General features: G+C 68.2%; 50 protein-coding genes (1 of these 50 running past the window's edge). 26 read left to right on the top strand and 24 right to left on the bottom strand.

Going from position 1 to position 56963, the window contains the following annotated elements; all coding sequences use genetic code 11:
- The 5 genes from PY257_RS12700 to PY257_RS12680 form a co-directional block, all read right to left on the bottom strand.
- A protein-coding gene (locus tag PY257_RS12700) for a SpoVR family protein (RefSeq protein WP_275742358.1) crosses the window boundary here: on the bottom strand, positions 1-551 show its 5' end (the start). 955 nt of this gene lie to the left of the window's left edge; the window shows 551 of its 1506 coding nt (coding positions 1-551); it begins with the start codon at positions 549-551; its stop codon lies off the left edge, out of view.
- A complete protein-coding gene (locus PY257_RS12695; RefSeq protein ID WP_419095708.1) occupies positions 548-1834 on the bottom strand; it encodes a YeaH/YhbH family protein in 1287 nt (428 codons plus the stop codon). Before PY257_RS12695 ends, PY257_RS12700 begins: the two co-directional genes overlap by 4 nt.
- A 69-nt stretch (positions 1835-1903) precedes the next feature.
- Positions 1904-3826: a PrkA family serine protein kinase gene (locus PY257_RS12690; protein WP_275742355.1), complete on the bottom strand. Its 1923-nt coding sequence runs from the start codon at positions 3824-3826 to the stop codon at positions 1904-1906.
- 320 nt (positions 3827-4146) lie between these two features.
- Entirely contained in the window at positions 4147-5046 is a 900-nt protein-coding gene (locus tag PY257_RS12685) for a universal stress protein (RefSeq protein ID WP_275742353.1), read from the bottom strand.
- A 15-nt stretch (positions 5047-5061) separates the two neighbouring features.
- Positions 5062-5430: a hypothetical protein gene (locus PY257_RS12680; protein ID WP_275742351.1), complete on the bottom strand. Its 369-nt coding sequence runs from the start codon at positions 5428-5430 to the stop codon at positions 5062-5064.
- A gap of 246 nt (positions 5431-5676) precedes the next feature.
- Between PY257_RS12680 and PY257_RS12675 the strand changes: the two genes are divergently transcribed.
- Complete coding sequence (locus tag PY257_RS12675; RefSeq protein WP_275742349.1) at positions 5677-6450, top strand: ferredoxin--NADP reductase; 774 nt, start codon at positions 5677-5679, stop codon at positions 6448-6450.
- Positions 6451-6635: 185 nt separating this feature from the next.
- Here the strand turns inward: PY257_RS12675 and PY257_RS12670 are convergent, their stop codons facing one another.
- The 4 genes from PY257_RS12670 to PY257_RS12655 all read right to left on the bottom strand — a co-directional run bounded on the left by PY257_RS12670 (position 6636) and on the right by PY257_RS12655 (position 9340).
- The gene (locus PY257_RS12670) at positions 6636-7067 is read right to left on the bottom strand and encodes an ExbD/TolR family protein (protein WP_275742347.1); all 432 of its coding nucleotides are present in this window, start codon (positions 7065-7067) and stop codon (positions 6636-6638) included.
- 26 nt (positions 7068-7093) lie between these two features.
- Positions 7094-7753 (bottom strand): MotA/TolQ/ExbB proton channel family protein, encoded by a 660-nt coding sequence (locus PY257_RS12665; protein ID WP_275742345.1) that lies wholly within the window; start codon positions 7751-7753, stop codon positions 7094-7096.
- 163 nt (positions 7754-7916) lie between these two features.
- Entirely contained in the window at positions 7917-8759 is an 843-nt protein-coding gene (dapB, locus tag PY257_RS12660) for a 4-hydroxy-tetrahydrodipicolinate reductase (protein WP_275742343.1), read from the bottom strand.
- A gap of 32 nt (positions 8760-8791) precedes the next feature.
- Positions 8792-9340, bottom strand: a complete 549-nt coding sequence (locus PY257_RS12655) for an outer membrane protein assembly factor BamE (protein ID WP_275742541.1) — start codon at positions 9338-9340, stop codon at positions 8792-8794.
- Positions 9341-9462: 122 nt separating this feature from the next.
- Between PY257_RS12655 and fur the strand changes: the two genes are divergently transcribed.
- Complete coding sequence (gene fur, locus PY257_RS12650; protein WP_275742341.1) at positions 9463-9888, top strand: ferric iron uptake transcriptional regulator; 426 nt, start codon at positions 9463-9465, stop codon at positions 9886-9888.
- Between the two features lie 128 nt (positions 9889-10016).
- On the opposite strand, the gene PY257_RS12645 is transcribed toward fur, so the two are convergent.
- From PY257_RS12645 to hpf, 4 genes are all read right to left on the bottom strand, one after another.
- Positions 10017-10160, bottom strand: coding sequence for a hypothetical protein (locus PY257_RS12645; RefSeq protein WP_275742339.1), 144 nt, complete (start codon positions 10158-10160; stop codon positions 10017-10019).
- 63 nt (positions 10161-10223) lie between these two features.
- Entirely contained in the window at positions 10224-11186 is a 963-nt protein-coding gene (gene hprK, locus PY257_RS12640; protein ID WP_275742338.1) for an HPr(Ser) kinase/phosphatase, read from the bottom strand.
- 28 nt (positions 11187-11214) lie between these two features.
- The gene (locus PY257_RS12635) at positions 11215-11685 is read right to left on the bottom strand and encodes a PTS sugar transporter subunit IIA (protein WP_275742336.1); all 471 of its coding nucleotides are present in this window, start codon (positions 11683-11685) and stop codon (positions 11215-11217) included.
- Positions 11686-11846: 161 nt separating this feature from the next.
- Complete coding sequence (gene hpf / locus PY257_RS12630) at positions 11847-12176, bottom strand: ribosome hibernation-promoting factor, HPF/YfiA family (protein ID WP_275742334.1); 330 nt, start codon at positions 12174-12176, stop codon at positions 11847-11849.
- Positions 12177-12660: 484 nt separating this feature from the next.
- On the opposite strand from hpf, the gene corA reads away from it, so the two are divergent.
- Positions 12661-13647 (top strand): magnesium/cobalt transporter CorA, encoded by a 987-nt coding sequence (gene corA, locus PY257_RS12625; protein ID WP_275742332.1) that lies wholly within the window; start codon positions 12661-12663, stop codon positions 13645-13647.
- Between the two features lie 49 nt (positions 13648-13696).
- Here the strand turns inward: corA and PY257_RS12620 are convergent, their stop codons facing one another.
- From PY257_RS12620 to PY257_RS12600, 5 genes are read right to left on the bottom strand one after another with little or no spacing between them, the layout of a single operon-like run.
- A complete protein-coding gene (locus tag PY257_RS12620; RefSeq protein ID WP_275742330.1) occupies positions 13697-14479 on the bottom strand; it encodes a 5'-methylthioadenosine/adenosylhomocysteine nucleosidase in 783 nt (260 codons plus the stop codon).
- A gap of 43 nt (positions 14480-14522) precedes the next feature.
- A complete protein-coding gene (locus PY257_RS12615) occupies positions 14523-16199 on the bottom strand; it encodes a long-chain-fatty-acid--CoA ligase (RefSeq protein ID WP_275742327.1) in 1677 nt (558 codons plus the stop codon).
- A gap of 45 nt (positions 16200-16244) precedes the next feature.
- Positions 16245-17666, bottom strand: a complete 1422-nt coding sequence (locus tag PY257_RS12610) for an NAD(P)(+) transhydrogenase (Re/Si-specific) subunit beta (protein ID WP_275742325.1) — start codon at positions 17664-17666, stop codon at positions 16245-16247.
- Complete coding sequence (locus tag PY257_RS12605) at positions 17663-17986, bottom strand: NAD(P) transhydrogenase subunit alpha part 2 (RefSeq protein ID WP_275742323.1); 324 nt, start codon at positions 17984-17986, stop codon at positions 17663-17665. Before PY257_RS12605 ends, PY257_RS12610 begins: the two co-directional genes overlap by 4 nt.
- A gap of 2 nt (positions 17987-17988) precedes the next feature.
- Positions 17989-19137: an NAD(P) transhydrogenase subunit alpha gene (locus PY257_RS12600; RefSeq protein WP_275742321.1), complete on the bottom strand. Its 1149-nt coding sequence runs from the start codon at positions 19135-19137 to the stop codon at positions 17989-17991.
- A 265-nt stretch (positions 19138-19402) separates the two neighbouring features.
- Here PY257_RS12600 and PY257_RS12595 point away from each other — a divergent pair, with 265 nt between their 5' ends.
- The 12 genes from PY257_RS12595 (at position 19403) to PY257_RS12540 (ending at position 31768) form a co-directional block, all read left to right on the top strand.
- The gene (locus PY257_RS12595) at positions 19403-19912 is read left to right on the top strand and encodes an NUDIX hydrolase (RefSeq protein WP_275742319.1); all 510 of its coding nucleotides are present in this window, start codon (positions 19403-19405) and stop codon (positions 19910-19912) included.
- 407 nt (positions 19913-20319) lie between these two features.
- Positions 20320-21285: a P-type conjugative transfer ATPase TrbB gene (gene trbB / locus PY257_RS12590; RefSeq protein WP_275742317.1), complete on the top strand. Its 966-nt coding sequence runs from the start codon at positions 20320-20322 to the stop codon at positions 21283-21285.
- A 13-nt stretch (positions 21286-21298) separates the two neighbouring features.
- Positions 21299-21733: a conjugal transfer system pilin TrbC gene (gene trbC, locus PY257_RS12585; protein ID WP_275742315.1), complete on the top strand. Its 435-nt coding sequence runs from the start codon at positions 21299-21301 to the stop codon at positions 21731-21733.
- Positions 21734-21736: 3 nt separating this feature from the next.
- The gene (locus tag PY257_RS12580; protein WP_275742313.1) at positions 21737-22048 is read left to right on the top strand and encodes a conjugal transfer protein TrbD; all 312 of its coding nucleotides are present in this window, start codon (positions 21737-21739) and stop codon (positions 22046-22048) included.
- Positions 22045-24603, top strand: a complete 2559-nt coding sequence (locus tag PY257_RS12575; RefSeq protein ID WP_275742311.1) for a VirB4 family type IV secretion/conjugal transfer ATPase — start codon at positions 22045-22047, stop codon at positions 24601-24603. Before PY257_RS12580 ends, PY257_RS12575 begins: the two co-directional genes overlap by 4 nt.
- A complete protein-coding gene (locus PY257_RS12570; RefSeq protein ID WP_275742309.1) occupies positions 24600-25379 on the top strand; it encodes a conjugal transfer protein TrbF in 780 nt (259 codons plus the stop codon). The genes PY257_RS12575 and PY257_RS12570 overlap by 4 nt, the downstream gene beginning before the upstream one ends.
- Positions 25380-25396: 17 nt before the next feature.
- Positions 25397-26347 (top strand): P-type conjugative transfer protein TrbG, encoded by a 951-nt coding sequence (gene trbG, locus PY257_RS12565; RefSeq protein WP_275742307.1) that lies wholly within the window; start codon positions 25397-25399, stop codon positions 26345-26347.
- Positions 26348-26352: 5 nt separating this feature from the next.
- On the top strand, positions 26353-26901 hold the full coding sequence (locus tag PY257_RS12560) for a conjugal transfer protein TrbH (RefSeq protein ID WP_275742305.1): 549 nt from the start codon (positions 26353-26355) through the stop codon (positions 26899-26901).
- Between the two features lie 4 nt (positions 26902-26905).
- Entirely contained in the window at positions 26906-28303 is a 1398-nt protein-coding gene (locus PY257_RS12555) for a TrbI/VirB10 family protein (RefSeq protein WP_275742303.1), read from the top strand.
- Between the two features lie 39 nt (positions 28304-28342).
- The gene (gene trbJ / locus PY257_RS12550) at positions 28343-29152 is read left to right on the top strand and encodes a P-type conjugative transfer protein TrbJ (protein WP_472924723.1); all 810 of its coding nucleotides are present in this window, start codon (positions 28343-28345) and stop codon (positions 29150-29152) included.
- A gap of 16 nt (positions 29153-29168) precedes the next feature.
- Positions 29169-31157 (top strand): P-type conjugative transfer protein TrbL, encoded by a 1989-nt coding sequence (gene trbL / locus PY257_RS12545; RefSeq protein ID WP_275742301.1) that lies wholly within the window; start codon positions 29169-29171, stop codon positions 31155-31157.
- Positions 31158-31177: 20 nt separating this feature from the next.
- The gene (locus tag PY257_RS12540; protein ID WP_275742299.1) at positions 31178-31768 is read left to right on the top strand and encodes a lysozyme family protein; all 591 of its coding nucleotides are present in this window, start codon (positions 31178-31180) and stop codon (positions 31766-31768) included.
- A 283-nt stretch (positions 31769-32051) separates the two neighbouring features.
- Here the strand turns inward: PY257_RS12540 and traF are convergent, their stop codons facing one another.
- Positions 32052-32591 carry a conjugative transfer signal peptidase TraF gene (gene traF / locus PY257_RS12535; protein ID WP_275742297.1) on the bottom strand — a complete coding sequence of 180 codons (540 nt, stop codon included), beginning with the start codon at positions 32589-32591 and terminating at the stop codon, positions 32052-32054.
- Positions 32592-32664: 73 nt separating this feature from the next.
- Here traF and mnmA point away from each other — a divergent pair, with 73 nt between their 5' ends.
- The 8 genes from mnmA (at position 32665) to PY257_RS12495 (ending at position 46081) form a co-directional block, all read left to right on the top strand.
- A complete protein-coding gene (gene mnmA / locus PY257_RS12530) occupies positions 32665-33816 on the top strand; it encodes a tRNA 2-thiouridine(34) synthase MnmA (protein WP_275742295.1) in 1152 nt (383 codons plus the stop codon).
- A gap of 111 nt (positions 33817-33927) precedes the next feature.
- Entirely contained in the window at positions 33928-34530 is a 603-nt protein-coding gene (gene bcsD, locus PY257_RS12525) for a cellulose biosynthesis protein BcsD (protein WP_275742293.1), read from the top strand.
- 43 nt (positions 34531-34573) lie between these two features.
- Positions 34574-35131, top strand: coding sequence for a cellulose biosynthesis protein BcsP (gene bcsP, locus PY257_RS12520; protein ID WP_275742292.1), 558 nt, complete (start codon positions 34574-34576; stop codon positions 35129-35131).
- Positions 35128-35907, top strand: a complete 780-nt coding sequence (gene bcsQ, locus PY257_RS12515; RefSeq protein ID WP_275742290.1) for a cellulose biosynthesis protein BcsQ — start codon at positions 35128-35130, stop codon at positions 35905-35907. The genes bcsP and bcsQ overlap by 4 nt, the downstream gene beginning before the upstream one ends.
- On the top strand, positions 35904-38132 hold the full coding sequence (gene bcsA, locus PY257_RS12510; protein WP_419095706.1) for a UDP-forming cellulose synthase catalytic subunit: 2229 nt from the start codon (positions 35904-35906) through the stop codon (positions 38130-38132). The genes bcsQ and bcsA overlap by 4 nt, the downstream gene beginning before the upstream one ends.
- 45 nt (positions 38133-38177) lie before the next feature.
- Complete coding sequence (gene bcsB, locus PY257_RS12505; protein ID WP_275742288.1) at positions 38178-40481, top strand: cellulose biosynthesis cyclic di-GMP-binding regulatory protein BcsB; 2304 nt, start codon at positions 38178-38180, stop codon at positions 40479-40481.
- A gap of 6 nt (positions 40482-40487) precedes the next feature.
- Positions 40488-41738 (top strand): cellulose synthase complex periplasmic endoglucanase BcsZ, encoded by a 1251-nt coding sequence (bcsZ, locus tag PY257_RS12500; protein ID WP_275742286.1) that lies wholly within the window; start codon positions 40488-40490, stop codon positions 41736-41738.
- Entirely contained in the window at positions 41711-46081 is a 4371-nt protein-coding gene (locus tag PY257_RS12495) for a cellulose synthase subunit BcsC-related outer membrane protein (protein WP_275742284.1), read from the top strand. The genes bcsZ and PY257_RS12495 overlap by 28 nt, the downstream gene beginning before the upstream one ends.
- Before the next feature lie 175 nt (positions 46082-46256).
- Here the strand turns inward: PY257_RS12495 and PY257_RS12490 are convergent, their stop codons facing one another.
- Both PY257_RS12490 and ssb read right to left on the bottom strand, forming a co-directional pair.
- Positions 46257-47942, bottom strand: a complete 1686-nt coding sequence (locus PY257_RS12490) for a hypothetical protein (protein ID WP_275742282.1) — start codon at positions 47940-47942, stop codon at positions 46257-46259.
- Positions 47943-48079: 137 nt separating this feature from the next.
- On the bottom strand, positions 48080-48616 hold the full coding sequence (gene ssb / locus PY257_RS12485; RefSeq protein ID WP_275742280.1) for a single-stranded DNA-binding protein: 537 nt from the start codon (positions 48614-48616) through the stop codon (positions 48080-48082).
- 331 nt (positions 48617-48947) lie between these two features.
- On the opposite strand from ssb, the gene uvrA reads away from it, so the two are divergent.
- A complete protein-coding gene (gene uvrA / locus PY257_RS12480) occupies positions 48948-51935 on the top strand; it encodes an excinuclease ABC subunit UvrA (protein WP_419095705.1) in 2988 nt (995 codons plus the stop codon).
- 318 nt (positions 51936-52253) lie between these two features.
- A complete protein-coding gene (locus PY257_RS12475) occupies positions 52254-53198 on the top strand; it encodes an EamA family transporter (protein WP_275742278.1) in 945 nt (314 codons plus the stop codon).
- 378 nt (positions 53199-53576) lie between these two features.
- Here PY257_RS12475 and PY257_RS12470 read toward each other — a convergent pair whose 3' ends face one another.
- Entirely contained in the window at positions 53577-54557 is a 981-nt protein-coding gene (locus PY257_RS12470) for a Bug family tripartite tricarboxylate transporter substrate binding protein (protein WP_275742276.1), read from the bottom strand.
- Between the two features lie 361 nt (positions 54558-54918).
- On the opposite strand from PY257_RS12470, the gene PY257_RS12465 reads away from it, so the two are divergent.
- On the top strand, positions 54919-55365 hold the full coding sequence (locus tag PY257_RS12465) for an acyl-CoA thioesterase (RefSeq protein WP_275742274.1): 447 nt from the start codon (positions 54919-54921) through the stop codon (positions 55363-55365).
- Here PY257_RS12465 and pyrF read toward each other — a convergent pair whose 3' ends face one another.
- Positions 55366-56190: an orotidine-5'-phosphate decarboxylase gene (gene pyrF, locus PY257_RS12460; RefSeq protein WP_275742272.1), complete on the bottom strand. Its 825-nt coding sequence runs from the start codon at positions 56188-56190 to the stop codon at positions 55366-55368.
- A gap of 209 nt (positions 56191-56399) precedes the next feature.
- Positions 56400-56963: uracil-DNA glycosylase family protein (locus tag PY257_RS12455; RefSeq protein WP_345799246.1), on the bottom strand; the 564-nt coding region annotated here is incomplete at its 5' end.

The following is a 56963-nucleotide window of genomic DNA, read 5'->3' as shown; positions in this document are numbered from 1 at the left end:
TTCTGCGGGCGACGGTAGCGGTCCACGCCGTAGTTCATCAGCGCGTGGCAGGAGTCGAGCAGATCCTCCACCGCATCGACGCCATGGCGTTCCTCGCACTCGGCGATGTAGTTCTTGGCGTAGACCAGGTAGTCGATGATCGACGACGCATCGGTCCACATGCGAAACAGGTAGTTGCCCTTGAAGAAGCTGTTGTGCCCATACGCCGCGTGGGCGATCACCAGGGCCTGCATGGCCATGGTGTTCTCTTCCATGAGGTAGGCGATGCAGGGGTCGGAGTTGATGACGATCTCGTAGGCCAGCCCCATGTGGCCGCGGCGGTAGTTCTTCTCGGTGGCGATGAACTGCTTGCCGTAGGACCAGTGGCGGTAGATGACGGGCATGCCTACGCTGGCGTAGGCGTCCATCATCTGCTCGGCGGTGATGATCTCGAGCTGGTTGGGGTAGGTGTCTAGGCCGAAGCTTGCGGCCGTGCGGGCGATTTCGCCGTGGTAGGCCTCGATCAGGTCGAAAGTCCAGTCCGCGGGGCTGGGCAGCGGCTCGCGCTTCATGCGGCCACCCCTCCCTTCTTGAACAGGTCGCGGAACACGGGGTAGATGTCGGTGGCCTCGGCCACCTTGCGCAGCGCGAAGTTGGCGTGCGACTCCTGCAACTGGGCGTATTCGTCCCACAGGTTCTGCTCGGCCTCGGCCACCTGCACGTAGGCGTAGTAGCGCACCAGCGGCAGGATCTGCTCGGCCAGCAGCTTGCGGCAGCGTCCGCTGTCCTGGTGCCAGTTGTCGCCGTCGCTGGCCTGGGCGCCGTAGATGTTCCACTCCGCCGAAGGGTAGCGGGCGCGGATGATCTCGTGCATCAGTACCAGCGCGCTCGACACCACGGTGCCGCCGGTTTCGGTGGCGTGGAAGAACTCGTCCTCGCTCACCTCCTCGGCCTGCGTGTGGTGGCGGATGAAAACCAGGTCGATGCGCTCGTAGTGCCTGGTGAGGAACAGGTAGAGCAGCATGAAGAAGCGCTTGGACATGTCCTTGCGCGCCTCGTCCATCGAGCCGGAGACATCCATCAGGCAGAACATCACGGCCTTGGCGCTGGGCACGGGCGTGCGCACGTGGCTGCGGTAGCGCAGGTCGATCGGGTCGATATAGGGCACATGGCGCGCTGTGCGGCGCAGTTCGTCGATGCGGGCCTCGGTCTCGCGAATTTCGCGGGCGATCATGCCCTCGCCGGCATCCGGGCGCGCGCGCAAATGCAGCAAGAGGGCTTCGAGCCGGCGCAGTTCGCGCCGGTTCTCGCCGCCCAGCGCGATGCGCCGCGCCAGCGCGCCGCGCATGGAACGCACCACGTGCAGGTTGTTGGGCGTGCCGTCGCTGGTCAGGCCGGCGCGGTGGCTCTTCCACTCGGGCACCTCGGCGAGCTGCGTGCGGATCAGGTGCGGCAGCGCCAGGTCTTCAAAGAAGACCTGCATGAACTCTTCCTTGCTCAGGTGGAAGACGAAGTCGTCGTTGCCCGCGCCGGTATCGCTGGCCTCGGAGCCGCCGCCCCCGCCCGCGCCGCCGCCCTGGGGCCGCTCGATGCGGTCGCCCTTGACGTATTCCTTGTTGCCGGGGTGCACGTATTCGCGGTTGCCGCCCTGGGCGTGGCCGAACACGGGCTCGGATACGTCGCGCCGCGGCAAGGGGATGTCCTCGCCCTGCTCCAGGTTGCGGATGCCACGGCCACTGACGGCCTCGCGCACGGCTTCCCGGATCTGGCTGCGATAGCGCCGCAAGAAACGCTCGCGGTTGCCGATGGATTTGTTTTTGCCGGACAACCGACGATCGATGATCTGCTGCAGCATGGCCAAGATGTCAAACCTCCGTCCAATGGACCGCGGGCGGCCCGGGTGCGCGTCCCGGGCCGCCGTGCATCACGAACTCTTGCGAACGCGCAAATACCACTCGCACAGCAACCGCACCTGCTTGGGCGTATAGCCCTTTTCCACCATGCGGTTGACGAACTCCTCGTGCTTTTTCTGCTCGTCGGCGCTGCTCTTGGCGTTGAAGCTGATGACGGGCAGAAGCTCCTCGGTGTTGGAGAACATCTTCTTCTCGATCACCGTGCGCAGCTTCTCGTAGCTGGTCCACAGCGGGTTCTTGCCCGCGTTGCCGGCGCGCGCGCGCAGCACGAAGTTCACGATCTCGTTGCGGAAGTCCTTGGGGTTGCTGATGCCCGCGGGCTTCTCGATCTTTTCCAGCTCGCCGTTGAGCGAGCCGCGGTCGAAGATTTCGCCGGTATCGACGTCGCGGTACTCCTGGTCCTGGATCCAGTAGTCGGCATAGGTGACGTAGCGGTCGAAGATGTTCTGGCCGTACTCGCTATAGCTTTCCAGGTAGGCGGTCTGGATTTCCTTGCCGATGAATTCGGCGTAGCGCGGCGCCAGCAGCTCCTTGATGTAGGAAAGATACTTCTGCTCGGTCTCGGCGGGGAACTGCTCGCGCTCGATCTGCTGCTCCAGCACGTACATCAGGTGCACCGGGTTGGCCGCCACCTCGGTGCTGTCGAAGTTGAAGACCTTGGAGATGATCTTGAACGCGAAGCGGGTGGAGATGCCACTCATGCCCTCGTCCACGCCGGCGTAGTCGCGGTATTCCTGGATCGACTTGGCCTTGGGGTCGGTGTCCTTGAGGCTGTCGCCGTCGTAGACCAGCATCTTGCTGTAGATGCTCGAATTCTCGGGCTCCTTCAGGCGCGTGAGCACCGAGAACTGCGCCATCATCTTGAGCGTGCCGGGCGCGCACGACGCCTGCGCCAGCGACGAGTTGCGCACCAGTTTGTCGTAGATCTTGACTTCCTCGGTCACGCGCAGGCAGTACGGCACCTTGACGATGTAGATGCGGTCCAGAAAGGCCTCGTTGTTCTTGTTGTTGCGAAAGGCCTTCCACTCGCTCTCGTTGCTGTGGGCGAGCACCACGCCGTCGAAGGGGATGGCGCCGAAGCCCTCGGTGCCCTTGAAGTTGCCTTCCTGCGTGGCGGTCAGCAGCGGGTGCAGCACCTTGATCGGCGCCTTGAACATCTCGACGAATTCGAGCAGGCCCTGGTTGGCCAGGCACAGGCCGCCGGAATAGCTGTAGGCGTCGGGATCGTCCTGGGCGAAGGTTTCGAGCTTGCGGATGTCGATCTTGCCGACCAGGCTGGAAATATCCTGGTTGTTCTCGTCGCCCGGCTCGGTCTTGGCCACGGCGATCTGCTTGAGCACCGAGGGATGGCGCTTGACCACCTTGAACTTGCGGATGTCGCCGCCGTACTCCTCGAGCCGCTTCACGGCCCAGGGCGAGAGGATGCGCTGCAGGTAGCGGCGCGGGATGCCGTATTCCTTCTCCAGGATGGGGCCGTCCTCGGCCAGATCGAACAGGCCCAGCGGCGACTCGTTGACCGGCGAGCCCTTGATCGAATAGAACGGCACGTGCTCCATGAGCTGCTTGAGCCGCTCGGCGATGGAGCTTTTGCCGCCGCCCACGGGGCCGAGCAGGTAGAGGATCTGTTTCTTTTCCTCCAGCCCCTGCGCGGCATGGCGGAAGTAGGACACCACCTGCTCGATGGCGTCCTCCATGCCGTAGAACTCCTTGAACGCCGGGTAGATCTTGATGACCTTGTTGGCGAAGATGCGCGAGAGGCGCGGGTCGTTGCGCGTATCCACCATCTCGGGCTCGCCGATCGCATTGAGCATGCGCTCGGCAGCGGTGGCGAAGGCCATCGGGTCCCTCTTGCAGATATCCAGGTACTCCTGGAGCGTGAGCTCCTCCTCGCGAGTGCGCTCGTACCGCGCTGCGAAGTTGCTGATGACATCCATCCGAACACCTCCATCAAATCCACGGGGCGCTGCCACGCGGGCTTCGGGGCTTGCAATGCTGCGCTGCCAGTATCGGCGTGCGCGGCGCCTTGCATGCTCCGAATAGAACCCACAAAGCAGGACTGTTCACAAGGGTCGGCATGCAAGGACTGTGCCCTGAATGCGCACTCCGGCGGTCTGTTACATGGCAGACCGCGAAGGCGCCGGGTTAGTTCCTCGCTCCAGCCGGTTCCACCTTACCCCAAATCGGGCGGCGCATGTCTGCGCGCGTGCTCTTTCAGCCACAGCACGCAAGTGCACTGCACACACAGCAAGAATGGTCATGCGGCGCGCGGCTGCCGCACCACCAGCACATCGCCCTGCGCAACTTCGAGGACGCGCTGGGCCACGCTGCCCAGCAGCAGCTCGCGCAGGCCCGTGCGGCCCTGCGTGCCGAGCACCACGAGATCGGCCTGCCGGTCGCGCGCATAGCCGTCGAGCAGGCGCGCCGGGTCGCCGTGCGCCACATCGACATGCATGCGGGCGCGCACCTCGTCGGGCAGGCCCGATGCGTCGATGAACGCCTGGCAGGCCTGCAGCGCGGCCCCGCGCGCCGCGTCCACGGCCAATGCGCGCTGCTGCCCGCCGTCCGCCAACGCGGGGGAGCCGGCATTGAAGGCGTGGAAGAGCGTGAACGACGCATGCGCAAAGCAATGGACGGCGACGTTCAGCGCCCGCCTGGACGTGGCGGAAAAATCGGTTGCCACCACTACGCGCTCATAGGCATGGCGAGGGCGCGCGCGCACCACGAGCACGGGCGCATCGGCACGCCGCACCAGCGCATCGACGGTGGAGCCCAGCACCACGCGGCCCAGCGCCTCGTTGCGCGCGATGCCGACGACGATGAACTCCGCCTTCTCCAGCGCGGCGATGGAAAGCACCGTGTCGGCCACCGCGCCCTGCCCCACGCGCACCGTGATCGGCACGTCGTTGGCAGCGGCATCGGCCCGCAACTGGGCTTGCGCCACCTGCACCGGGTCGGCCTGCGGCGCGCCGGCGGCCCGGGTCCGCACGGCGGCCATGTCCGCCGCGTCGAGCACGGTGAGCGCGACCAGCCGCGCCTGCCACTGCCGCGCGAGCTGCAATGCACGGTCGAGCGCGCGGTCGCTGCGGCAGCCCAGGTCGGTGGACAGCAAAATACTGCGCGGCGGCGCGCTGTTCCATGAGGAAGATTCGGTCATCGGTTTCTCCTGCGGTTAATGAGACAAGACTTGCACGAAACATGCTCCGTCGACCCGCAGCGCCTTGTGCCGACGCTGGCTCCGCACCCTTGTTTGCGCAAGTCGTATGAGGGTCATCCATGGCGCAGCCTCCGGTTCGGCAAGCAGCCCGAGGCGGCGCAGCACGGCCCTCTCGCACTCCAGCACGGCCATCCGCACGACGCCCACCGCCACCAGCGCCAGCGCCAGCGCTTCGGCCAACGCCACGGGCGGGAATCGAACACGGCCCGCATCCACGGAGCATAGGTGAATGCCATCTGCGCCGCCACCACGGCCAGCACCACCTGCGCTGGCTTCCTTCGCGGCCTCGGCTGTCGCCGCATGGTCGCCGGCGATCATCTTCACGGGGCGATGCCCGCGCCGCGGCATTCGGCCGCGGCGGCCATGGCCACGGGCTGCGGCGGGGCGATGCGCCCTGTGCTGATGCGGGCAAATACGAAGCCGCCGCGCGCCGTTGCGGCAAAATGGCGGATTCGCGCGGGCAGCCTGCCCGCCCGTGCACAGTGGACGAGCCAGGCCGGCCAGCCTGCCGCCCATCGGCCCGCGCCACTACCCCCGCCTGCTTTACCTGACCCTTTCCGCCGATCGACCATGAGCGCATTCAACGAAGAACGCGTGCTGTCCGTCCACCACTGGACCGACCGCCTGTTCAGCTTCACCACCACGCGCGATCCTTCCCTGCGCTTCTCCAACGGCCACTTCACCATGATCGGGCTGAAGGTGGATGGCAAGCCGCTGCTGCGCGCCTACAGCATCGCCAGCCCCAACTACGAGGAACATCTGGAGTTCCTGAGCATCAAGGTGCCCGACGGCCCGCTGACCTCGCGGCTGCAGAACATCCAGGTGGGCGACAGCATCCTCGTGGGCCGCAAACCCACGGGCACGCTGCTGATCGACTACCTGCTGCCGGGCAAGCGCCTGTACCTGCTGGGCACGGGCACGGGACTGGCGCCGTTCCTGAGCGTGGCGCGCGACCCCGAGAGCTACGAGAGGTTCGAGAAGGTGGTGGTGGTGCACGGCGTGCGCGAGGTCAAGGAACTGGCGTACCACGCGCTGTTCACGCGCGAGCTGCAGCAGCACGAGTTCCTCGGCGATATCGTGGCCGGCAAGCTGCTGTACTACCCCACCGTCACGCGCGAGGCGTTCCGCAACCAGGGCCGCATCACCGACCTGATGGAAAGCGGCAAGCTGTTCGCCGACCTGGGCCTGCCGCCGCTGAACCCGGCAGAGGACCGCGTGATGCTCTGCGGCAGCCCTGCGATGCTGCACGACCTGAAGCTGATGCTGGAGGCGCGCGGCTTCAAGGAGGGCAACACCACCACGCCGGGCGACTTCGTGATCGAGCGGGCGTTCGTGGAGAAGTAGGCCGCCCGGCAAGAAAGCCTTGCGCACAACCGGCAGCGCCCAAAACAGACTGACGCAAAAACAATGCAACCGAGCTCATCCGCGCTGAAAACAGCCCCGTTCTTCCATATACTCCCCCCCATCTCACCCGCTATCGCAGTATTTCAAAGCGGTACAACTGCATACTCCCCAGGAGTATAAGGAATTCAAGGCGTGGATGCCCGCCGCGGCGGCTCGGCCACGAAGCCGATGCGCGACAGCCCGGCCTGCTGCGCGAGCCCCATGATCTCCACCACGCGGCCATAGGGCACGGCGGCGTCGGCGCGCAACTGCAGCTCGGTGGCCGGGTCTTCGGCGGCGGCCTGCGCCAGCCGCGCGGCCAGCGCGCCGGGGGTGATGGCCGCACCGTCCAGCCAGGCCTGGCCCTGCGCGTCCACCGCCAGCACCAGCGCGCGCGGCGCGGCGCCGGGCGTGGCGCCCGCGGCGCGCGGCAGGTCCAGCCGGATGGCGCTGGCCAGCAGCGGCGCGGTGAGGATGAAGATGGCCACCAGCACCAGCATCACGTCCACCAGCGGCGTGACGTTGATGTCGGCCATGGGCCGGCTCTCGGGGCTGCGCTGCAGGCGTCCGAAGGCCATGGCGGTGCCTGTGCTGCGCCCGCGCGTCAGCCGCGTGGCGGGCCGCCGCCGGCCAGCAGTTCGCGCAGGTCGTGCGCGAAGCCTTCCAGGTCGGCCTCGATGCGGCCCGCGATGCGACCGAAGACGTTGTAGGCCAGCACGGCGGGGATGGCCACGGCCAGGCCCGCGGCGGTCATGACCAGGGCCTCGCCCACGGGGCCGGCGACGCGCTCGATGGTGATCTGCCCGCCCTGGGACAGGCCCACGAGCGCGTGGTAGATGCCCCAGACGGTGCCCAGCAGCCCGACGAAGGGCGCGATGGAGCCCACGGTGGCCAGCAGCACCTGGCCGAACTGCAGCCGGCGGGCCACGGTGTCGAGCGCCTCGCGCAGCACGCGCGTGAGGCGCTGCGCCGCGTCGCCCGCGCCGGCCAGCGTGCCCTGTGTGCCCGGGTCCTGCCGCGCGGCCCGCACCAGCGGCAGCGCCAGCCCTTCGCGGTCGAACGCGGCCATGCCGGGCAAAGCCGCATCGAGGGACGCGGCCTGCCAAAACGCCGCCTTGGCGCGCCGCACGCCCGCACCCGCGCGCAGCAGCAGGCGCAGCCGCCAGACGATGACGACCCAGCTCGCCACCGACATGGCCAGCAGCAGCAGCGCCACGCCGCGGGTGACGGCATCGCCCTCGCGCAGCCATTGCAAGCCGTCCATGCGCAGACTCCTCCCCGTCAGTTTTCCACGGAGTCCGCGTACCGCCCGCGGCCTACGGAGCCGGAGCGCCCCGAGGCGGGGCCACCGCGCAACGGGCTGCTGCGCCCGGCCGCAGGGGGCATCCCCCCGAGGGGGCGGCGCCGAAGGCGCTTCGGGGGTGGACTCATTTCAAGCCGAGCACGTCGAACATGTCGTACAGGCCCGCGCCACGCCCGGCCAGGAAGCGCACCGCGCGCAGGCTGCCCTGGGCGTAGGTGGTACGGCTCGACGATTTGTGCGTGATCTCGATGCGCTCGCCGATGCCGGCGAACAGCACCGTGTGGTCGCCCACGATGTCGCCTCCACGAATGGCGGAAAACCCGATGGTGGAGGAGTCGCGCTCGCCGGTGACGCCTTCGCGCGCATAGACGGCGCAGTCCTTCAGGTCGCGGCCCAGGGCGTGGGCGATGACCTCGCCCATCTTCAGCGCGGTGCCCGAGGGCGCATCGACCTTGTGGCGGTGGTGGGCCTCGATGATCTCGATGTCGTAGCCGGTGGAAAGCGCCTTGGCCGCCATCTCCAGCAGCTTGAGCGTGACGTTGACGCCCACGCTCATGTTGGGCGCGAGCACGACGCCCACGTCCTGGGCGGCGCCGGCAATCTCGGCCTTCTGCGCGTCGGTGAATCCGGTGGTGCCGACCACGGCGCGCACGCCGAGCGCGCGGCAGGTGCGCAGGTGGGCCAGCGTACCCTCGGGGCGGGTGAAGTCGATCAGCACCTCGGCACCGTCTAGGCCGCGCCGCGGGTCGCTGGTGATGGGCACGCCGCTGGCGAAGCCGAGGAAGGCGCAGGCGTCGGAGCCGACGGCAGGGCTGGCGGCGGTATCCAGGGCGCCGACCAGCACGCAGTCGTCGCTGGCGCGGATGGCCTCGATCAGCATGCGGCCCATGCGGCCCGAGGCGCCGGCCACGGCGACGCGGTGCCGGGGCGCGCAGGCAGAGGATGGAGCGGTGGTTGCGGAGGTCATGCGCTGCGGCCTCGGAGGGGTGGGGCGGTGCACTAGCGGGTGGTGGCGGGTTCGAGCGGCGGATAGTTCACGGCGGGGACAGGCGGCGGCGCGGCCTCGGCGGGCGCGGCGGGGGCCGGATATTTGGCAAGCTGGGCTTCCGTGGCTTCGAGCGGGGGGATCGCCGCGCCCTTTCTGGAATGGGTGTCGAGCGTGGCGACGAACTCGGCCTCGGTCGGCATTTCGTCGCCCTCGAAGCGCTCCAGCACATCGCCCTTGAAGTACACGCTCAGGCGGCGCGCCTGCGGCTGCACGCCCTGGCGCTTGATGGTGAACACGTAGTCCCAGCGGTCGGCGTGGAACAGGCTCATGACCAGCGGCGTGCCCAGCAGCTCCCGCACCTGCTGGCGGCCCATGCCGATCTGCAGCGCCTGGACCTGCTCGCGCGAGACGAAATTGCCCTGCACTACCTCGATCTTGTAGGGGGTGACGATGCCGGCCACGCGTTCGCTGGCGCTGTCGAGGCTCGAACATGCCGCCATGCCGCAGCAGAGGGCAAGGGCGCAGGCCGCGCGGGCGGCGCGAAGGTGGTAGACGGGCATGGGAGAGGGCATGGCGATATGATCGAGGGCCATTGTAGCGATTGGCCCCGCGCCCTCTTTCTTGCCGCGCAGGGGCCGCGCCGCCGCGACCCGGGCCTGCCCCTTGTGGACGAAAGACCCCCATGAGCAACATCGACGAGTTGAAGAGCACCGGCCTGAAGGCGACGCTGCCGCGCCTGAAGATCCTGGAGATCTTCCAGAAGGGCGCGCAGCGCCACATGACCGCCGAAGACGTGTTCCGCGTGCTGCTCAACGAGCATTCCGACATCGGCCTGGCCACGGTCTACCGGGTGCTGATGCAGTTCGAGCAGGCCGGCATCCTGAGCCGCAGCCATTTCGAGAGCGGCAAGGCGGTGTATGAACTCAACGAAGGTCAGCACCACGACCACTTCGTCTGCACCCACTGCGGCAAGGTGGAGGAGTTCTTCGACGCCGAGATCGAGAAGCGCCAGCAGATCGTGGCCAGGCACAAGGGCTGGGTGCTGCAGGACCACGCAATGTCGCTCTACGGGCTGTGCGGCGCCTGCGCGGCGAAGATGGCGCACTGAGCGCGCGCGGCAGGCGTCTGGCGCCAAGAATATGCATGGCGCAAGAATGTGCCTGTGGCGCCCGCCCTTCCTGAGATTTAACCTGGAAACGGCAGTTGGATGCGCCTGCCGGTGCCGTGATCGGGGCGTCAGGCAAGACCGGGCGACGCGGCGGGCTTGCTGCCCGCAAGGAGGAGCAACGCCGCATGGCGCGGCGAGCGCGGTGCCGGCAGGTGCATGGCGCTCTCACCCACGAGGTGAACGCCATCGAAGCCGGCAACGCTCGATTGCATGCGGCCTGGCGAGGGATACGAAGCGGTCAACTGCCGTTTCCAGGTTCAATAGCAAACCGGGGTTCAGCCGCTGCTGCTCTCGCCGCTCTCCATCGCGCGCCGGTGCCGCTCCACGAACTCCTGGTAGGTGTCGATGCCGCGCAACTGCAGGATGGTATTGCGCACGGCGGCCTCCACCAGCACGGCGATGTTGCGCCCCGCCACCACCTGGATGATGGCTTTGCGCACGGGCACGCCGAGCACGTCCTGCGTCAGGGGCTCGTAGGGCAGGCGCTCGTACTCACGCTCCAGCGTCTCCTTGCGCACCAGGTGCACGATGAGCCTCAGGCGCATCTTGCGGCGCACCGCCGTCTCGCCGAAGATGGCGCGGATGTCGAGCAGGCCGATGCCGCGCACCTCCAGCAGGTTCTGCAGCAGATCGGGGCACTTGCCCTCGATGGTGGTCTGGTTGATGCGAAACAGGTCCACCGCGTCGTCGGCCACCAGGCCGTTGCCGCGCGATATCAGCTCCAGCCCCAGCTCGCTCTTGCCCAGGCCCGATTCGCCGGTAATGAGCACGCCCAGGCCCAGGATGTCCATGAACACGCCGTGCATGGAGATGCGCTCGGCGAAGTGCTTGGACAGGTAGGCGCGCAGCACGTCGATGACGAAGGCCGACTGCTCGTGTGTGGAGAACATCGGGATCTGCGCGCGCTCGCACATCGACAGCAGCGCCTCGGGTGCGCTCTGGCCGTCGGCCAGCACCAGCACCGGAGGTTCGAGCGTGACGATGCGCGCGATGCGGCGGGCGCAGTCCTCTGCCGTGGCGTTGGTCAGGTAGGCGATCTCGCGCTCGCCCAGGACCTGCACGCGGTACGGGTGGATGTAGTTGAGGTAGCCCACCAGGTCGGCGCCCGAGCGGGCGGCGCGCACCACCACCTCGACGAAGCGGCGCTCGGAAGCGCCGAGGCCAGCCACCCATTCCCACCGGAGGTGGGTGCGGAATTCCTCGAACAGGGCGTCGGCGCTGACGACGGTGGGCTTCATCGAGCGGCGTCAGCGCATCGGCGGGAGATCAGGCCGGCTGCTGGCTCGACTGCCAGTTGGCGATCAGGCCATGCAACGCGAGCGCATCGGTGCTGGCCTTGATCTTCTCGCGCAGCGGCGCGTTGCTGAGCAGCTCGGCGATCTCGGAGAGGATCTCCAGGTGCTTCTGCGTCGCCGCCTCGGGTACCAGCAGGAAGATCAGCAGGCCCACGGGCTGCTCGTCGGGCGCATCGAAGCCGATCGGGTTCTGCAGATGGAACACCGCCGCCATCGGCGCCTTCAGGCCCTTGATGCGGCCATGCGGGATGGCCACGCCATGGCCCAGTCCCGTGGAGCCCAGGCGCTCGCGCGCGAACAGGCTGTCGGTGACCAGCGCGCGGCTCAGGCCATGCAGGCTTTCGAACAGCAGCCCGGCTTCTTCGAAAGCCCGTTTCTTGCTGGTGGCATCGACGCTCACGAGAACTTGAGCGGAAGGCAGGATGGACGCGAGACGGTTCATAGGAGAAGGTCGTGGAGGCGGATTATGCACCCGTCTACCGGCTGGCGCGCGCAGCCGGAGAGAGGCAAAAAAAACCGCCCGTCAAGGGGCGGTGCGGAGCATGTTGCAAGCAACCGTTACATAGTGCGCGAATTACGCAAACGCGGGGCCTGCGGCGGGCATCACATGAGCCGCTTGGGCGCGTCGCAGGCGTGGGTCTGGATGCGGCCCTTGTGGCGCACGACCTGGCGGTCGAGCTTGTCCATCAGTTCGTCCACCGCCGCGTACAGGTCGGCGTGGGCGCTTTCGGCGAACATGTCGTTGCCCCGCACATGGATGCTGCACTCCGCGCGCTGTCGTCGCTGCTTTTCCTTCTGTTTCTCGACCGTGAGCAGAACCTTGATGTCCACCACCTGGTCGAAGTGACGCGTGATCCGGTCGAGCTTGTCGGTCACGTAGTTGCGCAGCGCGGGTGTGACTTCGAGATGGTGACCGCTGATCGTCAAGTTCATGAGAGCCTCCTGTTGCACTCGGGGTTGAAAAAGCCGTCCGAAAAACGGACGGGCAGCGAACTTGAATGGCTGGGAATCTTGGAATGGGAGCGACTGGCAAAGGGCCGTTGCGGCTGTGAGGCCACTATGCGCCGCGCCCTGGCGAAAAGCAATCCCGATGCGCCCAGCCCGCGTAGGGACATGCGCGCGGCAGCTAGGCAAGCCGGCGAATTGCTTCCACAATAGTCTGGCTTTGCGCCGCACCCGGCATGCGCGCTGCCCCCTTTTCCAAGCTCTCCTTTTCCGCTGGCGCGCACCGCCGTCGCGCGGTCATGGCGCGGTGGGCGCGGTGCCATAATCCGCTGCCATTCGCAGCACTTCCTGGAAAACCCGCATGGAAACCTACCCTAGTCGGTAGCTTTCAACTCCTCTTGCCGCATCGGGGGGTTGGAAGCACCCTCCCTCCCCTCGCGCCGATGCCGCCAAGCCCTACTGGGAGTGCCCCATGCTCAACATCTTCACGCTCGCCAACGGGCGGCTGTTCCAGGAAGAAATCGAATCGCTCGAGGAGCTGGCCCGGTTCCGTCCGATCTGGGTGGACCTGGAAGATCCCACGCTCGAGGAAAAACGCTGGATCAAGCAGCATTACGGCCTGTCCATCCCCGAAGATGCGATGGACGAGGACATCGAGGAATCGGCCCGCTTCTACGAGGAAGACAACGGCGAGCTGCACATCCGCAGCGACTTCCTGATCGACGACCATGAGCACCCGCGCTCGGTGCGCGTGGCCTTCATCCTGAACCAGCACAACGAGGAGCTGAAAAGCCGCGGCGTGCTGTTCTCCATCCACGACGAGACGGTGCCGGTGTTTCGCCTGCTGCGCCTGCGCGCGCGCCGCGCACCGGGGCTGATCGAGGACGCCAAGGACGTGCTGCTCAAGCTCTTCGACGCCGACGCCGAATATTCCGCCGACACGCTCGAAGGCATCTACGACGAGCTGGAGGCGGTGAGCAAGCAGGTGCTCTCGGGCAACGTGACCGACGCCCTGGCCGGCGAGGTGCTGGGCGGCATCGCGCGGCAGGAGGACCTGAACGGGCGCATCCGCCGCAACGTGATGGACACGCGCCGCGCGGTGAGCTTCATGATGCGCAGCAAGATGCTGGGCGCCGAGCAATTCGAGGAGGCGCGCCAGATCCTGCGCGACATCGAGTCGCTGGACAACCACACGGCGTTCCTGTTCGACAAGATCAACTTCCTGATGGACGCCACGGTCGGCTTCATCAACATCAACCAGAACAAGATCATCAAGATCTTCTCGGTGGCCAGCGTGGCGCTGCTGCCGCCCACGCTGATCGCCAGCATCTACGGCATGAACTTCAAGACCATGCCCGAGCTGGACTGGGCCTGGGGCTACCCGTACGTGCTGGCGCTGATGGTGGCCAGTGCGCTGGGGCCGATGTGGTACTTCCGCCGCCGTGGATGGCTGAAGTAGTTTTGCAAGCCAAATCGGCCTGCAGCGCCCGTATTTCCTGCGGTAGCAGCTATTTTTTCGATAGTGATCGCAGCCATGCCGCGGCGATGCCCGCGCTGTAGCGGCTGGCGACTGCAGCGACGAAGCGCGTGAAGTCGGCGTGCGCCGCGTCGTCGGCGCGGTCGGAGATGGTGCGCACCGCCGCGAACGGCAGGCCGTAGTCATGGCAGACCTGGGCCACGGCGGCGCCTTCCATCTCCACGGCCAGCGCGTCGGGCAAGGCGTGGCGCAGCGCGGCGCTCTCGGCGGCGGTGGAGACGAAGCGGTCGCCGCTCACCACCAGCCCGCGGTGCACGCGCGGCGCGTGCAGGCCGAATGCCGCCACGGCCTGCGCGCCCAGCAGTGCCGCCGGCTCGCGCAGCAGCGCGTGCGCGGCGCCGGCCAGGGCGTCAGCGATGGCGCCGTCCGCATCGAAGCGCGCGCGCCCGAGCAGCGGCACTTCGTACTTCGGGAAGATCGGCGAGGCGTCCAGGTCGTGCTGCAGCAGCCCGGCGGCGACCACCACGTCGCCCACCGCCACGCCCGGCGCCAGCCCGCCGGCCACGCCGGTGAAGACGATGGCGCGCACGCCGAAGCGCTCGGCCAGCACCGTGGCCGTGGTGGCCGCGGCCACCTTGCCAATGCGCGAGAGCACGGCCACCACAGGCTGGCCGTGCAGGTGGCCGCACCAGAAATCGCGCCCGGCGGCGCGCACGCGCCGCCCATCGGGCATCAGCGCCAGCAGCGCGCCCAGCTCTTCCTGCATGGCGCTGACGATGGCCAGCGGAGCCGGCGTGCCGTGGGGCGAGTCCATGGCGCGATTATCGGGTGCGCGCCATGCCCTGGCAGACGTGGTTTCAGCTCCTGGTGCGCAGCTCGCGCCGCAGTATCTTGCCCACGGGCGACTTCGGCAGCTCGGTGCGGAATTCCACGATGCGCGGGCGCTTGTAGCCCGTGAGGTTCTGGCGGCAGTAGTCGTGGACCTGCTGCTCGGTGAGTGAAGGGTCGCGGCGCACGATGATCACCTTGACGGCCTCGCCGGAATGCTCGTCGGGCACACCGACCACCGCGCATTCGAGCACGCCGGGCAGGGTGGCCACCACGTCCTCGACCTCGTTGGGGTACACGTTGAAGCCGCTGACGAGGACCATGTCCTTCTTGCGGTCCACGATCTTCACATAGCCGCGCTCGTCCATGACGCCGATGTCGCCGCTCTTGAACCAGCTGTCGGCGGTCATGGCCTTGGCGGTCTCGTCGGGCCGCTGCCAGTAGCCGGCCATGACCTGGGGGCCCTCGATGGCGATCTCGCCGGGCTGGCCCAGGGGCACCTCGCGGCCTTCGTCGTCGATCATCTTCATGCGCGTGGACGGCAGCGGCACGCCGATGGTGCCGGTAAATTCGGTGGCCGTGACCGGGTTGCAGCTCACCGAGGGCGAGGTTTCCGACAGGCCGTAGCCCTCGCAGATCGGGCAACCGGTCTTGCGCAGCCAGAGGCTGGCTACCGCGCCCTGCACGGCCATGCCGCCGCCCACCGACACCTTCAGGTGGCTCCAGTCCACGGTGCCGAAGTCCGGATGGTTGGCCAGGCTGTTGAACAGCGTGTTGACCGCCGGCAAGCAGTGGAAGCGGTGCCTGGACAGCTCCTTGAGCATGGCGGGCAGATCGCGCGGGTTGGGGATCAGCAGCGTCTTGCCGCCCGTGCGGATGGACAGCATCATGTTCACCGTGAACGCGAAGATATGGTAGAGCGGCAGCGCGCAGACGCTGGTGGGCTGTTCGCCGGCCGGCACCTTGGCCATGACCGGCGCGTGCCAGGCTTCGGACTGCAGCACGTTGGCGATGACGTTGCGGTGCAGCAGCACGGCCCCCTTGGAAACGCCCGTGGTGCCTCCGGTGTACTGCAGCAGCGCGATGTCGTCGGGGCGGATGTCGGGCGCCTGGAACGTGCCAGCCGCGCCTTGCGCCAGCGCATCGTTGAAGCGCACGGCGCCCGGCAGGCTGTAGTCAGGCACGATCTTCCTGACGCTGCGCACCACGAAGTTGACGGCCGCGCCCTTCAGCAAGCCCAGCCGGTCGCCCATGGTAGCCAGCACCACGTGCTTGACCGGCGTGCGGGCGATGCACTGCTGCAGCGTGTGGGCGAAGCTCTCGATGATGACGATGGCCTTGGCGCCCGCGTCGCCGAGCTGGTGCTCCAGCTCGCGCGGCATGTAGAGCGGGTTGACGTTGACCACCACGAAGCCCGCGCGCAGGATGGCTGCCACCGCCACGGGGTACTGCGGCACGTTGGGCATCATGATGGCCACGCGGTCGCCGCGTACCAGCCCCAGGCCCTGCAAGTAGGCGGCGAGCGCGCGGCTCTGCGCGTCGGTCTGCGCATAGGTCACGTCGTGGCCCATGAAGCTGTAGGCCACGCGGTCGGCGTATTTCTGGAAGCTCTCCTCCATCAGCGCCACCAGCGACGGGTACAGCGCGGGGTCGATATCCGCCGGCACTCCCTGCGGGTAGCTGCCAAGCCAGATGCGGTCGGTCATGTCTCTTGTCTCCAGGTTCTTCCCAGGCAATCGTGCGCCGGGCGGCTATTCGACCGCCTTGACCATGTCCTCGACCACCTTCTTGGCATCGCCGAAGACCATCATGGTCTTGTCCATGTAGAACAGCTCGTTGTCCAGCCCCGCGTAGCCGGCGGCCATGGAGCGTTTGTTCACGATCACCGACCTGGCCTTGTAGGCCTCCAGGATCGGCATGCCGTAGATCGGGCTGCCCTTCACGTGCGCGGCGGGGTTCACCACGTCGTTGGCGCCCAGGATGATGGCCACGTCGGCCTGGCCGAACTCGGGGTTGATGTCCTCCATCTCGAACACCTGGTCGTAGGGAACTTCGGCCTCGGCCAGCAGCACGTTCATGTGGCCCGGCATGCGCCCGGCCACGGGGTGGATGGCGTATTTCACGTTCACGCCCTTGTCGGTCAGCTTTTGCGCCAGCTCCTTCACCGCGTGCTGGGCGCGCGCCACGGCCAGGCCGTAGCCGGGCACGATGACGACCGTCTCGGCATTGCCGAGCACGAAGGCCGCGTCGTCGGCGCTGCCGCTCTTGACGCTTCTCTGCACGCCGCCGCCTGCAGCCGCAGTGGCGGCGTCGCCGCCGAAGCCGCCCAGGATCACGTTGAAGAACGAGCGGTTCATCGCCTTGCACATGATGTAGCTCAGGATGGCGCCCGAGCTGCCCACCAGCGAGCCGGCGATGATGAGCATGCTGTTGTTCAGGCTGAAGCCGATGCCCGCCGCCGCCCAGCCCGAGTAGCTGTTGAGCATGCTCACCACCACCGGCATGTCGGCGCCGCCGATCGGGATGATGAGCAGCACGCCGAACGCGAGCCCCAGCGCAGTGACCAGCAGCATGTCCAGCCAGCTCTGCGAATGCCAGAAGCCGAAGCAGAAGAACGCCGCCGCCAGCCCCAGCAGCAGGTTGAGCTTGTGCTGGTGCGCGAACTGCACCGGCGCGCCCTGGAACAGCCGGAACCTGTACTTGCCCGAGAGCTTGCCGAAGGCGATCACCGAACCGCTGAACGTGACCGCGCCGATGAAGGCGCCGAGCGCCAGCTCCACGCGGTTGCCGCCCGGTATCGGCGCGCCGTGCGCCGCGATGCCGAAGGCCCGGGGCTCGGCCACGGCGGCCACGGCGATGAACACCGCAGCCAGGCCGATCATGCTGTGCATGAAGGCGACCAGCTCGGGCATCTTGGTCATCTCCACGCGCCGGGCCATCACGGCACCGGCACTGCCGCCCGCCACCAGGCCCAGCAGCACCCAGCCCAGCCCGCGCGCCGAACCAGCCAGCGTGGCGATGAACGCCGCCGTGGTCAGTACGGCGACGGCCATGCCCGCCATGCCGAACAGATTGCCGCGAATCGACGTGGTGGGGTGCGACAGCCCCTTGAGCGCCTGGATGAAGCAGACACTCGCCACCAGGTACAGCAGCACGACGAGGTTCATGCTCATGGCTGCTTCTCCGTATCCGCCGCCGCCTTGCGCTCCTTCTTGCGGAACATCTCCAGCATGCGCCGCGTGACGAGGAAGCCGCCGAAGATGTTGACCGCCGCCAGCGCCACGGCCAGCACGCCCAGGGTCTTGCCCAGCGGGGTTTCGGTCAGCGCCGCGGCCAGCATGGCGCCGACGATGACGATGGCCGAGATGGCGTTGGTCACCGCCATCAGCGGCGTGTGCAGCGCGGGCGTGACAGTCCAGACCACGTGGTAGCCAACGTAGATGGCCAGCACGAAGATGGTCAGGTTGATGAGGGTGGGGGATACCGCGTCCATGGCTACTTTCTCCGTACTTCGCCGGCGTGCGCCACCAGGCAGGCGGCCACGATGTCGTCGTCTAGGTCGATCTTCAGCCCGCCGCCCGGGCCCACGACGAGCTTGAGGAAGTCGAGCACGTTGCGCGCATACAGCGCCGACGCATCCGCGGCCACGAGCGCGGGCAGGTTGGTCTCGCCCACGATGGTCACGCCGTGCCGCACGACCGTCCGGCCCGCCTCGGTGAGCGGGCAGTTGCCGCCCGCAGGGGCTCCGGTCGAATCCGCGGGCCCCTTCTTGCCCGCCGCCAGGTCTACGATCACGCTGCCCGGCTTCATGGACTGCACCATCGCCTCGGTCACCAGCACCGGCGCGGCGCGGCCAGGGATCAGCGCGGTGGTGACGACCACGTCGGCCTGCGCGACGCGCTTGGCGACCTCGGCCTGCTGGCGCGCCAGCCAGCCCGCCGGCATGGGCCGCGCATAGCCGCCCGTGCCTTGGGCAGCCTCGCGCTCCTCGTCGGTTTCGTAGGGTACGTCGATGAACTTCGCGCCCAGGCTCTCCACCTGCTCGCGCGCGGCGGGACGCACGTCGCTGGCCTCGATCACCGCGCCCAGGCGCTTGGCCGTGGCGATGGCCTGCAGCCCCGCCACGCCCACGCCCAGCACCACCACGCGCGCGGCCTTCACGGTGCCCGCGGCGGTCATGAGCATGGGGAAGAAGCGCTGGTACAGGTTGGCCGCCAGCACCACGGCCTTGTAGCCCGCGATGTTGGCCTGCGACGACAGCACGTCCATGCTCTGCGCGCGCGTGGTGCGCGGCGCGGCTTCGAGCGCGAAGGCAGTCAGCCCCGCGGCGGCCAAGCGCTGCAGACCCGCACCGTCGAACGGGTCGAGCATGCCCGCCAGCGCGGCGCCGGGGCGCATCAACGCGGTTTCCGCATCGGACGGGCGGCGCACCTTGAGCACGAGGTCGCAGCCGAAGGCACCTGCGGCGTCGGTGATCTCCGCCCCCGCCGCGGCATAGGCGGCATCGGGCGCGCTGGCCGCCGCGCCGGCACCGGCCTGGATGCGCAGCCCATGGCCTTGCGCCACGAGCTTCTTCGCCGTCTCGGGTGTGACAGCCACCCGCGTTTCTCCTGCCAAGGTTTCGGCAGGCACACCGATCAGCATGGAAGTCTCCTCGACCCGTTAATAAATGTTATGAGGCTGTCAGCTAGTGCAGTGTTCGATGCTTGGCGGCACCAATAAAAGCGATGCGTTTTGGCGCAGGGCAAGGCGCAAACCGCGGCGATAGCCGTAGCTATCGCGAGGATTTGCAACGCCGCCATGCGTCAAAAGGCGCGGTTTTATGTGCTGCTTGGCGTTGAACACTGCACTAGCTTACATGAAGCACGGTGCAGGGCCATCGGGGGGAAACCGCAGCGGGATGCCGATAATGCGCGCCATGGAAAACACGGCCCCCACGACGCGATGGAAGCCCAATGTCACCGTCGCGGCGGTGATGGAGCACGAGGGCCGCTTCCTGCTGGTGGAAGAACACACCAGCGAGGGACTGAAGCTCAACAACCCCGCCGGGCACCTGGACCCGGGTGAGACGCCGGCCCAGGGCTGCGCGCGCGAGGCGCTGGAAGAATCGGCCTACGACTTCACGCCCACGGCGCTGGTGGGCGTATACATCTCGCGTTTCCGGCGCAGCGACACGGGCGACGACGTGACCTACCTGCGCTTCGCCTTCGCGGGCGCGGTGGGCACGCACCACGCCTGGCGCGCGCTCGACACGGGCATCGTGCGCACGCTGTGGATGACGCCCGACGAGATCCGCGCCTGCCCCGAGCGCCACCGCAGCCCGCTGCTGCTGCGCTGCCTGGAGGACTACCTCGCGGGCCGGCGCTACCCGCTCGAGTTGGTGTACACCGACCCGTCGGTGACCGGAGCACAGGCGTAGCCCTTGCAAGCGAAGTTGTAATTCCTCGGAAATCCCCAAAAGTCCCCAAAAATTCACACTTTCGGGGGATGGCCTTTCTAGTAGCCCCTGCCTAGACTGGGCCAAAGAGAGGGGGGCTGCATCCGGAAACCATTGCCGCAAGCGCTGCATCCCTCTGCCCTTGTGCCATTCCGAAGCCGCCGAGAACCTCATGCACCGTCTTTGCAGAGAAGACCCATCCCCTGCCTTCTTCTTGCAGGCCCGGCCCCAGGCCCCGGGCCGGGCATCCAACCCGCAGCCCGCCTCGCGGGGCGCGCCAGGATTGCCCCGCGCCCACGAGCATCGTCGCCCCGCGGCAGGCGGTTGCGCCCGCCGAACCGCCTCTTGAAAGCCGGATCGCCCAGCGTGGACTTCCAGGGACCGACGAGATGACCGAACAAAAGCAGGAGTTCAGCTCCATCAAGGAGCGCGCGAAGAAGAAGCTCGAACGCGACATGGGGCCGGAACTGCTGGCCGTTCTGAACGACCCCAGGACCGTCGAGATCATGCTCAATGCCGACGGCAAGCTGTGGCAGGAGCGCCTAGGCGAGCCGATGAAGTGCATCGGCTCGATGCGCGTGGCGCAGGCCCAGGCGGTGATCGAAACCGTCGCCGGCTACCACGGCAAGGAGGTCACGCGGCAGAAGCCGATCCTCGAAGGCGAGCTGCCCTTAGACGGCTCCCGCTTCGCCGGGCAGCTTCCGCCGGTGGTGCCCGCGCCGACCTTCGCGATCCGCAAGAAGGCGGTCGCCATCTTCACCCTGGCGCAGTACGTCGAGCGCGGGATCATGACGGCGCAGCAGCGCGAATCGCTGATTGCCGCCGTGCAGGCGCACCGCAACATCCTGGTGATCGGCGGCACCGGCTCGGGCAAAACCACGCTGGTGAACGCCATCATCCACGAGATGGTGGTGCAGGACCCCACCGAGCGGGTCTTCATCATCGAGGACACCGGCGAAATCCAGTGCGCCGCCGAGAACCACGTCCAGTACCACACCAGCCTGGACGTGGACATGACCGCGCTGCTGAAGACCACGCTGCGCATGCGCCCCGACCGCATCCTCGTCGGCGAGGTGCGCGGCCCCGAGGCGCTGGACCTGCTGATGGCCTGGAACACCGGGCACGAGGGCGGCGCCGCCACCCTGCACGCCAACAACGCCCGCGCCGGGCTGGACCGGCTCGCCATGCTCATCAGCATGCACCCCGATTCCCCGAAACCCATTGAACCGCTGATCGGCGAGGCGGTTCACGTGGTCGTCCACATCGCCCGCACGCCCGACGGCTCGCGGCGCATCCAGGGAATCCTCGAGGTTTCCGGGTTCGCCAACGGCCAATACACCACCAAGACCCTCTGAGGAGTTGAGAACCATGCAAGCAGTAGCCGCCATCCCCGCGTTCCGCGCCCCCCGCAGCGCCCTGTTCTACCTGGGCCTGTTCGCCGTCCTGACGTTCCTCCTGCTGGCCCCGCATGCCGCCTTCGCCTCCGAAGGCACGGGCGGCTCCCTGCCGTACGAAAGCTGGCTGACCAACCTGCGCACATCCGTCACAGGACCCGTGGCCTTCGCGATATCGATCATCGGCATCGTCGTCGCCGGCGGCGTGTTGATCTTCGGCGGCGAGCTCAACGGCTTCTTCCGCACCCTGATCTTCATCGTCCTGGTCATGGCCCTGCTGGTGGGCGCGCAGAACATGATGAGCACCTTCTTCGGCCGCGGCGCGGAAATCGCCGTCCTGACCGGCGGCGCGCCGCACCAGGCAGAGGGCCTGGCGACCCACGCCGCCACGGTGCGCCGGATCGGCTGAACCATGGCGCTGCGCGCGATTCCCATCCGTCGGGCCGGCAACCGGGAGAACCTGTTCATGGGTGGCGACCGTGAACTGGTGATGTTCTCGGGCCTGCTGGCCGGTGCGCTGACCTTCAGCGCGCAGGACATGCGGGCGACGGTGTTCGGCATCGCGCTGTGGTTCGGCGCCCTCTTCGCCCTGCGACTGATGGCCAAGTCCGACCCGAAACTGCGCCACGTCTACCTGCGGCACCGCCGGTACAAGCCCTACTACCCGGCCCGCAGCACGCCCTTCCGCGACAACACGCCGAGCCAGGGGGCGCAGTACAAATGATCCAAGCGATCGCATTCGCCATTGCGTTCCTCGGGGTGCTGCTGCTGCTCATCCTGTTCTCCCGCATCCGCGCGGTCAACGCCGAGGTCAAGCTCAAGAAGCACCGCTCCAGGGACGCGGGCCTGGCCGACTTGCTCAACTACGCCGCCGTGGTGGACGACGGCGTGATCGTATGCAAGAACGGCGCCTTCATGGCCGCCTGGCTGTACCAGGGCGACGACAACGCCAGCAGCACCGATGAGCAGCGGGAAACGGTGTCGTTTCGCATCAACCAGGCCCTCTCCAGCCTGGGCAGCGGCTGGATGGCGCACGTCGATGCCGTGCGCCGCCCGGCGCCCAGATATTCCGAAGGAGGCGTGTCCCGCTTCTGCGACCCGGTTTCCGCCGCGATCGACGAGGAGCGCCGCCAGCTCTTCGAGGGGCTGGGCACGATGTACGAAGGCTACTTCGTCTTCACCATCACCTGGTTCCCGCCGGTGCTGGCCCAGCGCAGGTTCGTCGAGCTGATGTTCGACGACGACGCACGGCCCCCGGGCCACCAGGCCCGCACGGCCAGCCTGATCGAGCAGTTCAAGCGCGAAACCACCAGCCTGGAGTCGCGCCTGTCCTCCGCGCTCAAGCTGACCCGGCTGCGCGGCCAGAAGATCGTCACCGAGGAGGGCCGCAAGACCACGCACGACGACTTCCTGAGCTGGCTCCAGTTCTGCGTGACGGGACTGCACCACCCGATGCAGCTTCCCGACAACCCGATGTACCTGGATGCCCTGATCGGCGGGCAGGAGCTCTGGGGCGGCGTCGTGCCCAAGATTGGCCGCCGGTTCATCCAGGTGGTCGCGGTGGAGGGATTCCCCATGGAGTCCGCGCCCGGCATCCTCTCGTCCCTGGGCGAGTTGCCCAGCGAATACCGCTGGTCGAGCCGCTTCATCTTCATGGACCAGCACGAGTCGCTGGCGCACCTGGAGAAGTTCCGCAAGAAGTGGCGGCAGAAGGTGCGCGGCTTCTTCGACCAGGTGTTCAACACCGGCACCGGCCAGGTCAACCAGGATGCGCTCTCGATGGTGGGCGACGCCGACGCCGCGATCGCCGAGGTCAGCAGCGGCCTGGTGGCCGCCGGCTACTTCACCAGCGTCGTCGTGCTCATGGACGAGGACCGCGACCGCCTCGGCACCGCGGCGCTGCAAGTCGAGAAGGCCGTCAACCGCCTGGGCTTTGCCGCCCGCATCGAAACCATCAACACGCTCGACGCCTATCTGGGCAGTCTGCCGGGCCACGGCGTCGAGAACGTGCGCAGGCCGCTCATCAACACGATGAACCTGGCCGACCTGCTGCCCACCAGCTCCATCTGGACCGGCAGCGCCACCGCGCCGTGCCCGATGTACCCGCCGCTGTCGCCCGCGCTGATGCACTGCGTCACGGTGGGCGCCACGCCCTTTCGGCTGAACCTGCACGTGCGCGATCTCGGCCACACTTTCATCTTCGGCCCGACCGGCGCCGGCAAATCGACGCACCTGGGCATCATCGCCGCGCAGTTCCGCCGCTATGCCGGCATGTCGATCTACGCCTTCGACAAGGGCATGTCGATGTACCCGCTCGCCGCCGGGATCCGGGCCGGCACCAAGGGCACGAGCGGCCTGCACTTCACCGTGGCCGCCGACGACAGTCGCCTGGCCTTCTGCCCGCTCCAGTTCCTCGGGACGCGGGGCGACCGGGCCTGGGCGATGGAGTGGATAGACACCATCCTGTCGCTCAACGGCGTGGCCACCACGCCCGCGCAGCGCAACGAGATCGGCAATGCGGTCATGAGCATGCACGCCAGCGGGGCGCGCACGCTCTCGGAGTTTTCCGTGACGATCCAAGACGAGACGATCCGCGAGGCGATCAAGCAGTACACGGTGGACGGCGCGATGGGCCACCTGCTCGATGCCGAGGAGGACGGCCTGGCGCTCTCCGACTTCACGGTGTTCGAGATTGAAGACCTGATGAACCTGGGCGAGAAGTACGCGCTGCCGGTTCTGCTCTACCTGTTCCGCCGCATCGAGAGCAGCCTGAAGGGCCAGCCCGCCGTCATCATCCTCGACGAAGCCTGGCTCATGCTCGGCCACCCGGCGTTCCGCGCCAAGATCCGCGAATGGCTCAAGGTGCTGCGCAAGGCAAACTGCCTCGTCCTCATGGCCACGCAGAGCCTGTCCGACGCGGCGGGCAGCGGCATCCTGGACGTGATCGTCGAATCGACCGCGACCAAGATCTTCCTGCCCAACATCTACGCCCGCAACGAGGACACCGCCGCGCTTTACCGCCGCATGGGCCTCAACACGCGCCAGCTCGAAATCCTGTCCACCGCCATCCCGAAGCGCCACTACTACTACGTGTCGGAGAACGGCCGCCGCCTCTACGACCTCGCCCTGGGCCCGCTGGCCCTGGCCTTCGTCGGCGCGACCGACAAGGAATCGGTCGCCACCATCAAGAGCCTCGAAGCCAAGTATGGCCATGATTGGGTGCACGAGTGGCTGGCCGACCGGGGCCTGAACCTCAACAATTACCTGGAGGCCGCATGAGCTTCTCCGACACCCTGAAAGGCATGATCTTCAAGCGGCCCGCCAGCCACGACCCGCTCGACCCCCGGCGCTCCAGCGCCAAGCTCGACGGCGGCCGCCGCCAGGGCGAGGCCGAGAACCCGTACCTCACCGCCCGCCGCTCCTGGAACGAGCACGTGGGCGCCGTCGTGTCGTCGCGGCAGACCTGGCAGATGGTCGGCATCCTCTCGCTGCTGATTGCGCTGGCCGGCGTCGGCGGGGTGATCTACATCGGCAGCCAGTCCAAGTTCATCCCCTACGTGGTGGAGGTGGACAAGCACGGCCAGGTGCTGGCCGCCGGCCCGGCGCAGGCCGCCGCCCGCGCCGACCCCCGGATCATCCACGCATCGGTGGCCGAATTCATCGCCGACGCCCGCATGGTGTCGCCCGACGTGGCCCTGGAGCGCAAGGCCGTGCTCCGCGTGTACTCCAAGCTGTCGCCCAATGACCCGGCTACGGCCAAGATGAACGAATGGCTCAACGGCACGCCCGAATCCAGCCCGTTCAAGCGCGCGGCCAAGGAAATGGTCAACGTCGAGATCAAGTCGGTGCTGCCGCAGTCGCCCGACACCTGGCAGATCGACTGGGAGGAACTCGTCCGTGACCGCCAGGGCGTGCCCAAGGGCGCGCCGGTGACCATGCGCGCCCTGGTCACGGTCCATGTCTCCGAACCCACCACGCAGACCACGGACGAGCAACTGCGCAACAACCCGATGGGCATCTACGTGCGCGATTTCTCCTGGTCGCGCCTTCTTTGATGACGAGGCTATCCACCATGAAGAAGAACATCTCCGCCGCGCTCCTGAGCGCCGTGCTGGCCGTGCCCGCAGGGGCCTGGGCCGCTCCCGGCGACGAATCAGTCCTGCCTGCGGCGCCTGCCGCCGACGCCGCAGCCCCCGCCGAGGACCTGACCGACAAATACTTCTCCAAGAACAGCCCGGCGCTGACGGAGCAGGAAAAGGCGGCCATCGCCATCGCCAAGCGCTGGGAAACCGGCGCCGAGGCCAGCCCCATGCCCGCCCCCGGCCCGAATGGAGCGATCACCTTCCTGTACGGGGCGCAGCAACCCAGCATCGTGTGCGCGGTGCTCCAGGTGTGCGACGTGGCCTTGCAGCCCGGCGAGCAGGTCAACTCCATCAACCTGGGCGACACTGCGCGCTGGCTGGTCGAGCCGGCCATCACCGGCAGCGGCGCCGGCGAAACCCAGCACCTCATCATCAAGCCGATGGACGTGGGCCTGGCCACCAGCCTGGTCGTCACCACCAACCGCCGCGCCTACCACCTGCGGTTGCGCTCGCACCGCACCGAATACATGCCGCAGGTCGCGTTCGCGTACCCCGAGGACGCCCTCGCCAAGTGGGAGGCAGTCAAGAAGCGCGAGACGCGCGAGCGCAGCGAGCGCACCATTCCGCAGACCGGCGAGTACCTGGGCGACCTCTCATTCGACTACGACCTCGCCGGCACGGCGTCGTGGAAGCCGGTGCGCGTCTACAACGACGGCCGCAAGACCATCATCGAAATGCCGGGCGCGATGGCGCAGACCGAGGCACCGACGCTGCTGGTCGTGCGCCAGGAAGGCGGCCTGTTCAGCGACGACGACACGGTGATGGTCAACTACCGCGTGCAGGGCAGCCGCTACGTCGTCGATACGGTCTTCGACCGCGCCATCCTGATCGCCGGCGTGGGCGGCGGGCAGGACCGCGTGACGATCACCCGCAGAAAGTGAACGCCATGCGCAAGACCGCACCCGCCCTCGCGCCCACCCGCACGCCCAGCGCCGCGCCCGTCTGCATGCTGGCCTGCGCGCTCGCCTTCGCGCTGAGCGGCTGCGCCACCCCTGCGTCCCCTTACGGCAACTTCGTCCAGACCGTCGCCGCCGAGCGCCAGCAGCAACTCGCGGACGCCGCGGCGCAGCGACTCGCGGCGCTCTACCTGCCGGCCAAGACCCGCCTGGAGCTACAGCAGCCCACGCCCGACGCGTTCGGCCAGTTCCTGGTCAAGGCGCTGCGCGACAAGGGCTATGCCTTGCAGGAGTTCGACCCGGCGGGCGCCAAGGCGCAGGCCCCGCAGGCCCCGCAGGCCCTGGCCAGCGCGCCCACCGACGTCGCTGGCGCCCCCGCCACCCCGGCGGTGCTGCCGCTGCGCTACGTGCTGGACCAGGCGACCTATTCCAACCTGTACCGCCTGACCCTGCTGGTCGGCGACCAATCCCTCACCCGCCCTTACCTGGAGGCCAACGGCGCCTTCACCCCCGCCGGCTACTGGGTGCGCAAGGAGTAGCGACATGACTGGACAAACCGATCCCATGGCGCCCGCCACCGCGCCCGACGCGACGGCGCAGGCGTCGGGCGTGCGCCGCGTCAACAACATGCCCATGTACATCCTCGCGGGTGTGCTGGGCACGTTCCTGCTCATCATGGCCATCGTCGCCGCCGACCGCTCGGCGCAGCAGAACGCGCCCGGCACCCAGCAGCAGGACAAGGTCGGCAGCACGTCACTGTTTGCCAAGGAAATCGTGGGCGGCCAGACCGGCGGGTTCATTCCACCCGCGGTCCCCACCATGCCGGCGGCCAGCCTCGACGCACCCCCGTCCCCGGTGCTGATCGCCCGGCCCGAGAGCCTGGACGCGCCGCCCTTGCCGCCCCTCCAGGCCACGCAGCCCGCGCAAACCGCCGTCGACGAGGAAGCCCGCCGCATCCGCATGACCAAGCTGCAGATGCTCGACGAGGCGGTGAAGGCCAAGACCACCGTGCGCATCGACGCGCCGCGCAGCAGCGGCTCCGCCCCCCGCGGTGCGGCGGCGCAGACCCGCGACGCCAACGCTGCCGACACTGGGTCGCCGCGGCAACGCGGCGACGACCCGACCAGCGCCTACCAGACCCGGCTGGCGCAAATCCGCGGCGGCGGAGCGGCTGGCGCAGGCGGCGGGGCGGACGGTGGCGCGCCGCAACTGCTGCAAACCGCCGCCCCCGGCAACGACGGCGGCAGCGGCGGTAGCGGCGGCAAAAGCTACGCGCAGTTCGGCGCCAACGGCCCGGGCGACCGCTGGAAGCTCGACAACCAGACCGAGGCGCCGCGCTCCCCCTACGAGCTGCGCGCCGGCTTCGTCGTGCCCGCCACGCTCATCTCCGGCATCAACTCCGACCTGCCGGGCCAGATCACGGCCCAGGTCGCGCAGAGCGTGTACGACACGCCGACCGGCAAGCACCTGCTCATCCCGCAAGGCGCGCGCCTGGTGGGCATGTATTCGAGCGACGTGGCCTACGGACAGGCGCGCGTGCTGATCGCGTGGCAGCGCATCGTGTTCCCCGACGGCAAGGCCATGGATATCGGCGCCATGCCCGGCGCCGACAGCGCCGGCTACGCGGGCTTCACCGACCAGGTCAACAACCACTACGTGCGCATTTTCCTCTCAGCCTTCCTGATGTCGGGCGTGACTGCGGGCATCACCTACAGCCAGGACCGCAACAACAACCAGAACAACAGCAACAACAACGCCCCCAGCGCCAGCAGCGCCCTCAGCGAAGCCCTGGGCCAGCAGCTCGGCCAGGTCACGGCGCAGATGATCGCCAAGAACCTCAACATCGCCCCCACGCTGGAAATCCGGCCCGGCTACCGCTTCAATGTCGTCGTCACGAAGGACATGACATTCTCCAAGCCGTACCGCCCGTTCGATTACTGATCGGAGTGCCTCGCCATGCAGCAGCAGAAATCCCCAAGATTGCGGGCCACCCTTGCCGCGGCGGCGCTCGCGGTGGCCGGCGCCGCCCTGCCCGCGCGGGCGCAGTTCGTCGTCACCGACCCCGGCAACCTGGCGCAGACGACCATCACCGCCATCGAAAGCGCGGCGCAGACGCTCAAGCTCATCGCGATGTACGAAATGCAAATCCAGCAGTACACGACGCAGATGCAGCAGTACACCATGCAGAACCAGCAGTACACGCTCCAGAACCAGCAGTACAACAACCAGGTCCAGAACACGCTGCCCCCGTCCTCCTACATCTGGGACCAGGCGCGGGCCACCATCCGCGCGCTGCTGGAGGCCACCGACACGCTCAGGTACTACAAGGGCCAGCTCGGCAGCCTCGACAGCTACCTCGGCAAGTTCCAGGACCTGGACTACTACAAAGCCTCCCCGTGCTTCACCCCGGCGGGCTGCTCCGCCGCCGAATGGAGCGCCGTCAACAGCGTGCGCGAACTCGCCAGCCAGTCGCGCAAGAAGGCCAACGACGCGCTGTTCAAGGGCCTGGACCTGCAGCAGGACAATCTCCAGAACGACGCCGCCACGCTGGAGCGCCTCCAGGCCGCCGCGCAGGGCGCCATCGGGCAGATGCAGGCCCTGGGCTACGCCAACCAGCTCGCCAGCGAGCAGGCCCACCAGTTGCTGCAGATCCGCGGCCTGCTGATCGCCCAGCACAACGCGCTGACCACGCAGATGCAGGCGCAGACCGACAAGAACGCGCAGGAAACCGCGGCGGCCATCCAACTGCGCCAGGGCAGCTACCACGCCAGCCCGGCCCGCAACTGGTGAGGGAGCCGGAGAACCCATGAGAGCCCTCCAGGCGCCCGCCCTGGCCGCCGGCCGGTGCGCCAGGCCGGCGGCGGCCCGCGCCCTGCCGCTGCTCGCCTGGCTGGCGCTCCACGCCGCCGACGCCCGCGCGCAGATCGACAGCGCCGGGGTGATGGACAACATCCTCGACCGCTATGCCGCCGTCGCCAGCACCTGGGCCGACGCCGTCACCTCGTCGGCCACCTGGCTGTTCTGGACGCTGGTCGTCATCTCGATGGTCTGGACCTTCGGCATGATGGCCCTGCGCAAGGCCGACATCGGCGACTTCTTCGCCGAGTTCGTGCGCTTCACCATCTTCACCGGCCTGTTCTGGTGGGCACTGACCAACGGGCCCAACTTCGCCACCTCCATCTACGCGTCGCTGCGGCAGCTCGCCGGCGACGCCACCGGCACGGGCAGCACGCTCGCGCCCTCGGGCATCGTGGACGTGGGCTTCGCCATCTTCAACAAGGTGCTCGACCAGTCGCAGGTGTGGTCGCAGGTGGACAGCATGTTCGGCCTGCTGCTGGCCACGGCCATCCTGGTGATCCTGGCGCTGGTAGGCGTCAACATGCTGCTGCTGCTCGTCTCGGGCTGGGTGCTGGCCTACGGCGGCGTGTTCTTCCTCGGCTTCGGCGGCGCGCGCTGGACCTCCGACATCGCCATCAGCTACTACAAGGTCGTCATCGCCCTGGCTGCGCAGCTCATGGCCGTGGTGCTGCTGGCGAACATCGGCAAGGCCTTCCTCGACGACTACTACGCGCGCATGAGCGCCGGCATCAGCCTCAAGGAACTGGGCGTGATGCTCATCGTCTGCATCATCCTGCTGGCGCTCATCAACCGGGTGCCGCGCGTCATCGCCGGCATCGTCACCGGCGCCAGCGTCAGCACCCAGGGCATCGGCCAGATCTGGAGCGGCGGCGCCACCCCCGGCGCCGCCGGCATGGCGGTGGCCGCTGCCGCCACCGGCGGCGCGGCGCTGGCCGCCGGCGCGGCGCATGTCGCCAGCGGCACCTCCGCCGTCATGGAGGCATTCACCCGGGCACGCCAGGACGCGCCGCCCGCCAGCGCGGACATGCTGGCCGGCTTCAGCGCCGGCCCGTCCGCCACAGGCGGCGCCGCGGTGATGATGGACGACGGCGAACCCGGCTTCTCCGCCGGCCCCGGCCCTTCGCCGTTCGCGCAGGCCGCCGGCTTCGCCTTTGCCGGCTCCCTGGGCGGCGGCGCAGGCGGCATGGCTCCAGGCCCAGGCGGCGCGCAGCCAGCGGGCGACGGCGGCCCCCGGCAAGGCATGGCGCAGGAGGCCCGGTCGCCGGCCCAGAACGCCCAAGCCCCGAACGTTCAGCCCCCCGCCGTCCCCGCAGGCCCCGCCGCGCAGACCCCGGGCGCGGCATCCGCCAGCGCGGTACCGGCACAGGAGGCCGCACTCACGGCCCCTCTGCACGCCGCCCAGCCCGCGGGCAATGCGGCGAGCCCCGGCGGCGCGGCGGCCCCGCAGCAGGCCGCCGCCGGGCTCGCCGCGGGCGGTGCGCTCGCCGCCGGCATGCGCGCGCAGGGCCAGGGCGCGGGCGCGGAAAGCATCGACACCCCTCGCCAGCCCGCGCCCGCCTCCGTCGTCCGCGACGTGGCGGTGGACCAGCGCGCCACCGGCCCCGCTGGCTCCGCCGATGGCACGGCCAACGCCGCCATGCGGCTCCAGCGCCACGACACGGGCGCGATGGGGATGGACGTTCCCGCGCAGCCCGCACCCGCCTCCGTCATCCGCGACGTGACGGTCGACCAGCGCATCCACGCCACCGCGCAGGGCACCGTCGCCGCCACCTTGCGCACCTCCGTTCACGGCGGGGGCGGCATGCCCGGCATCGACACCCCCTCGCAGCCCTTCCCGCACCCCGGCGGCGCGGGGGGGCTGGCGGCGCCCCTGCACCCCGAACTCGCCGCCGAAGTGGCCGCCTTCGCCCTGCGCAACCCGGGCGGCGGCACGTAGCCCGGCAGAGCGCGCCGCCGATGCCCCAGTTCGCCGCCGACCTGCCGCCGCAGATGCGCGAGCGCGTCGTGTGCTCCGTCTCGGCCGCCGCCCGGTACGAGGTACCGGCCAACATCGTGCTGGCCGTGGCCGAGAAAGAGGCCGGTCAACCCGGCCAGTGGGTGCGCAACGCCAACGGCACGCACGACGTCGGCCCCATGCAGTTCAACACCGCCTACCTGGCCGACCTGGCGCGCTACGGCATCGAGCCCGCCGATGTGGCCGCCGCCGGCTGCTACCCCTACGACCTGGCCGCCTGGCGGCTGCGCATGCACATCCGCAACGACGCGGGCGACCTGTGGACCCGCGCCGCCAACTACCACTCCCGCACGCCGCGCCACAACGCCGTCTACCGCGCCGACCTGATGCGCCGCGCGGCCCGGTGGGCCGGCTGGCTCGAAGCCCGCCTCGCCACGCGCGACGTGGGCGGGCACAGCGCCCCGGCCCCGGCACGGCCCACGCCCGCTCCGGCGGCGGCAACGATCCGGCCCGCGCCATCCCGGGCGACGCTCGCGGGCTACGTGCCGCGCGCCATCTCGTTCAAGACAGCCGAGGGCGCGGCGCCGCCTTGACCCGCCGCGCCGCGCCGCCTCACCGTCCTGGAAGAAGGCCCTGCCATGGCCGGTGCGGCGCACGCGGCCCATCGGCGCCGGCGCCGCTGCCGATGCCTGCGACGCTGCACTGGAGCGGAGAAATAGGGGGAGTATGCCGCTCTACCGCCCGTTTTCATTGCGGTAGGAAGATGGGTATGGGGGAGTATGCAAGCCAGGCAGCAAGGCCATGCGACGCGCAGCCGCACAACACGCTTTCCGGGCGACGGCGGCTCGGGCCGCATGGCCCGGCGACCGGCCCCTTCTACCAGGTGACGATCGGGCGGACCACGGCCTGAACCTGCGCACGGTCGATGGGGCCGAAGTAGCGGCCGTCGAAGGAGGTGGCGCTGACGTCCGACATGAGCAGCAGTTGCGCGCCGCCGAGCACGCGGGCGCCGGACCGGTAGCGCGGCAGGGGGCGCCCGGCCTTGTCGGCGGCGATGGGGGCGCTGTGCGCCAGCAGCACGCCGTTGACGCGCACGCCGTCGTCGGCCACGGCCACCGCGTCGCCTGCGGCGGCCAGCACGCGCTTCATCATGTAGCCGTAGCCGCCGGGGCAGAAGCCGGCGCCGATGTAGCCCCGGCGCAGGGCCTCGTCGAAGGCGGGCGCGGGCGGCGGGCAGAACATGACGTAGGCGCCCCGGGCAATGGGCGCGGCGCTGGTCCAGTACAGCCCCACGGGGATGCTGCGGGTGGTGTTGACGCGCGCGCCGGCTCCGTAGCCGCAGGCGGCCAGCGCGAGCGCGGCGGCGATGGTGATGGCGATGCGCGCCATCGCGCGCTGGAAGGGGCGGTGCTGCATGCGGATATTTTCGGGGCTGTGTATTGCCCATGCCCGCCCCCTGCGGCTGCCGCCCAAAAATACAATGGCAGCCATGACTGCCAATTCCAAACAGCGTGTCGTCGTCGGCCTGAGCGGGGGTGTGGATTCCGCCGTGACAGCCTGGCTGCTCAAGCGGCAAGGCCACGAGGTGATCGGCATCTTCATGAAGAACTGGGAGGATGACGACGACAGCGAATACTGTTCGTCCAACATCGACTTCGTGGACGCTGCCGCCGTGGCCGACGTGATCGGCATCGAGATCGAACATGTCAACTTTGCCGCCGACTACAAGGACCGCGTGTTTGCGGAGTTTCTGCGCGAGTACCAGGCCGGGCGCACGCCCAACCCCGATGTGCTGTGCAATGCCGAGATCAAGTTCAAGGCCTTTCTGGACCACGCCATGCGCCTGGGTGCCGAGAAGATTGCCACCGGGCATTACGCGCGTGTGCGCCAGAACGCAGCCACGGGCCTGTTCGAGCTGCTCAAGGGGCTGGACCCGAGCAAGGACCAAAGCTATTTTTTGCACCGGCTGAACCAGGCGCAGCTGTCCAAAACGCTGTTCCCCGTGGGCGAGCTGCACAAGACCGAGGTGCGCCGCATTGCCGAGGAAATCGGCCTGCCCAACGCACGCAAGAAGGATTCCACCGGCATCTGCTTCATCGGCGAGCGCCCGTTCCGCGAATTCCTGCAACGCTACATCGCCAAGGCGCCCGGCCCCATCAAGGACGACCGCGGGCGCGTGCTGGGCCGCCACCAGGGCCTGAGCTTCTACACGCTGGGCCAGCGCCAGGGCCTGGGGATCGGCGGCGTGAAGGAGAAGGGCGTGCCGCGTGGCGCAGGGGCGCATGACCCCTGGTACGTGGCGCGCAAGGACGTGGCGGCCAATACCCTCTGGGTGGTGCAGGGGCACGCGCATCCGTGGCTGCAGGCAGACCGCCTGGACGCAGACGATGCAAGCTGGGTAGCGGGCGAGCCGCCCGCGCCGGGAGCCTATGCGGCGAAGTCGCGCTACCGCCAAAGCGATGCGGCATGCACGCTGGCCGTACGCGGCGAACGCGCTTTCTCGCTGGATTTCGCGGCGCCGCAATGGGCCGCGACCCCCGGCCAGTCGGCAGTGTTGTATGACGGCGACATCTGCCTGGGCGGCGGGATCATCACGGAAACTTTCCCTCCGTGCGCAAATATGGACCGATTACACTGTTAAACAACTTGTAACACGGCGCAATTTCAGAAAGATGATGCGCTGGGCGGGCGCGCATCCTGGACTGCAAAAGATTGTGAATCCGCGCAACCAGATCACCAAAAACCGCCATGCTTGGCGAAAATCCCAGATTGCCATGGGATTTGGTTGTTTCAACAAATTGAAACGAAAGCAATAGGCCCGAAACTTGCGCGCATTGCCGATGCACCGGGTTTGCTCTTCCTCTTCTGGTTTTCATCTATGGCCCAAACTGCCCTTGCCGATACCTCTGCCGCTGCGGCTTCCTATATCAGCCAACAGCAATGCGCGCGCCAATGGCGCGGCTTCCTGCATGCGCTGGGCGCGGAATTCGTCTCTGCACTCGCCCCCGAGGACCTGCATACGCTGATGGCCCGCGTCGGCACGCGGTTCGCGTCCGAGCAGGCTCCCGGCCCGTGCCAGACGCTCGAAGAGCTCCAGCAGGCCATGTCGCGCATCTGGATGGAACTCGACTGGGGATATGTGCTACTCACCCAGCATGCCGAGCACCTCAAAATCACCCACCACTATTCGCCCCTGGTTGCGGCCTTCGGACGCGAGCACGCGGCCTGGTCCAGCGGATTTCTGCAAGGCGTCTACCAGCGCTGGTTCGATGCCGCGGGCTCCGAAGGCCTGCGCGTGGTGCTGACGGCCCCTGCGGACGCCTGGGGTTCCGCCGTATTTCACCTGTCCCGGTAACCGTCGCCCGGGCCGACCGAAACGTTCGACTTGTCCACCACGCATGCAAAAATCCGACGACATCGTTAACCTGTTCCAGCAATTCGGCGGCAAGGCAGACTCGTACCAGGAAATAGCCCAGGGCCACGATTCTCAACTTGCACGGGCCCGCTGGCCGCTACTCTCCGCACTTGATGCCGCAGTGGGTGAACAGGTTCCGCCCGTGCAGCCCGCAGAGAATCTGGTATCCCCGCCCACCCCCGCACCGGCAAGCGCCGTGCCGTCGCCGTGGCATGCAGCACCGCCGCCGGCGCTCCCCGCCCTGGAGCCGCTACCCCCCGCAACCGTGGCGCCAGCACCTGTTTCCCTCGTCTTCCCGGCCAGCGCACAGCCCGTCAGCCCGCATTTCACGGCCGCAGCAACGCCGCCGCCGGCGGCGGCCATGCCGAAAAAAAGGACGTCGGAGCCCGTGCTGCAGGGCACCTCCCCCCTGGCGCGGCTTGCGCGCCCCGCGTCGGCCGCTGCGGACGAGGAGACGCCGGGCGCCACGCGCCCCAGCGACCTGAAAGGACTGTTCGCGCGCCTTGGGGGTGCACGCATCCTCCCCCGAGGGAATCCATGAAGATCATCGCCGTCGTTTCCGCCAAGGGCGGCGTAGGCAAGACCACGGTCACCGCCAACCTGGCCACCGCGCTGGCTCGCCAGAGCGGCAAAACGGTGGTGGTTGTCGACCTGGACCCTCAGAACGCCCTGGGCCTGCACTTCGGCATTCCGCCGCGTGAGTTGCGCGGGCTCTCGCGTGCCACGCTGGCTTCGCAGGAATGGCGCAGCGCCTGCTTCGAGCAAGGCCTCGGCATTTACGTACTGCCCTACGGCGTCGTCACGGAAGACGACCGCATGGCCCTGGAGGCGCACATCGACGGCCACCCCGACTGGCTGGTGCGCCACCTGCGCAGCCTCGACCTGCCGCCAGATGCCATCGTGCTGCTCGACACGCCACCCGGCCCGTCTGTCTACATGCGCCAAGCGCTAGGCGCGGCGCAACTGACGATCATCGTCATGCTGGCGGATGCCGCGTCCTACGCGACATTGCCACTCATGCAGCGGCTGGTGCAGACCTACTGCGCGCCGCGCGCGGATTTCGGCGACTGCCTGTACATCGTGAACCAGGTCAACAATGCGCGCCAGTTGTCCAAGGACATCACGCGCGTGATGCGCCAGAACGTAGGCGATCACCTGGCGGGCACCATCCACGAAGACCAGGCCGTATGCGAAGCCTTGGCCTACGACAAGAACACGCTGGATTACGACCCGAACAGCCAGGCCACGCACGACTTCATTGCCTGCGCCGAGCGTGTGGCTGCCAGTTTGGCAAAGATACAGAAAGCGGCCCCATGAGCGTCACCCTGCTGAACGACCAACAGACGGAAGCCGACGAAAAGGCCGATGCAAACCCGCAAGGCCCCCAAGGCCACTGGCGCGCAATGGCCCACCGCATCGCCAACGCACCGCTCTGGCAGCATCCGGCGGTGCGCCTTGCGGTCTCCATCCTCGCCGGCGTGCTGTTCGTCATCGTGGTGAGCGTGCCGCTCGATCTGACGGGCCAGATCATCTTCGCCGCAGGCAGCTTCGCTGGCGCAATGCTGCTCAACAAGACCCCGGGACGCATGACCACGCTGGCAATGACCGTGCTGTCCATCACCGCGTCCATGCGCTATATCTATTGGCGCCTGACGGACACGATAGGGTTCGACAACCCCATTGACGCCTTTTTCGGCTACGGCCTCCTGCTGGCGGAACTGTATGCGCTCCTGGTGCTGCTGCTCGGCTATTTCCAGACCGCCTGGCCGCTGCAGCGCCGCCCCGTGCCCATGCCTGCGGACATGGCGACTTGGCCCAGCGTGGATGTCTTCATCCCCACCTACAACGAGCCACTCGATGTCGTGCGGCAGACCGTGTTCTCGGCCATAAGCCTGGACTGGCCCAGCGACCGGCTGCACGTGTATGTGCTCGACGACGGACGGCGGCCCGAATTCCGTGCTTTCTGCGAAGAGCTCGGCGTGGGCTATCTGATCCGCGACAACAACGCCCATGCCAAGGCGGGCAACATCAACGCGGCACTCAAGACCACCAGTTCGGACTATGTGGCCATCTTCGATTGCGACCACATTCCCACACGCTCGTTCCTGCAGGTCTGCATGGGCTGGTTCATCCGCGACCCGCAACTCGCCATGTTGCAGACGCCGCACGTGTTCTTCTCGCCCGACCCGTTCGAGAAAAACCTCGATACCTTCCATGCCATGCCCAACGAGGGTGAGTTGTTCTACGGCATCGTGCAGGACGGCAACGACCTGTGGAACGCGGCGTTCTTCTGCGGCTCCTGCGCGATCATCAAGCGCGCGCCGCTGATGGAGGTGGGCGGCATCGCGGTGGAAACCGTGACCGAGGACGCGCACACCGCGCTCAAGCTCAACCGCCGCGGCTACAACACCGCGTATCTCGAAATTCCCCAGGCCGCAGGGCTGGCCACCGAAAGTCTGTCGGGACACGTGGGCCAGCGCATCCGCTGGGCGCGCGGCATGGCGCAGATCTGCCGCATCGACAATCCGCTGCTCGGGCCCGGTTTGCACTTCGGGCAGCGGCTGTGCTATCTCAATGCCATGCTGCACTTCTTCTACGGCCTGCCGCGACTGGTGTTCCTGACCGCGCCACTGGCCTACCTGCTATTCGGCGCCCATGTGTTCCAGGCCACCGCGCTCATGATCACCGCCTACGCACTGCCGCACCTGGCGCACGCCAGCATCACCAACTCTCGCATCCAGGGCCGTTTCCGCTACTCGTTCTGGAACGAGGTGTACGAATCCGTGCTCGCCTGGTACATCATGCGGCCCGTGCTGGTCGCCTTCGCCAACCCCAAGCTCGGCAAGTTCAACGTCACGGCCAAGGGCGGGATCATCGAAGAAGCCTATTTCGACTGGTCCATCGCGCGGCCCTACCTGTTCCTGCTGGTGGTCAACCTGTTCGGCTTCGGCGTGGGCATCTGGCATCTGGTGTTCGGTTCAGGCGCGGAAACCACCACGCTGATCATCAACATGGTGTGGACTTTCTACAACATCATCCTCACCAGCGCCAGCCTGGCCGTCGCCAGCGAAACCCGGCAGGTCCGCAGCACGCCACGCGTTACCGCGGCGCTGCCAGCGGCCATCCGCTTCCCCGACGGCAGGACGCTGGTGTGCGAGACGGGCGACTTCTCCCACAACGGACTCGCGCTGACCGTGCCGCCAGGCACCCACCTGGCGACGGGAAGCCGCATCGACATCTCTCTGTTCCGCTCCGACGTGGAAGGCACCTTTCCGGCCGTGGTGACGTTCAGCGGCAATGGCCGGCTCGGCGTGCGCTTCGACGACCTGAGCCTGCAGCAGCAGGCAGAGCTCGCCTCTCTCACCTTCGCTCGCGCCGACGCCTGGGTCAAGAGCTGGGGCCAGCGCCAGCGCGACAAGCCCCTCACCTCGCTCAAGAGCGTCTTTGCCATCGGTATTCGGGGCTTTGGCCAGGTGCTGGGCAATGTCGTGAAGATCGTCCGCCCGCGCCGTGCGGTCTCCCGTTCCGAAGCCTCCACTTAGAAAATAGAAAAATACATGACTTCAATCTCCTCAAGGCACGCCGCCATGCCCGCACCATGTCCGGGCGCGCGCCTGCTGCCCTCCATGATGGCCATCGCGCTGCTGGCGACCACGCCCGCCGCCCTTGATGCAACGGCAGCCACGCGCACGACGAACGTCAACTCCGACGTACTCGAAACGGCTCCTGCACCCGTCCCCGCGGGCGGGCGCACCTACCGCGTCACGCTGAAACAACTCGGCGCACTGTTCCCCTTGCAACTGCGCGGCGTGCAGGGCAACAGCGGCGTGGCCTTCAGCATCCGCAACGACGAGGTGGTCACAGCCGCACGCCTGCGCCTGAACTACGCCTATTCACCGGCGCTCATCAACGAGCTGTCGCACATCCGGGTGCTGCTCAACGAGCAGGTGGCCGCCACCATCCCCGTACCCAACGAGCAGGGCGGCATGAGCCTGCAGCGCGAGATCAACATCCCGCCACGTCTCATCACCGAGTTCAACCGCCTCAACCTCGAACTGATCGGCCACTACACGCTGGACTGCGAAGACCCGGCCCATTCGAGCCTCTGGGCCAACGTAGGCAACGACAGCGAACTCGAACTCACCGTCACGCCCGTGGCCCAAGCCAACGATCTGGCACTGCTGCCCGAGCCCTTCTTCGATCGGCGCGACGTGCGTCCGCTGAAGCTGCCCATCGTATTCGCCAACGTACCCAACGCCACCCAGCTCGAAGCCGCGGGCGCGCTGTCGTCATGGTTCGGCTCGCTGGCCGGCTTCCGCAGGGCGGACTTCCCCGCCAGCGTCGGACAGATTCCGGCCAAGGGCAACGCCATCGTGCTGGCCTTGGGCAACGAGCGGCCAGGCGGCTTGGAGCTGCCTGCTCCCAAGGGCCCGACCGTCGCAGTCATGGCCAACCCCAACGACGCCACAGGCAAACTGCTCGTGATCACGGGGCGCGACGCCAAGGAGATCAAGACCGCCGCCGCCGCAGTGACCGTAGGGTCGCCAGCCCTGTCGGGGGCATTGGCCACCATCATCGAGCTGAAGGCGCTCAAGCCGCGCAAGCCCTACGATGCACCCAACTGGCTCGCGGGCGACCGGCCCGTGAAGTTCGGCGAACTCGTGGAAGAGCAGACGCTCAACGTCGCGGGCTACTCGCCAGACCTGATCCGCATCAACTTCCACATGCCGCCCGACCTGTTCGCCTGGCGCGAAAAGGGCATCCCCGTCGAACTGAAGTATCGCTATACCGCACGCCCCACGCGCGACAAGTCGACACTGAACATCAACGTCAACCAGCAGTTCCTGCGCTCCCTGCCACTACTGGCCGTCAACCACGAGCAGCCCAACGCGCTGAACCGACTGGCGGCCAAGGTGCTGCCGGAAAATGACCTGCTGCCGGCCGAGGACGCGTTTCGCATCCCCCTCTTCAAACTGCCGGCGCAGACGCAGTTGCAGTTCCACTATTACTACGACGTCATCAAGCAGGGCGCCTGCAAGGACGTGCTGCTCGACAACGTGCGCGGCACGGTAGAGCCCGACTCGACCGTCGACATCTCGGGCTTCTCGCACTTTCTGGCCATGCCTGATCTCGCGGCCTTCAGCAACAGCGGCTTTCCGTTCACGCGCCTGGCAGACCTGTCGGAAACCGCCGTCATCATGCCCGACAAGCCTGCAGAGGGCGACTACTCCACGTTCCTGAGCCTCATGGGCCTCATGGGCCGCGTCACGGGCTATCCGGCCACGTCGGTTACAGTGGCACAGGCCCAGCAGGCCGACGCCTTGCGCGACAAGGACCTGCTGGTCATCGGCTCCAGCGCCAACCAGCCATTGCTGACCCAATGGGCCGACGCGCTGCCATTCAGCCTGAACGGCGGCAGCAAACGCTTCCAGATCTCCGACTTCGCCTACCGCATCTTCGACTGGTGGGATCCGGACCAGCGCGACCGTGCCAAGCCGCGCAGCAGCGAAGTCTCGTTCAACAGCGACAGCACCGATGCCGTGATCACCGGCTTTGAGTCGCCGCTGCAAAGCGGCCGCAGCGTCGTCGTGCTGGCCAGCAACCAGCCCCTGGGGCTGCAGCAGGCGGTCAACGCACTGCTTGATCCCGATCTCGTCACGGGTATCCAGGGCAGCACGGCCGTCATCCGCGGCAAGCAAATCGACAGCCTGGTAGCGGAACAGTCGTACTACGTGGGGCACCTCAATCCGCTGATCTACATGCAGTGGTTCCTGTCGCGCAACCCGTTGACGCTGATCGTGCTCGGCGCGGCATCAGCCCTGCTGATCGCACTGCTGCTGTACCTCTCGCTGCGTGCGCGCGCCCGTGCACGGCTCAAGCCGAAGAACTGAAGGTCCATGGCTGCCGAGGCCCATGCGCGCCATGCCGCCACATTCGCCCACACGGTACCGAATACACCGGATGGGCGGCGTGGCGGGCGCGCCATCTGCGGCGGCGCCATGGCACTGCTGTTTGCTGCCGCAGCCCAGGCCACCCCGGCCTGTCGCGTGGCGGAGTGGCCGTTGTGGCAAACATTCGTCGGGCGTTACGTACAGGCTGATGGCCGCGTCATCGACTACGGCGTGACTCGGCAGCATTCCACTTCGGAAGGCCAGTCTTATGCGATGTTCTTCGCGCTCGTGGCGCATGACCGCGACCGCTTCGACCGCTTATGGCGCTGGAGCGTAGCCAACCTGGCTGGGGGCGACATCCAGGCTCGCCTGCCTGCATGGCAATGGGGCCGCCGCGACGACGGCAGTTGGGGCGTGATCGACAGCAACACGGCATCGGACGCCGACCTGTGGTTCGCCTATGCCCTGCTGGAAGGTGGACGCGTGTGGAACGAGCCGCGCTACACGGCGGATGCCCGTGCCTTGCTGGCCCGCATCACGCAAGACGAGGTGGCGGAGCTGCCAGGCCTGGGGCCCATGCTGCTGCCCGCGCCAGCGGGCTTCGTGCTCCAGAACCGGATCTGGCGGATCAACCCCAGCTATCTGCCCCTGCCGCTGCTGCGTCGCCTGGCACAGTTCGACGCCAAGGGCCCATGGAAGGCCGTCACCGCGAGCTTTGCGCGCATGATGGCCGAAACCACGCCCAAGGGCTTCGCCCCCGACTGGGTGGCCTACCAGGTCCCCGAAGGCGCGGCCACCGGCGCCTTCGCCACCGATCCACAGAAGGGCGACACGGGCAGCTACGACGCCATCCGCAACTATCTCTGGGCCGGCATGACCCCTAAGACAGACCCGCTGGCCGCACCGCTGCGCAGACAACTCGCAGGCATGGGCACGGTGGTAGCCGCCGCAGGCGTACCGCCCGAAAAGGTGCAGGCAACCAGTGGCGCCACCGAGGGCAGCGGACCCGTGGGCTTTTCGGCGGCGCTGCTGCCGTATTTCAAAAGCACGGGCCAGACCGCCTTGCTGCAGTCGCAGCAGGCGCGGGTACAGGCGCAACTGCTGGAGGCGCCCCCCACGGCGCAGCCGCCTTATTACGATTACGTGCTCGGCCTCTTCGGAACCGGCTGGGCTGAACAACGCTACCAATTCCTGCCTTCGGGCAGACTGCAATTACGCTGGGAGAAGGCATGTCCTCCAAACGCCACCACACGCTGATCCTGGGACTGCTGGCCTCGCTCGGCAGCCCTGCGGCTCTGGCGCAGGACGCAGCCAAGACGCTGCTTGAACAAGGCCAGTACTGGCAAGCCCGCGGCAACAGCGAGCGCGCCGCGGAAGCCTGGCAGAAGCTGCTGCGGCTCAACCCCAACCAGCCCGAAGCCCTGTACGGGCTGGCCCAGGCCGAACTCGACGCCAAGCGGCCCGACGGCGCCGTGCGCTATCTGGACCAGTTGCGCCGTGCCAGCCCCGGCAGCCCGCTGATCGCGCGGCTGGAGCAAGACATCAACATCAGCCGCAACAGCGCACAACTGGAAGCTGCGCGGCAACTCGCGCGCAGCGGCCAAGCCGCCCAGGCACTGGGCAGCTACCAGGCTGCCCTCGGCGACAAGGCTCCCACGGGCCCGCTGGCGCTGGAGTACTACCAGACGCTCGGCGGCACCGCCGGCGGCTGGGACGAAGCCCGGCGCGGACTAGAGCGACTGGCCCAGGAATCACCCGAAGACCCGCACGTCGCGCTGGCGCTGGCGCAGCACCTGACATACCGCGAATCAACACGCCGCGAAGGCATCGCCCAGCTTGAGCGCCTGGCAGGCCGCCCCGACGTGGGCAAGGCCGCCACCGATAGCTGGCGCAAGGCACTGGCCTGGACCGGCAGCCGGGGCGCGGACGTTGCGCTCTACCAGGCATTCCTGCGCGCCAACCCGGGCGACACCGCCATGCAGACCCGCCTGCGCGAGATCAAGGACCAGCAGCGCGAAGGCCGTGCCGCTGCCGTCGCGTCGGCGGATCCGCTGCGCCAGCGCAGCGCCGAAGGCTTCAAGGCCCTCGACGACGGCGACCTGGAGGCCGCCGAGGCCCAGTTCCGCAGCGTGCTGGAAACACGCCCCAACGACGGCGATGCGCTCGGCGGCATGGGCGTGCTGCGCCTTCGGCAGGAGAATTTCGCCCAGGCCCGCGACTACCTCGAACGCGCGAGCCGGCAAGGCTCGGCGGCGCGCTGGAAAACCGCGCTCGACAGCGCCAATTACTGGACGCTGATCGGCCAGGCCGGCGCGGCGCGCGACGGTGGCGACCGTGATGCGGCGCGCCGGCTGCTGGAACAAGCCGTGCGCCTGAACCCACGCGAAGTCACGGCGGAAAACAACCTCGCCGACGTGCTCGCCGAAAGCGGCCAGTACGACGCCGCCGAAGCCGCCTATCGCCGCGTGCTGGCGCGCCAGGCCGACAACCCCGACGCAATCCGCGGCCTGGTCGGCGTGCTGGCGCAGAACGGCAAGGCCGCGGAAGCGCTCCAGCTCATCGAGCGCCTGTCGCCGAGCCAGCAGGAAAAGGTCGGCGCGCTGGGCCGTCTGCGCGCCACGCAGGCGATGGGCCAGGCCCGGGCCGCAGCGGAGCGCGGCGACGACAACGCGGCCCGCGTCGCGCTGGAGGACGCGCTGCTCAACGACCCCGGCAATCCCTGGGTGCGGCTCGACTTGGCGCGGCTCTACCTCAAGATGGGCGCCGCCAACGAAGCGCGCGGCGTCATGGACGGGCTGCTGATTTCCAACCCCAACATGCCCGAAGCGCTATACGCCAGCGCTCTGCTGGCATCCGAGGCGCAGGATTGGCAGAACTCGCTGGCAACGCTGGAGCGCATCCCGGAACAGAACCGCACGCGCGACATCGCGGCGCTGCAAAAGCGCGTCTGGGTCCACGTGCAGGCCGATGCCGCATCGGCGCTGGGCCGGCAGGGGCGCACGCAGGAAGCCCAGGCGGCACTGGCGCAGACCGAGCCCTTCATCGGCCAGGACGCGGAGTTGCTCGGCACCGTCGCCATGGCCTATGCCGACGCAGGCGACCCCAACCGCGCGCTCGGCATGATCCGCCAGGTGCTGGCGCGCACGCCGCGCCCCGACACCGGCATGCGCCTGCAGTACGCGGCCACGCTGCTCAAGACGCGCCAGGACGTGGAACTGGCCGGCATCCTGCGGCAATTGCAGAACGCGCCCATGTCCGCCCAGGAGCGGCGCAGTTATGACGACCTGCGCATGGCCTACATCGTGCGCCAGGCCGACGCGCTGCGCGAGGCGGGCGACCTGGCCGCGGCCTACGACACCCTGGCTCCGGTGCTTGCCGAGCGCCCCAATGACCCGCAGGCCATCGGTGCGCTGGCGCGCATGTATGCGGCCAACAACGACTACCAGCAAGCACTAGGCCTGTACAACCGCCTGCTCGAAAAAGACCCCAACAACGTACAGATCCTGCTACCCGCAGCCACCATGGCCACGGCGGCCAAGGAATACGGCTACGCCGAATCCGCGCTGCAGATCGCGTTGCTGCGTGCGCCCAACGACCCCGAGGTGCTGACCGCGGCAGGCCGCCTCTACCGCGCCCAGGGCAAGACGACCAAGGCCGGCGAATACTTCGCCGCCGCTGTGGCCGCAGAAAACCGCCAGCGCAGCGCCCAACTGGCGGCCAGCGGCGCCCCTGGGCCCGCCGCTTCGAGCAACCCATTTCGCCGCACCCAACAGCCTGTCGGTATGGCCAATGGGGGCTGGGGCATGCCACCGCAAAGCGTTGCGCCGGGCGCGGCCTACGTGCCCACCCGCTACATGCAGCAGCCGGCACCGGCACAGCCCGTTGCCGCGGTGCAGCCCTATATCCCCGATCCGGCGGGGGTCCGCCGATTCGCGCCGCCGCCTGCATCGCAAGCCTACGCTGCGCCTGCGCCACCCACACCCGCAGGGTACTATCCCGAAAGCTATGCGCAGCCGGCCCCGGCGAACGCAACGACGCGCAGCGACACCCCGACCACGGGCGGCAAGGCGTCGGCGCGCGGCAAGGCGTCGGCGGGTGCGGCAGCACGCAGCGCCGCCAGCCGGTCTGCGGCGCCCGCAGCCACCAGCCAGCCAACCAGCCAACCAGCCCCCACAGCCTCGCCGGCACCGGCCTATCCGCCCGCGGCGGCAAACACCAGCGCCTACCTGCCCGCGCCCGTCCAACAGCCTGGGGCGCCGGCCTACTATGCGGGTGGTTACCAGCCCTACGCGGCACCCGCCGCGGCGCAACCCTATCCCGCAGCGGCGCCATCGCCCTGGGTTGCCGCCGGCTACCCGGCGCTGATCGGGGACGGCGCCGCGCAGCAACGCCCGCGCACCGCGCTCGATGAGCTGACCGAAGTGCAGCAAAGCCAGACCCCCGTGTTTTCCGTCGGTGTGGTGGGCCGCGCGCGGCAGGGCGAATCGGGCATGAGCCAATTGACCGATCTTGAAGCGCCGGTGCAGATGAAATTCGGTGCGGGCGATGGCATGCTGTCGGTGCGCATCACGCCCACGACGGCCAGTGCCGGCACGCCCGACCTCGCCTACGGCAACCTGAGCCGTTTTGGCAGTGGCCCGGCCACGGCGCTCGACGCGCCCACGCGCTCGCCGGGCTCGCAGAAGGATTCGGGCATCGGCATCGGCGTCGGCTACGAGACCGACCAACTCCAGGTCGACGTCGGCACCACGCCGCTGGGCTTTCGGGAAGCGGACATCGCTGGCGGCGTCAAGTACCGCATGCCGATCAACGAGGAACTTGGCATCACCGGCCAGCTCTCGCGTCGTCCGGTCACCGACAGCCTGCTGTCGTTCGCCGGCGCACGCGACGCCCGCACGGGTGAGAAATGGGGCGGCGTGTCGGCCACCGGCGGGCGGCTGGACCTGACCTGGGACGACGGCAACTTCGGTGTCTACGGCTATGGCTCGGTGCATGACGTGACCGGCACCAACGTGAAGTCCAACACCCGCGTGGAAGGCGGCGGCGGCCTGTACTGGCGCGTGCAACGCACGTTGGATTCCGCCTTCACGACGGGGCTGAACCTGACGGCCATGTCGTACGACAAGAACCTGCGCTACTTCACCTACGGGCAAGGCGGCTACTTCAGCCCGCAGCAGTTCCTGTCGCTGAGCGTGCCGTTCGACTGGGCCCAGCGCACCGGACGCCTGAGCTACCAGATCAACGGCGGGTTGGGCGTACAGTATTTCAAGGAAGACTCTTCGCCGTACTTCCCGACCAGTTCCTCGCGTCAGGCCGGTGCCGCGCAGGCCGCGAGCGACGCCGTGGCCTTCGGCGAAACGGGCGCCAACAGCACGGCCATCTACCCCGGTCAGAACAAGACCGGCCTGGGCTACAACCTGGGGCTGGCGATGGAATACCAGATGCACCCGCAGCTCTTCATCGGCGGCCATCTGGCACTCGACAACGCGCGCGACTACCGCCAGTTCGTGGGTGGGCTGTACGTGCGCTATGCGCTCCATCCGTATACCGGCAAACAGAGCCTGCCGGTCAACCCGATCAAATCGCCCTATACGCCCTGAGCGCCCTGAGCCGCCGCCCAGTCAGGCATATGTGCAGCCATGCCGCCAAATCAGGCGGCCATCACGCGCAACACCTGCCGCCAGCAAAAACAAAAAAGAAACCCTGATCGGGGCTTCTTTTTTGGGGGCCCTCAATATCAGCTTGCGCACGTCACGCGCGCAAGCTGAATGAGGTTTATTGCCTCCTGCCGTCGAATACCGTATGGGCGCGCCTGGACGTTCCAACTTGTTCATTGTTCCCAGAAACGCCAGCAGTCAGAATCCGCAGGCCGATCACATTGCCCGCATTGTCAAACTGCGCCGATGCCGTCCCCGACTCTGAAGGGCCATCCTTCAAATCACAAGTGATGGATGTGGCAGGAGTTGACGGATCGGCCAGGTAGCTGAAGGCTTCCACGCGGTACAGATTGAGGCCGCTGCCCAGTTCACCGAGTACCTTGCCGACGATCAGGCAGTTGTTGGAAGTGACGCCCGTGATGGCACCGTCGGCCCAGAGCGTCAGGGTGGACGTATGGTCGCCAAAGGCTTTGCCGGCCATCTGATAGACCCCGGTGATCAGCGCCAGATTGGGCACCGCCCCGGATGGCAGCGCATAGAGCGGGTCTGGCACCATGGTGAACGCGGTAGGCTCGCCGCCCGGTTGCGCCGGATAGCTGTAGGTGCCGGAGAACCGGGTTGCCTGCCCGGAACCGGCGGCACTCTCCAGCGTGCCATCCACCAGGACATTGACGATGTACTGGCCCGTCGCGGTACCCCCCAGCAGCCGGTCGAAATACACACCGTCGTTGGCCGTGACGAAGCGGTTGGTCGTGGCGTCGTTGTTGTACCGGATCAGACGGCCATAGAGCAGGTTGTAGTCGAAGCTGCTGTTGGTATAGAAGAACATCCCGCCATCGGGCAGCACCGTTCCATAGACTGAGGAATCGCCGATCACCCCGGCCGGGAAGGTGAGAGACCCCAGCCAGTTGCCGGCGACCGACAGCGGCGTGGGCGAAGGTGTCGTCACCGTGCGCGGGTCGGCGCGTCCCTCCAGCACGTACACATTCGGCGTGCCTGTGGCGTTGGTGATGAAGGCGAAGATGCCGCTGGGCACCCCCGTGCTGTCGAAGCGCAGGAAAGCGACTCCGGTCTGCTGCGTGCCGGTGACAGGGCAATCCAGCGTGTTGCCCGACATGTTCAGATTCAGGCCGTACAGGGGCGATCCCCCCGAGCGGGGCGCCGCGGTGCTGCCAGGGCCGTTGGGATTGTCGGCAGAGTTGATGGTGCAGCCGCCGATGCGCCCAGAAACCAGCCCCTGTGACGACACCGTGAGCACCCAACTGCCCGTGCCGAAGGTGCCCGAGCCGCGGTAGGTGCCCGCGATCAAAGCGAATGTGGCGGCGTAATTGTTGAGAGAACTGTAGGCGAGCTTGAACGGGGTGGTCATACCCGTGGCCGCAGCCGTTGCAGCGGGATTGCTGTAGTTTCCGCTGATGGCCGACGTACGGGCCGTCACAGGGTCGGCGGACGCCGTGCCGCGCACGGCGATGCCGCTGGCGAACTTGCCGTCCTGTACTGAAAAATAGGTGGCGCCCGTGGCCTGCACCACGGTCTTGTCGGCACGCAGAACGCCATAGATCGCGTCGTAGGCAGTCGCGCCCGCGGCGCCGCGCGCCAGAAAAAACGCGCCGCCCTTGCCGTCGGTGCCCGGATCGATGTAGCCGATCGCCGTGCGCTGCGCAGCACCCGTACCGACCGTGCCCTCCCAGATGCCTCCAGGGTACTGCTGCGTGCCCACTGGAGTCTCGTCGTCGCCGCCGCCGCCACCGCCACAGCCGGCCAACACCGTCGCCAGATACACCAGGGGAATCCAGAATTTCATTCGTCGCATACGGTGAAAGTCCTCAGTGGCCCGAAAGGGGCATGCATTCGATGGAAGTCGCAGCGCTTTGGGCAGCCATGCCGGGCACAAGGTTACTGGACGTTTGAAAATGTCACGGGAATGGTTCAGAACGTGGTTCAGAACGGAATGTCGTCGTCCATGTCGTCGAAACCCGACGACGCGCGCCCTGGCGCGGGCGCAGGTGCCGGTGCCGGTGCCGGGCGATCGGCAGGGGCGCGCGGTGCGGCGGCGGGGATAGGCGCTGCTGCAGGGGCGCGGCGCGGCGGCGCGCTGTCGTAGCCGCCGCCCTCGTCGCCCCCCCCGGGACCACCCATACCCTGGCGGCTGCCGAGCATCTGCATCTGATCGGCGCGGATTTCGGTGGTGTAGCGCTCCTGGCCGCTCTGGTCGGTCCACTTGCGGGTGCGCAAGGACCCTTCCACGTACACCTGGCTGCCCTTGCGCAGGTACTGGCCGGCGATCTCGGCCAGCCGACCGTTGAACACCACGCTGTGCCACTCGGTGGCTTCGCGCATCTCGCCGGAAGTCTTGTCCTTCCAGCGGTCGGTGGTGGCGATGCGCACATTGGCCACCTGGTCGCCGCTCGGGAACGTGCGCATCTCGGGGTCGCGCCCCAAATTTCCGACGAGGATGACTTTGTTGACGGATGCCATGGTGCTCTTGCCTGTGGTGTCTGGGGGAGGAAAACGGTGTCCGCAGGCGGCGCGGCGCCCCGGACGCCCGATTGTGCCGCATGTCCGCGCCAGCGCGGCGGGGTGTTTCCAAGTGTGGGCTCCCTGCCGCACGAGTGCCAGGCATCTTCGCCCGCCGTGCCTTCCGGCAAAGATCCGGCAAAGCCTTGTTTGCTGCAAAATCAATAGCTGCAAGCGCTTGTTCCACCTGCGCTGGAGCCATTTTTCCTGATGCATCAATCCTCCGCGCCCTGGGTGCGGAGCGCTGCGCCATGTACGGACACGGAGGGCGCGAATCGCCGGCGTGACTATCATGGTCGGTTTTCCTCCTCCCGGCTCCGTGAAACTGCCCCCCCTCCCCGACGCTGCGACCGAATCCGCCCGCACCGCCGAAAGCCTCCCTCTGGCCCAGGTGCTGCGCGAGCAGCGCATCAGCATCCGCGGCGCGCGCACGCACAACCTGCAGAACATCGATCTCGACATCCCGCGCAACCAGTTGGTGGTGATCACCGGGCTGTCGGGCTCGGGCAAGTCGAGCCTGGCGTTCGACACGCTCTATGCCGAGGGGCAGCGGCGCTACGTGGAGAGTCTGTCCACCTACGCGCGGCAGTTCCTGCAGATGATGGACAAGCCCGACGTGGACCTGATCGAGGGCCTGTCGCCCGCGATCAGCATCGAGCAGAAGGCCACCAGCCACAACCCGCGCTCCACCGTGGGCACGGTGACCGAGATCCACGACTACCTGCGCCTGCTCTACGCCCGTGCGGGCACGCCCTACTGCCCCGACCACGGCGTGCCGCTGCAGGCGCAGACCGTGTCGCAGATGGTGGACGCCACGCTGGCGCTGCCGGTGGACACGCGGCTCATGGTGCTGGCCCCCCTGGCCCGCGAGCGCAAGGGCGAATTCGCCGAGCTGTTCGCCGAGATGCAGGCGCGCGGCTACGTGCGCTTCCGGGTGGACGGCAAGGTGGTTGAGTCCGACGACCTGCCCGCGCTCAAGAAGACCGAGAAGCACGACATCGACGTGGTGGTGGACCGCCTGAAAGTGCGCCCGGACTCCGACCCGCAGGCGCGGGCCGAATTCAGGCAGCGCCTGGCCGAGAGCTTCGAGGCCGCACTGCGCCTGGGTGGCGAGGGTGGCCAGGGCGGCGGGCGCGCCATCCTGCTGGAGATGGGCACCGGCGCCGAGCACCTGTTCAACTCGCGCTTCTCCTGCCCCGTGTGCGGCTATTCGATCAGCGAGCTGGAGCCGCGGCTGTTCTCGTTCAACTCGCCCATCGGCGCCTGCCTGGGCTGCGATGGCCTGGGCGTGCAGGAGGTGTTCGATCCGCAGCGCGTGGTGGCCTTCCCCTCGCTGAGCCTGGCCAGCGGCGCCATCAAGGGCTGGGACCGGCGCAACAGCCACTACTTCGCGCTCATCGAAAGCCTGGCCCGGCACTACAGGTTCAAGCCCGACGCACCCTTCGAGGACCTGCCCGCCGAGGTGCGCCATGCGGTGCTCTACGGCTCGGGCGCCGAAGAGATCAAGTTCAGCTACACGCTGGAGAGCGGCCAGTCGGCGGGCCGCAAGGTGAGCAAGAAGCACCCGTTCGAGGGCATCATCCCCAACCTGCAGCGCCGCTACCGCGAGACCGATTCGCCCGCCGTGCGCGAGGAGCTGGCCCGCTACCGCAACACCCAGCCCTGCCCCGACTGCCACGGCACGCGGCTGCGCACCGAGGCCCGCCACGTGAAGGTAGGCGAAGGCGACCAGGCCCGCGCCATCTACGAGGTGAGCCGCGCCACGCTGCGCGAATGCCAGGCGTACTTCCAGGCCCTGCGGCTCTCCGGCGCCAAGGCCGAGATCGCCGCCAAGATCGTGCGCGAGATCGGCCTGCGCCTGGCCTTCCTCAACGACGTGGGGCTCGACTACCTGAGCCTGGACCGCAGCGCCGAGACGCTCTCCGGCGGCGAGGCCCAGCGCATCCGGCTGGCCAGCCAGATCGGCTCGGGCCTGACGGGCGTGATGTATGTGCTCGACGAGCCCAGCATCGGCCTGCACCAGCGCGACAACGACCGCCTGATCGCCACCCTGCGCCATCTGCGCGACATCGGCAACAGCGTGATCGTGGTGGAGCACGACGAGGACATGATCCGAGCCGCCGACCACGTGGTCGACATGGGCCCCGGCGCCGGCATGCACGGCGGGCGCGTGATGGCCCAGGGCACCTGCGCCGAGGTGCAGGCCGACCCGGCTTCACTCACCGGCCAGTACCTGGCCGGCACGCGCCGCATCGCCGTGCCCGCGCGGCGCCGCGCGCCGGGCGCCGACTGGCTGCGCATCGAGGGCGCGCGCGGCAACAACCTGAAAGATGTGGACGCGGCCTTTCCCGTGGGCCTGCTCACCTGCGTCACCGGCGTATCGGGCTCGGGCAAGAGCACCCTGGTCAACGACACGCTCTACGCCGCCGTGGCGCGGCACCTGTACCGCGCGCACGACGAGCCCGCGCCCTTCGCCGCGCTGGAGGGCATCGAGCACTTCGACAAGGTCATCAACGTCGACCAGAGCCCCATAGGCCGCACGCCGCGCAGCAACCCGGCCACCTACACCGGCTTGTTCACGCCCATCCGCGAGCTGATGGCCGAGGTGCCGATGGCACGCGAGCGCGGCTACGGCCCGGGCCGCTTCTCGTTCAACGTGGCCGGCGGGCGCTGCGAGGCCTGCCAGGGCGACGGCGTGGTGAAGGTGGAGATGCACTTCCTGCCCGACGTCTACGTGCCCTGCGACATCTGCCACGGCCAGCGCTACAACCGCGAGACGCTGGAGGTGCTGTACAAGGGCCGCAACATCGCGCAGGTGCTGGGCATGACGGTGGAAGAGGCGCACGCGGTCTTCGGCGCCGTGCCCAGCATCGCGCGCAAGCTGCAGACGCTGCTGGACGTGGGGCTGTCGTACATCCGCCTGGGCCAGAGCGCCACCACGCTCTCGGGTGGCGAGGCGCAGCGCGTCAAACTCGCGCAGGAGTTATCCAAGCGCGACACCGGCCGCACGCTCTACATCCTCGACGAGCCCACCACCGGCCTGCACTTTGCCGACATCGAGCTGCTGCTGAGGGTGCTCGCGCAACTGCGCGACGCTGGCAACACCATCGTGGTGATCGAGCACAACCTCGACGTCATCAAGACCGCCGACTGGCTCATCGACATGGGCCCCGAGGGCGGCGCCGGCGGCGGCACCCTGGTCGCCGCCGGCACGCCCGAGGCCGTGGCCGTCAACCCCGCCAGCCATACCGGGCGCTACCTGCGCCGCTACCTGAAGTGAAACACTCCCCCAGGCTTGCCCACTGCGTGTGGCCGCCAACCCCCTCGCCGGGGGCGATACCGGCGGCCCGGCAAAGCCGGTTCCGCGGTATCCCTGGCATTGGGCTGCGCCGGTTTCATGCGATGCGGGTCGCGCGCAGCGCGGTGGAGCAACTGAAGTGAAACACTCTCCCAGGCTTGCCCACTGCGTGTGGCCGCCAACCCCCTCGCCGGGGGCGATACCGGCGGCCCGGCAAAGCCGGTTGCGCGGTATCCCTGGCATTCGGTTGCGCCGGTTTCATCCGCTGCGGGTGGTGCGCGAGCACCTTGGGCAACTGTCATGAGCCACTGCGCCGCCCCAGCCGCCCTGGGCCCGCGCGACCTGCTGGCGGCGCTGGCCGTGGTCGTCATCTGGGGCCTGAACTTCGTGGTCATGAAGTGGGGCCTGCGCTACTTCACGCCGTTCCAGCTCGGTGCCGTGCGCTACCTGTTCGCCGCCCTGCCCATGGTGCTGCTGGTGCGCGCGCCGCGCCTGCACTGGCGCTGGCTGCTGCTGTTCGGGCTGTTCCAGGGCGTGGGGCAGTTCGGCTTCGGCTTCTTCGCGCTGCGGCTGGGCATGACGGCGGCGCTGGCCAGCGTGCTCATGCAGACGCAGGTGTTCTTCACCACGATCCTCGCCTTCGGCCTGCTGCGCGAACGCCCGGGCCGCCCGCTGCTGCTGGGCATGGCGCTGGCGGCGGCGGGGCTGGCGTGCTTCGCGATGAACTTCGTCGGCGCAACCGCCCAGGCTGGCGGCGGCGCGGGCGGGGCCACGCTGATCGGCATCGTGCTCACGCTCTGCGCGGCGGCGTCGTGGGCCACGTCCAACATCGTCACCCGGCTGGCGCAGAGGGCATCGCCGGGCTACGACCCGATCGCCTTCGTGGCCTGGAGCAGCCTGGTGCCCATCGTGCCGTTCATGGCGCTGTCGGCTCTCACCGACGCGGACGCCGGGCGCTGGCTACATCTGGATGCATGGCAGGCGCTGCCGGCGCTGGCCTGGGGTTCGGTGGCCTACCTGGGCTGGGCCGCCACCATCGTCGGCTACGGCCTGTGGACGGGGCTGCTCACGCGCCACCCGGCCAACCGCGTGGCGCCGTTCAGCCTGGGCGTGCCCGTGGTCGGGCTGGCGGCGGGGCTGCTGGTGCTGGGCGAGGTGGTCACGCCCTGGCAGTGGGCCGGCACGGCCTGCGTGGTGCTGGCGCTGGCCTGCGTGGTGGCGGGGCCGCGCATGGGCATGAAATAGGCCGCCAGCGCTTATCCCGCCTGCGCCAGCAGCTATCAACCTGGAAACGGCAGTTGACCGCTTCGTATCCCTTGCCAGGCCGCATGCAATCGAGCGTCGACGGCTTCGATGGCGTTCACCTCGTGGGTGAGAGCGCTATGCACCTGCCAGCACCGCGCTCGGCGCGCCATGCGGCGTTGCTCCTCCTTGCGGGCACCAGCCCGCCGCGTCGTCGCGTCTTGCCTGGGGCACCCCGATCACGGCACCGGCAGGCGCATCCAACTGCCGTTTCCAGGATCAAAAATGCCCCCGCGCTCGCCCGCTGCGTGCGGCTCGCCGCCCCCGAGGGGGCCGCTTTCTACCTTGGGGCGGCCTGGTGGCGGCAATAGAGAGCGTTTCCTACTCGATCGTCGCACCCGTGTCGCGCACGATCACGCGCCACTTCTCGTAGTCGGCCTTCACCAGCGCGGCGAGCTGCTCGGGCGCCATGGGCTGCGGCTCGGCGCCCTGCTGGTGGATGGCCGACTGCATGTCGGGCGTGGCGAGCGCGCGGCTGACTTCGCGGTACAGCGCGGCCACCACGTCGCGCGCGGTGCCCGCGGGCGCGAACAGGGCGTACCAGGTGCTCACGTCCACGTCCTTGTAGCCAGACTCGGCCACCGTGGGCACGTCGGGCAGCGAGGTGCTGCGCGCGGCCGAAGTGACGGCCAGCGCGCGCAGCTTGCCCGACTTGAGCTGCCCCATGGCCGAGGGTACGGAAGACACCATCAGGTCCACGTTGCCCGCGAGCACGTCCATCATCGCGGGGTTGGAGCCCTTGTACGGCACATGGCGGATCTTGATGCCCGCGGCGTTCTTGAAGATTTCGCCGGCCAGGTGGATGGTGGTGCCGTTGCCGGGCGAGCCGTAGGTCACCGCGTCGGGCGCGGCCTGCGCGGCCTTCACCACATCGGCCAGCGTCTTGAAGCGCGAGTTGGCGCCGGTGACGATGATGATGGGCGTGTAGGCCACGCCGGCGATGGCGGCGAAGTCGCGCGTGGGGTCGTAGCCCACGTTCTTGTAGAGCCAGGGCGCGACGACCATGTTGTCGCGCTGACCCAGCACGATCTCGTAGCCCGTGGGCGCGGCGCGCGCCGCCTCGGCCAGGCCGATGGTGCCGCCCGCGCCGGCGCGGTTGTCGGGCACCACGGTCCACGACGGGTTGGCGGCGGTCAGCCGCGTGCCCACCAGCCGCGCCAGGATGTCGGTGCCGCCGCCGGGCGGGAAGGGCACGATCAGACGGATCGGCTTGGCCGGATAAGTCGCCTGCGCATGGGCGGCGCCCGCCGCCATGGCAAGGGCGGGCGCGGAGGCGAGGGAGAGAAAGGAACGTCGGAACATGGTGGATTGCCTCGCGTGCAATGGTTGCAGGACTCACGCAAACAAGGATGCACCAGCCCGTTGCGTCCAAAAGGCGGGCTCTGGCCTGCACCCGTTTTGCGTAAGTCGTGTGGGTTGTGCGAAAGGGAAAGGAAAGCCGCGATTGTGACCGCATCCCCGCCCGCGGCGCCTGCGGGGAAAACCGGACCTGCGCGGCGCCGTGCCCCTGCACAGGGCGCCCATGCTGGCACAGAAATCGCTTCCGGCGCAGGCAAGGCATACGGCGCAAGCTATCGTTTGCATAGCACACCTTGATCTGCAGCAAAGGCGCCGCGCCTCGGGAATAATGCCAACTACCCTCACCACTTCCACCCCGGCGGCCATGAACTCCATCACTATGCGTTTCCTCGCCGAGCCCAACACCGTCAACTACGGCGGCAAGGTGCACGGCGGCACCGTCATGAAATGGATCGACGAGGCCGGCTACGCCTGCGCCACGGGCTGGGCCAAGCGCTATTGCGTCACGGTCTTTCTGGGCAGCATCCGGTTTCACCGGCCCATCATGATCGGCGACCTCATCGAAGTGGAGGCGCGGCTGGCCTACACCGGCCACACCAGCATGAACATCTCGGTGGAAGTGCGCAGCGGCGACATCAAGAGCGGCACGCTGGAGAAGACCACCGAATGCCTGATCGTGTTCGTCTCGGTCGATTCGCACGGCCGCTCCATCCCCGTGACGCCTTTCCAGCCCGAGACGCCCGGCGACATCGCGCTGGCACAGCGCGTGAAGACGCACCTCGACGCGGCGCGCGCCGCGGCAGAAAAATAGTCAGCCGCGTGCCGCCTGCAGCAGCGCCCGCGTGCGCTCGGCCTCGCGCCGGGCGGCGGCGACGAAATCCCCGCCCGCCGACGCGTACAGCACCGCCCGCGACGAACTCACGATGATGGGCGCATCGGCGCGCCAGCCCGCGCGCACCGTGGCCTCGGCGTCGCCGCCCTGCGCGCCCACGCCGGGAATCAGCAGCGGCAGCGTGGGCGCCAGTTCGCGCACGCGCGCGATCTCGTGCGGGTAGGTGGCGCCCACCACCAGGCCGAGCTGGCCGTTGAGGTTCCACGGCCCCTGGGCCAGCCGCGCGACATGCTCGTACAGCCGGGGCTCGCCCGGCAGGCCCGCGATGCGCTGGTTTTGCAGGTCGTCGCCGCCGGGGTTGGAGGTGCGGCAGAGCAGGAAGGCGCCCTTGCCTTCGTATTGCAGGTAGGGCTGCACCGAGTCGAAGCCCATGAAGGGCGAGAGCGTGACCGCGTCGGCGCCGTAGCGCTCGAACGCCTCCTTGGCGTACTGCTCGGCGGTCGAGCCGATGTCGCCACGCTTGGCGTCCAGGATGATGGGCACCTGCGGCGCCGCGCGGCGCATGTGCTCCATGAGGCGCTCCAACTGCCCCTCCGCGCGATGGGCGGAGAAGTAGGCGATCTGCGGCTTGAAGGCGATCACCAGGTCCGCCGTGGCGTCGACGATTGCCGCACAGAAGTCGTAGATCTTGTTGGCATCGCCCTGCAGGCCGGCGGGAAAGCGCGTGGGCTCCGGGTCCAGCCCCACGCAGAGCATGGAGCGGTTGGCCTGCGCCGCGCCACGCAGCATGTCGGTGAAAGTCATGGGCGGCGATTCTACTTTTGCACGACTTGCGCAAAACGGGTTCAGGCAACACGCCCGCCCCTTGGGCGCAAGGGCTGGCGCAGCCTTGTTTGCGCAAGTCCTATTTTGGGCTTTGCGCGCAGGCGGCCCATGCCGGCATTTGCTATTGAAAAAATAGCTGCTTCCGCCCGCCACACCTGCGCTGCAGGCCTTTTTTATCCAGAACCCTGCTATGCCCCGTCGCCGCGCAGCACGCGCAGCGCCAGCACCAGGTCGGCCCAGGCGCGCGCCTTGTCGGCCTGGGCGCGCAGCAGGTAGGGCGGGTCGTAGGTGACGACATGCGGCACGCCGCCGCGCAGGTGCACCTGCGCGCGCAGGCGGCCCAGCGGCTCGCTGCTGCCGAGCACGGTCTGCGCCGCAGCGCGGCCCATGAGCAGCACCATGGCGGGCTGCAGCGCGGCCAGGTGGGCGCCGAGTGCGGCGGCGGGCTCTTCGGCTCCCTCGCCATGGGCAACGCGCTCCAGCGCGGCGAGGTGCACACGCGGGTGGCGGTGCAAATGCAGCGCGCGCAGCATGGCCAGCAGCAGCGTGCCCGCTTCGCCCGCGAACGGCTCTTGCGCGGTGGTGCCGGGCAGCGCCTCGGTCACCACGAGCCAGCCGGCACCCAGGTGGGCGGGCGTGGCCGCCGGGTCCACGCCGTCGAACAGCAGTTGCGGCGGGCGCAGCACGAAGCCCGCGGCGCCGCGCGGCGCGCCGGCAGCGGGGGCGGTGCGCACGGCGGCCACGGGCGCCGG

The sequence above is a fragment of the Curvibacter soli genome (genome assembly GCF_029211125.1).
Lineage (GTDB): Bacteria > Pseudomonadota > Gammaproteobacteria > Burkholderiales > Burkholderiaceae_C > Curvibacter_A > Curvibacter_A soli.
The sequence above is the reverse complement of the archived record's forward strand: the minus strand, read 5'-3'. Positions and strand labels throughout refer to the sequence as shown.

What these genes read in the sequence shown, in the direction of transcription:
- bcsQ (WP_275742290.1), top strand. Translation starts at nt 35,128, where the DNA reads ATGAAGATCATCGCCGTCGTTTCCGCCAAGGGCGGCGTAGGCAAGACC.
- mnmA (WP_275742295.1), top strand. Translation starts at nt 32,665, where the DNA reads ATGACTGCCAATTCCAAACAGCGTGTCGTCGTCGGCCTGAGCGGGGGT.
- PY257_RS12610 (WP_275742325.1), bottom strand. Translation starts at nt 17,666, where the DNA reads ATGAGCATGAACCTCGTCGTGCTGCTGTACCTGGTGGCGAGTGTCTGC.
- PY257_RS12555 (WP_275742303.1), top strand. Translation starts at nt 26,906, where the DNA reads ATGACTGGACAAACCGATCCCATGGCGCCCGCCACCGCGCCCGACGCG.
- PY257_RS12580 (WP_275742313.1), top strand. Translation starts at nt 21,737, where the DNA reads ATGGCGCTGCGCGCGATTCCCATCCGTCGGGCCGGCAACCGGGAGAAC.
- PY257_RS12600 (WP_275742321.1), bottom strand. Translation starts at nt 19,137, where the DNA reads ATGCTGATCGGTGTGCCTGCCGAAACCTTGGCAGGAGAAACGCGGGTG.
- PY257_RS12540 (WP_275742299.1), top strand. Translation starts at nt 31,178, where the DNA reads ATGCCCCAGTTCGCCGCCGACCTGCCGCCGCAGATGCGCGAGCGCGTC.
- PY257_RS12655 (WP_275742541.1), bottom strand. Translation starts at nt 9,340, where the DNA reads ATGCCCGTCTACCACCTTCGCGCCGCCCGCGCGGCCTGCGCCCTTGCC.
- PY257_RS12685 (WP_275742353.1), bottom strand. Translation starts at nt 5,046, where the DNA reads ATGACCGAATCTTCCTCATGGAACAGCGCGCCGCCGCGCAGTATTTTG.
- PY257_RS12570 (WP_275742309.1), top strand. Translation starts at nt 24,600, where the DNA reads ATGAGCTTCTCCGACACCCTGAAAGGCATGATCTTCAAGCGGCCCGCC.
- PY257_RS12645 (WP_275742339.1), bottom strand. Translation starts at nt 10,160, where the DNA reads ATGCAATCGAGCGTTGCCGGCTTCGATGGCGTTCACCTCGTGGGTGAG.
- PY257_RS12595 (WP_275742319.1), top strand. Translation starts at nt 19,403, where the DNA reads ATGCGCGCCATGGAAAACACGGCCCCCACGACGCGATGGAAGCCCAAT.
- uvrA (WP_419095705.1), top strand. Translation starts at nt 48,948, where the DNA reads ATGGTCGGTTTTCCTCCTCCCGGCTCCGTGAAACTGCCCCCCCTCCCC.
- PY257_RS12690 (WP_275742355.1), bottom strand. Translation starts at nt 3,826, where the DNA reads ATGGATGTCATCAGCAACTTCGCAGCGCGGTACGAGCGCACTCGCGAG.
- PY257_RS12675 (WP_275742349.1), top strand. Translation starts at nt 5,677, where the DNA reads ATGAGCGCATTCAACGAAGAACGCGTGCTGTCCGTCCACCACTGGACC.
- PY257_RS12695 (WP_419095708.1), bottom strand. Translation starts at nt 1,834, where the DNA reads ATGCTGCAGCAGATCATCGATCGTCGGTTGTCCGGCAAAAACAAATCC.
- PY257_RS12470 (WP_275742276.1), bottom strand. Translation starts at nt 54,557, where the DNA reads ATGTTCCGACGTTCCTTTCTCTCCCTCGCCTCCGCGCCCGCCCTTGCC.
- ssb (WP_275742280.1), bottom strand. Translation starts at nt 48,616, where the DNA reads ATGGCATCCGTCAACAAAGTCATCCTCGTCGGAAATTTGGGGCGCGAC.
- bcsA (WP_419095706.1), top strand. Translation starts at nt 35,904, where the DNA reads ATGAGCGTCACCCTGCTGAACGACCAACAGACGGAAGCCGACGAAAAG.
- PY257_RS12475 (WP_275742278.1), top strand. Translation starts at nt 52,254, where the DNA reads ATGAGCCACTGCGCCGCCCCAGCCGCCCTGGGCCCGCGCGACCTGCTG.
- PY257_RS12465 (WP_275742274.1), top strand. Translation starts at nt 54,919, where the DNA reads ATGAACTCCATCACTATGCGTTTCCTCGCCGAGCCCAACACCGTCAAC.
- PY257_RS12495 (WP_275742284.1), top strand. Translation starts at nt 41,711, where the DNA reads ATGTCCTCCAAACGCCACCACACGCTGATCCTGGGACTGCTGGCCTCG.
- PY257_RS12620 (WP_275742330.1), bottom strand. Translation starts at nt 14,479, where the DNA reads ATGGACTCGCCCCACGGCACGCCGGCTCCGCTGGCCATCGTCAGCGCC.
- trbL (WP_275742301.1), top strand. Translation starts at nt 29,169, where the DNA reads ATGAGAGCCCTCCAGGCGCCCGCCCTGGCCGCCGGCCGGTGCGCCAGG.
- PY257_RS12560 (WP_275742305.1), top strand. Translation starts at nt 26,353, where the DNA reads ATGCGCAAGACCGCACCCGCCCTCGCGCCCACCCGCACGCCCAGCGCC.
- PY257_RS12605 (WP_275742323.1), bottom strand. Translation starts at nt 17,986, where the DNA reads ATGGACGCGGTATCCCCCACCCTCATCAACCTGACCATCTTCGTGCTG.
- PY257_RS12615 (WP_275742327.1), bottom strand. Translation starts at nt 16,199, where the DNA reads ATGACCGACCGCATCTGGCTTGGCAGCTACCCGCAGGGAGTGCCGGCG.
- PY257_RS12635 (WP_275742336.1), bottom strand. Translation starts at nt 11,685, where the DNA reads ATGAACCGTCTCGCGTCCATCCTGCCTTCCGCTCAAGTTCTCGTGAGC.
- trbC (WP_275742315.1), top strand. Translation starts at nt 21,299, where the DNA reads ATGCAAGCAGTAGCCGCCATCCCCGCGTTCCGCGCCCCCCGCAGCGCC.
- corA (WP_275742332.1), top strand. Translation starts at nt 12,661, where the DNA reads ATGCTCAACATCTTCACGCTCGCCAACGGGCGGCTGTTCCAGGAAGAA.
- traF (WP_275742297.1), bottom strand. Translation starts at nt 32,591, where the DNA reads ATGCAGCACCGCCCCTTCCAGCGCGCGATGGCGCGCATCGCCATCACC.
- PY257_RS12575 (WP_275742311.1), top strand. Translation starts at nt 22,045, where the DNA reads ATGATCCAAGCGATCGCATTCGCCATTGCGTTCCTCGGGGTGCTGCTG.
- hprK (WP_275742338.1), bottom strand. Translation starts at nt 11,186, where the DNA reads ATGAAGCCCACCGTCGTCAGCGCCGACGCCCTGTTCGAGGAATTCCGC.
- fur (WP_275742341.1), top strand. Translation starts at nt 9,463, where the DNA reads ATGAGCAACATCGACGAGTTGAAGAGCACCGGCCTGAAGGCGACGCTG.
- bcsZ (WP_275742286.1), top strand. Translation starts at nt 40,488, where the DNA reads ATGGCTGCCGAGGCCCATGCGCGCCATGCCGCCACATTCGCCCACACG.
- PY257_RS12665 (WP_275742345.1), bottom strand. Translation starts at nt 7,753, where the DNA reads ATGGACGGCTTGCAATGGCTGCGCGAGGGCGATGCCGTCACCCGCGGC.
- hpf (WP_275742334.1), bottom strand. Translation starts at nt 12,176, where the DNA reads ATGAACTTGACGATCAGCGGTCACCATCTCGAAGTCACACCCGCGCTG.
- trbB (WP_275742317.1), top strand. Translation starts at nt 20,320, where the DNA reads ATGACCGAACAAAAGCAGGAGTTCAGCTCCATCAAGGAGCGCGCGAAG.
- bcsB (WP_275742288.1), top strand. Translation starts at nt 38,178, where the DNA reads ATGCCCGCACCATGTCCGGGCGCGCGCCTGCTGCCCTCCATGATGGCC.
- bcsP (WP_275742292.1), top strand. Translation starts at nt 34,574, where the DNA reads ATGCAAAAATCCGACGACATCGTTAACCTGTTCCAGCAATTCGGCGGC.
- PY257_RS12670 (WP_275742347.1), bottom strand. Translation starts at nt 7,067, where the DNA reads ATGGCCTTCGGACGCCTGCAGCGCAGCCCCGAGAGCCGGCCCATGGCC.
- dapB (WP_275742343.1), bottom strand. Translation starts at nt 8,759, where the DNA reads ATGACCTCCGCAACCACCGCTCCATCCTCTGCCTGCGCGCCCCGGCAC.
- trbG (WP_275742307.1), top strand. Translation starts at nt 25,397, where the DNA reads ATGAAGAAGAACATCTCCGCCGCGCTCCTGAGCGCCGTGCTGGCCGTG.
- PY257_RS12490 (WP_275742282.1), bottom strand. Translation starts at nt 47,942, where the DNA reads ATGAAATTCTGGATTCCCCTGGTGTATCTGGCGACGGTGTTGGCCGGC.
- pyrF (WP_275742272.1), bottom strand. Translation starts at nt 56,190, where the DNA reads ATGACTTTCACCGACATGCTGCGTGGCGCGGCGCAGGCCAACCGCTCC.